A 56,124-nucleotide genomic window follows, 5' to 3' on the forward strand; every position below is an offset into this window, starting at 1 on the left:
GCGGCGTTGGAGGTCGCGAACTGCTGGCCGAGCGTCTTGCAGAGCAAGGTGCTAGTGTCGAATATCTGGAACTGTATCGTCGCTGCCTGCCGGAGTACCCGGCGGGCACGCTGATGCGCCGCATAGAAGCGGAACGCCTCAATGGCCTGGTGGTCAGCAGTGGGCAGGGTCTTGAACATTTGCAGCAGATGGCCGCCGCCGACTGGCCGCGGGTGGCCAGCCTGCCGTTGTTCGTGCCAAGCCCGCGGGTCGCTGAACAGGCCCGGGCCGCCGGGGCCCAACAGGTTGTGGATTGCCGTGGCGCGAGTGCCGCGGCCTTGCTGGCAGCCGTGCAGCGCAGTGCTGCACCTGCCTCTCAAGGCGCTTCGCAGTAGAGCGAGGAGCCCCCATGCAAAGGATGGATACGTGAGCGAAACTGTCTTGTCCAACAATGATCAGCCGTCGGCGCAGGAGCCGGCGCAACCCGTCACCGACAAGCCCGTGAAGCGCTCTGGCAGTGGTCTGGCCGTGCTGGCGCTGCTGCTGGGCGCCGCCGGGGTCGCAGTAGGTGGGTGGGGTGTCTGGCAGGTGCGGCAGCTGCAAGGCAGTGAAGTGAACCAGGGCCAGCACCTGGAAGCCCTCAACCAGCGCGCCGCTGCACTGCAGCAGCGCGAGCAGCAGATCAGTGCGCAACTGGCCAGCCTGCCGGCCGCCAGCGAGCTGGAAGACCGCCGCCGCCTGGTGGCGCAACTGCAAGGCGATCAGCAGCGTCTGAGCCAACGGCTGGAAACCGTACTCGGCGAGAGCCGCAAGGAGTGGCGCCTGGCCGAGGCGGAGCACCTGTTGCGTCTGGCTACCTTGCGCTTGTCGGCATTGCAGGACATCACCAGCGCCAAGGCCCTGGTCGAAGGTGCCGACGAGATCCTCCGCGAGCAGAGCGACCCGGGCGCCTTTGCCGCCCGCGAGCAGCTTGCGCGTAGCCTGGCCACGCTGAACAGCACCCAGCAGCCGGACCGCACCGGTCTGTTCCTCAAGCTCGCCGCCCAGCGTGATCTGGTGCAGCAGCTCAGCGCCCAGTCGCCCGAGTTCGCCAGCAACGCCGATGCGCTAGGCGCGTTGACCGCCGATGGTGATGGGGCCAGTCGCCTGTCGCAGTGGTGGGCAGAAATCTCCAAGTACTTCCAGATCGACTTCAATGCCGACGACAATGTGCGGCCGTTGCTGGCAGGCCAGCAGCTGAACCAGCTGCGTCTGGCCCTGAGCCTGACCATCGAGCAGGCACAGTGGGCAGCGCTCAATGGTGAGGCCAAGGTCTACACCCAGGCCCTGGATGATGCGCGCAGCGTGCTGCTGGCCAACTTCAATGCCGACAACCCGCAAAGCAAGGCGATGCTCGACAGCTTCAACGCGCTGGCTGAGCAGCCTGTCTCGGTAGTAACCCCGGATCTGAGCGAAAGCTTGGCTGCGGTACAGGCGTACATCCAGCGCCGCCATCTGCCAACCGAGGCTGAAGGGGGCAAACCATGAAGCGTGTCTACCTGCTGGCCGTACTGGCGATCGTGATTGCCGCAGCGTTGGGCATTGCGGTGGCCAAGCACAGTGGTTATGTACTGATTGCCTACGGTGGTTTCCGCTACCAGTCCGGGTTGTGGGCGGCGCTTGCGGCGCTGGCTGGCGTGGTCGTGCTGCTGTTGCTGCTGCGTTACCTGGTCGGGCTGGTGCTGACCTCAAGTGGCGTGGTCAACCCATGGTCGCGGCGTAACCGCAGCCGGCGTGTGCGGATCGCCATCGAACAGGGTCAGCTGGACCTGGCCGAGGGCCGCTGGGCCAGTGCCCAGCGCCACCTGCATCGTGCTGCCGAGGCCGAGCGCCAACCCCTGCTGTATTACCTCGGTGCCGCCCGCGCTGCCAATGAACAGGGGCGCAAGGAAGATAGCGACAACCTGCTGGAACGTGCCTTGGAGCGTCAGCCCCAGGCCGAGCTGGCTATTGCCCTGACCCATGCGCAATTGCAGATGGACCGCGGCGAGCGTGATGCAGCGCTGGAGACACTGCTGGCCATGCAGGAGCGCCACCCCCATAACACCCAGGTGCTGCGCCTGCTGCAGCGCCTGCACCTGGAGCGTGGCGACTGGTCGGCGCTGATTCGTCTGCTGCCGGACCTGCGCAAGGGCAAGGTGTTGCCGGCCGACGAGCTGGCCGCGCTGGAAAAGCGAGCCTGGGGCCAGAACCTTGGCCTGGCGACCACCCGTGGCGAGGATGCGCAAAGTGCCCGTCAGGCGCTTGAACGCGCCTGGCAGCAGCTGACCGCGGCCCAGCGCCAGGAGCCGCAACTGGTGCTGGCCTATGCCGAACAGTTGCGCCAGGTGGGTGCTCAGGGCGAAGCCGAGCAGGTGCTGCGCACTGCGCTCAAGCGTGAGTACGAAAGCCACCTGGCTCGCCTGTATGGTCTGGTACGCGGTGATGATCCGGCGCGTCAGCTGCAAACCGCCGAAGGCTGGCTGAAAGCCCATCCAGATGACCCGAGTCTGTTGCTCACACTCGGCCGCCTGAGCCTGCAGAACCGCCTGTGGGGCAAAGCGCGCGACTATCTGGAAAGCAGCCTGCGCATGCAGCGTAATCCGGAAGCCTGTGCCGAGCTTGCGCGCTTGCTCGCCAGCCTTGGCGAAACCGAACGCAGCAATCAGCTGTTCGAAGAAGGCCTGGGTCTGCTCGATGAGCGTCTTCTGGCACTACCGTTGCCAGAAGTTGTTCGCGCTTGAACGTTCCATGAGCCCGCGCAGGTGCGCGGGCTCATGGGGGCGGTAACTTATTCAGCGTCATAAGTTAGTTCTACAGCCTCTCCTTAAGAACTTTCCTACAGCCCGGATGGAAACTTTCCTTGCAATACAGCGACTTGTCATTCCAGTAGCGCCTTGAAACAACCCCGGGCTTTCCTCTACCGTTCCAGCCACTTCAACTTTCCCGGGACCTTTCTGCCCATGTCGATGGCCAGTCTGCGCACGTTCTTCATTCCGGCATGCCTTGCCTCGCTGGCGGTGCTGGGCGTGTCTTTCTATCTCGAAAGTGTCCCTGGGCTTGTGCCTTGCCCGCTGTGTTTCAGTCAGCGGGTACTGCTGGGTTTGTATGCATTGGTGTGCCTGTGTGCGGCACTGCATGCACCCGGTATTACCGGGGCTCGGCGATACGCGCGAACAGCGCTGATGTGCGGGGCCAGTGGTGCCTTGCTGGCGGCACGGCATGTCTGGCTGCAGGGCGCGATCGATGCGAGCCATATGTGCCCGTTGCCAATCGGGCGCATGTTCGAGCTACCCTGGCGCGAAGCCGCGCGGCAACTGTTATTCGGCGGCCCCGATTGCAGCTCGCTGACCTGGAGCTTTCTCGACCTGACCTTGCCAGAGTGGAGCTTGCTGGCGTTTCTGTTGCTGGCGGCGCTGCCCTTGAGCTGCCTGCTGGCGTATCGTTTCCGCTCGCTTGGCAATCCTTGACCTGGCGCATGCCGGTGGCCGGTAGCGCGACCAATGGTGGTGTATCGGGGTATTAAACACTTGTATGAACTTTGTCTGCTGCGTACCTTGATGCTAAGCACGCGCGGGAATAATCTCCCAGCACGCATACCGAAAACACAACTGCTCGATGCCGTCCTGCTGATGTCACCTTTGTGCTGCACGGTCGTGGTGCGAGGTGCAGCGGCATCTACCCAGAAGGGAAGAGATCGCCATGCTCGATAGTTGTCAGAACGCCCAGGAACGCTGGGGTGGGGTTCACAAGCTGATCGACCGTTGGCTCGAGGAGCGAGAGGAGCTGGTCCAGGCTTTCCGCACCTTGCGCGACGTGAGGCCAGCCTTTGCCGACAAGGACACCAATGGAGATTTTTGCGCTCTCTTGGTCGACTACGTTTCGGCGTGGCACTTTGAGGTCAGTGAGCAGTTGGTCAGCGAAGCCAAGGCATTTGGCGATACACGCGGATTGGAGCTGGCTACGCAGATCAATCCCCGCATTGATGAAAGCACTCAAATTGCTCTGGCCTTCAATGACCACTGCGCCAAGGGCGAGTGCAAGGACACCGAACGCTTCGCCGAAAAGCTGACCAAGCTGGGTGCCCTGCTGCACGAACGCTTCGAGCTCGAAGACTGCCTGATCGAGGTGCTGCACAACGCGCACAAGGAAGAGGGCGCGGTCGAAGCCTGAAGATCGGCGTCAGTCGCCGACCGCCAGTAGCTCGATTTCGAACACCAGCGGCGTGTAGGGCGCGATCAGGTCACCTGCGCCCTCGGCACCGTAGGCCTGTGCAGAGGGAATTACCAGGCGCCAGGTCGAACCCGCTTTCATGTGTGGCAACGCCAACTGCCAACCTTCGATCACCGAGTCCAGGCTGAACCACTGCGGTTGCTGGTTCTGGTCGAACACTGTGCCATCCGGCAGCCTGCCGACATAGCGCACCTGCACCTTGCCGCCGGCTTTGGGTTGCGCGCCATTACCCGATTTCAGCTCACTGTACAGCACGCCTTGCGGCAGCTCGTGCATGCCGGCACGGGCTCGCTCGTTGGCCATGAAGCGGGTTTCCACGGCCTGCAGCTTGGCGACTTCGGCTTGTTCGGCGGCGCTGCTGGCCTGCTCTTCGTGCTGCTGGAGAATGGCCTCCATCTGTGCCTTGTCGAGCTTCAATGGCTGGCCCTGATAGGACTGGCGCAAGCCTTCGACCAGCGCATCCAGTTGCAGGCCAGGCACTTCCTGGCGCAGACGCTCACCCAGGCTGGCGCCGAGGCTGTAGGCCAGGTCGTGATCATTGGCAGGAGCGGTATCGGCCAAGGCAAATGGCGCCATCAGGTACAAGCCGAGAACAAGTTTACGAGACATGGTGAGGTACTGTTCCAGATGTGTGTGGAGGCTCGGTGTTTGCCGTGATTGATTCGTTGTTGTCGAGATCCAGCGCCGCCCGCGCGGCGCATCGCGGATAAATCCGCTCCTACATTCGTTGCAACGTGCCGAACCTGTAACGCCATGGCCGCCTGCCTTGGTGTATGACTTGATCCCTACAAACAAGGCTGACAACCATGGCCTCACTGGCATGGTCACGTTGCAACAAATGTAGGAGCGGATTTATCCGCGATGCGCCGCGCGGGCGGCGCTCGATCTACGCCTCGACAAACGACTCAAGCCATGCACTGCATAAAACACGGTCTACCAGGTAAAAACCTGCAACGTTTTGTTAAGCAACTACACTTGCTCGGAGCTGCAAGATAACAACTTTGCCCAGGCATGCAACGCGGCGCCATCAATACTGTCAACATGCCCTAGCGGCGGTAGCAGCAGAAGCATAGTATGAGCCGCAATCTCGTCAGCCAGGAGGTAAACCATGTCGGCTAAAAAGAAGCCAGTAAATACGCCGTTACACCTGCTCCAGCAACTTTCGGGCAGCCTGCTCGAACACTTGGAAGAAGCCTGCTCGCAAGCGCTGGCTGATGCGGAGAAATTGCTGGCCAAGTTGGAAAAGCAGCGCGGCAAAGCCCAGGAAAAACTGCACAATGGTCGCCTGAAGTTGCAGGACGCGGCCAAGGCAGGTAAAGCCAAGGCACAGAACAAGGCGCAAAAGGTTATTGGTGAACTTGAAGAGCTGCTCGACTCGCTCAAGGAACGCCAGACCCAGACGCGTACTTACATTCAGCAACTCAAACGTGATGCCCAGGAAAGCCTGAAACTGGCTCAAGGGGTCGGCAAGGTGCGTGAGGCCGCCGGCAAGGCACTCGACCAGCGTGCAGTGGCTGCCAAGACCGTGAAACCGGCTGCTGCCAAGGCACCAGCCCGCAGCGCCGCCAAGCCTGCCGCCGCCAAGGCCCCGGCCAAGCCGGCCGCGACCAAAGCGCCGGCCCGAGCTGCCGCCTCCAAGCCAGCTGCGAAACCCGCTGCTGCCAAGCCCGCAGCGGCAAAAGCCCCAGCCCGCGCCGCCGCCGCCAAACCTGCCGCCAAGCCAGCCGCGAAACCCGCTGCTGCCAAGGCTCCCGCCAAACCAGCAGCCGCCAAGCCTGCAGCAGCCAAAGCCCCGGCCAGAACCGCTGCCGCCAAGCCAGCGGCCAAAACTGTCGCCGCTAAGCCCGCAGCTGCCAAGCCTGCCGCCAAACCGGCTGCAGCCAAGCCAGCGGCAGCCAAACCAGCCGCCAAGCCTGCTGCTGCCAAAGCACCGGCCAAACCTGCCGCAGCCAAGCCAGCAGCAAGACCTGCAGCGAAGGCCCCAGCAAAACCGGTCGCTGCCAAACCTGCCGAAGCGAAACCGGCTACTTCAGCCGCCAGTGCGCCAGCGACCAATTCGGCCGCTCCCGCCACTTCCTCGGCACCCGCCAGCACCCCAGCTCAGACGCCGTCTTCGGCCTCCTGAAGCGCTGCGGCCGCGACGCGCAAGATAACCAGCGCGTCGTGGCCGCAGGCCTGCTCTGGCGTCAACCGGTCCAGCCAATCGTCCGTGGGCTCACTCGAGCCTGTGGGCCATTGTTGCGCACAGGTTTGCAGCCGTTGCAGCAACTCCTTCTCCGCTTGCAACTCCAGCCCCTTCACTTGCTCTCGCAACGCCGCCAGGTGTGGATCTTGCTGCGCGGGTGTGCGCCATTGCCGGCGTAGGCTGCGTAATGGCGCAACCACATCGTGTTGCCACGGCTCGGCAATCGCACGCAGTGCCTGGGCGCGCTCTTCACGGCAGGTGACCGCATGCGCCTGCAGCCAGGTCGCGCACAGCAGCAGGCAGACGTCGCCCCCCAGCGCCTGAACATCCAGGCAGGCCGTTTCGACTCCCGGGCGGGCATACAGCGCCAGGGCGTGATTCCACAGGTCGGTGTACATGATTCCACTCACGCTGCGGGCCGAGGAAGCTGGTAGACTCCGCGACCACTATGATCAGACTATCCAACCTCACTTTACAGCGTGGTCCGCAGCGCTTGCTAGAAGGCGCCGAGATGACCCTGCACGCCGGTCACAAGGCCGGCCTGATCGGTGCCAACGGCGCCGGAAAATCCAGCCTGTTCGCCTTGCTGCGCGGTGAGCTGTCGCCCGATGCCGGCGATTGCCAGCTGCCCGGCGACTGGCGCATTGCCCACATGCGTCAGGAAGTCGATACCCTCGACCGCCTGGCCGTGGACTATGTACTCGACGGCGACGCCCGCCTGCGCAAGGTCCAGGCCGAACTGGCCGTGGCCGAGCAGGCCCACGACGGCACTGCCCTGGCACGCCTGCACAGTGAGCTGGAAGTCGCCGACGGCTATACCGCCGATGCCCGCGCGCGCAAGCTGCTGGCTGGCCTGGGTTTCACCAATGAGCAGATGGACCGCCGCGTAGGTGACTTCTCCGGTGGCTGGCGGATGCGCCTGAACCTGGCCCAGGCCCTGATGTGCCCGTCCGACCTGCTGTTGCTCGACGAGCCGACCAACCACCTCGACCTCGATGCGATCCTGTGGCTGGAAGATTGGCTCAAGGGTTACCCGGGCACACTGTTGCTGATTTCCCACGACCGCGACTTCCTCGACGCCGTGGTCGACCACGTGCTGCACGTCGAGCAGCGCAAGCTCAACCTGTACAAGGGTGGCTACACCGCCTTCGAGCGCACCCGTGCCGAGCGCCTGGCGCAACAGCAGCAAGCCTACGAGAAGCAGCAGGCGCAGCGCGCGCACATGGAAAAGTACATCGCCCGCTTCAAGGCCCAGGCCACCAAGGCCCGCCAGGCGCAGAGCCGGATCAAGGCCCTGGAGCGCATGGAGGAGCTGTCGGCGGCGCATGTCGATTCGCCATTCGACTTCGTCTTCCGTGAGTCGCAGAAAATCTCCAGCCCGCTGCTGAGCCTGTCCGAAGGCCGCCTGGGGTATGGCGACAAGGCGATCCTCGACAAGGTCAAGTTGCAGCTGGTCCCAGGTGCGCGCATCGGCCTGCTCGGCCCCAACGGCGCCGGTAAGTCGACCCTGATCAAGAACCTCGCCGGTGAGCTCGAGCCGCTGTCGGGTCGCCTGGTGCGTGGCGAGAACCTCGCCGTCGGCTACTTCGCCCAGCACCAGCTCGACTCGCTGGACGACAAGGCCAGCCCGCTCTTGCACCTGCAGCGCATCGCGCCGGCCGAACGCGAGCAGACCTTGCGCGACTTCCTTGGCGGTTTCGACTTCCACGGCGACCGCGTCGATGAGCCGGTAGTGAACTTCTCCGGTGGCGAAAAGGCCCGCCTGGCTCTGGCGCTGATCGCCTGGGAACGGCCGAACCTGCTGCTGCTTGACGAACCGACCAACCACCTCGACCTGGAAATGCGCCTGGCGCTGACCATGGCCTTGCAGGAGTTTGCCGGTGCTGTGGTGGTGGTTTCCCACGACCGTCACCTGCTCAAGAGCACCACCGATGACTTCCTGCTGGTGGCCGATGGCAAGGTCGAGACCTTCGATGGCGACCTTGACGACTACAGCCGCTGGCTGGTCGAGTACCGCCAGCGCAGTGCCCCGGCCAGCAACGCCCCGGCCAATCCGGACAAGACCGACAAGAAGGCCCAGCGTCAGGCTGCCGCCGCCCTGCGACAGCAGTTGGCACCGCACAAGAAAGCGGCCGACAAGCTGGAGAGCGAGCTCAACCAGGTGCATGCGCAGCTGGCCGAGGTCGAGACTGCGTTGGGCGATGGTGGTGTGTACGAAGCGGCGCGCAAGGATGAATTGCGCGATCTGTTGGCTCGGCAGACCAAGCTCAAGCAGCGCGAAGGCGAGCTTGAGGAAGCCTGGATGGAAGCTCTGGAAACCCTGGAGAGCATGCAGGCCGAACTTGAGGCTTTGTCCTGATCGTTTGATGTTGCCTGTACCGGCCTCTTCGCGGGCTTGCCCGCTCCCACAGGGATGCCACACGGCTGAGGGCGGTGATGTTCCTGTGGGCGCGGCGGTGCGGCGGTCCGACTTGCCCGCGAAGAGGCCGCTACAGGCAGTAGAAATCCCACAAAATTTGCTGGTTATTTTTTCGCCAACCCCTTAGCTTAACGTTTTGCAACAATTGTTGAGCGAGGTGTGTGATGTCGATGGAAGTGTGGTTGGGCTTCTTTGCCGCGTGCTGGGTAATCAGCCTGTCGCCGGGTGCCGGGGCGATTGCCTCGATGTCCAGCGGGCTACAGTACGGTTTCTGGCGGGGTTACTGGAATGCCCTGGGCCTGCAACTGGGCCTGATCGTACAGATCGCCATCATTGCCGCAGGTGTCGGCGCCATCCTGGCCGCTTCAGCCACCGCCTTCCAGGTCATCAAGTGGTTCGGTGTCGCCTATCTGGTCTACCTGGCCTACAAACAATGGCGTGCCTTGCCGATGGACATGGCCGACGAATCCGGCGTGCGCCCGATCGGCAAGCCGTTGAGCCTGGTATTCCGCGGTTTCCTGGTCAACGTCAGCAACCCCAAGGCGCTGGTGTTCATGCTCGCCGTGCTGCCGCAGTTCCTCAACCCGCACGCGCCTCTGCTGCCGCAGTACATCGCGATCACCGTGACCATGATCAGCGTCGACATGTTGGTGATGGCGGGTTACACCGGGTTGGCTTCGCGGGTGTTGCGCCTGCTGCGCACGCCCAAGCAGCAGAAGCGCCTGAACCGTACCTTTGCCGGGTTGTTCATCGGCGCGGCGACCTTCCTCGCCACCTTGCGCCGGGCACCCATCTGATCGAACCCCGGGGCTGCCATGCAGCCCCGGTCATTTCTGCTTGTCCACCAGCCCCTTGAGCAAGTCGATCGGCAACGGGAAGACGATGGTCGAGCTCCTGTCCCCGGCAATCGCCCCCAGCGTCTGCATGTAACGCAACTGCATGGCCCCAGGCTCCTTGCTGAGCATCTGCGCGGCCTGCATCAACTTTTCCGACGCCTGCAATTCACCCTCGGCATGGATCACCTTGGCCCGCCGCTCGCGCTCGGCTTCTGCCTGGCGGGCGATGGCACGGACCATCGATTCGTTGAGGTCGACGTGCTTGATCTCGACGTTGGCGACCTTGATGCCCCAGGCGTCGGTCTGTGCGTCCAGTACCTGGCGGATGTCCGAATTCAGCTGCTCGCGCTCGGCAAGCAGCTCGTCCAGTTCGTGCTTGCCCAGCACTGCGCGCAAGGTGGTCTGGGCCAGCTGGCTGGTGGCGACGAGAAAGTCCTCGACCTGGATGATCGCCTTCTGCGGGTCGAGTACGCGGAAATACAACACCGCATTGACCTTCACCGACACGTTGTCGCGCGTAATCACATCCTGTGGCGGCACATCCAGCACCACGGTGCGCAGGTCGACCCGGACCATCTGCTGGATCACCGGGATCAGCAGGATCAGCCCCGGGCCTTTGACCTGCCAGAAGCGCCCCAGCTGAAACACCACGCCACGCTCGTACTCGCGCAGGATGCGCAATGCCGACAGCAACAGCATCGCCAGCACGATCAGCACCGCGCCGAAACCCACTTGCATGAACATCATCTGTCTCCTTGCGCCGCGGGGGCTGCGGCGCTCACTTCCAGCATCACACCTTGGCGTGCCGTGACCCGGACTTTCTGCCCGGCCTGCAGCGGCGTCGTGCACTGGACTTGCCATTGTTCGCCCTGAGCCTGTACCGAACCACAGAACGGGTTGTCCGCCAGCACCTGGGTGACCGTCACAAGGCTGCCGACCAGGCCGGCGTCACCGCTGACCAGCGCCCGTCGCCGCGCCTTGATGGCCATGCCCAGCACGCCGCCGATCAGTAGTGCCGAGAGCACGGCGAGCGTGCCGATCAGCACCAGCGGGATACCGAAGCCCGGTGCGTCGGTGTCGATCAGGATCACCGCGCCGACCACGAAGGCCACGATGCCGCCGAAACCGACCACGCCGAAGCTGGGCAGGAACGCCTCGGCGATCATGAAGGCGATGCCAAGCAGGATCAGCGCCACGCCGGCAAAGCTCACCGGTAGCAGCTGCAGGGCGTAAAGCCCGAGCAGCAGGCAGATACCACCGACCACGCCGCCCAGCGCCGAGCCAGGGTTCATGAACTCGAACAGCAGGCCGTACACCCCGATCATGATCAGGATCAGCGCCACGCTGGGGTTGGTGATGACGGCCAGCAAGCGCGTGCGCCAGTCCGGCAGGTGCTCGATCAGGGCAGCATCGCGCGTTTGCAGCAGCAGCGGTTGGCCGGCGGCGATCAAGGTCTTGCCATCGAGCTGGCGCATCAGGTCGGGCAGGTCGTTGGCGACCTGGTCGATCACTTTCAGGCGCAGCGCTTCACTGGCCGGCAGGCTGACCGCCTCACGCACCGCTCGTTCTGCCCAGTCAGCATTGCGCCCGCGCAGTTGGGCCAGGCCTCGGATATAAGCGGTGGCGTCGTTGACCTGCTTGCGGGCCAGGGTCTGTTCCTCGTCGCTCGGCTTGGCCTTGTCGTCCTTTGATGTACCGGGCAGGCCACCGATCTGTACGGGCGTGGCGGCGCCGAGGTTGGTCCCCGGGGCCATGGCGGCAACGTGGCTGGCATACAGGATATAGGTGCCGGCGCTGGCGGCACGGGCGCCGCTGGGGGCGACGAAACTGACGACTGGTACCGGGCTGGCGAGGATCGCCTTGATCATCTGGCGCATGGCACTGTCCAGCCCGCCGGGGGTGTCCAGGCGCAGTACCACCAATTGGGCACCCTGGGCCTTGGCCTGTTCGAGGTTGCGCAGCAGGTAGTCGGCGCTGGCCGGCCCGATGGCGTCATCGATTCCCAGCACCCAGATGCTGCCGGGCGCTGCCTGGCTGGCCTGGGCAAGGCCAAGCAGCAGCAACAGCAGCAAGCCGCGGCAACATCGACTGATCACCTGTCGTCACCTCGTTGGCCTCTCTACTTGAAGTTTAGCCATGCCTGCCAGCCCAAGGCCTAAAATTGGAAGTTGGGGGGCGAAACCGGAGGTGCATCATGCGTATGGCCAAGACTTTGCAGCAGCGCCTGGACCAGGCCAACTGCGATTACGACATCATTCCCCACCCACACTCGGCCACCAGCCTTGAGTCGGCGCGCACGGCCGGGGTACCCGCAGAGCGGGTCGCCAAGTCGGTAATGCTGGACGACCGCCATGGCAACTACATCATGGCCGTCTTGCCGGCCAACCGGCACATGGACATGAGCAAGGTGCGCATGTCCGGCGCCTGGCAGCTGACCCGCGAAAGCGCCTTGCCGATGCTGTTCGGCGATTGCGAGCGGGGCGCCATCCCGGCAATGGGTGACGCCTATCAGATCAAGATGTTGCTCGATTCGAGCCTAACCCGCCAGGGCGATGTCTACCTGGAGGCGGGTGACCACGATCACCTGATCCACATGAGCATGGAGCAGTACCTCAAACTGGTACCGCAAGCCGAAGTTCGCGAGCTGTGCTGATGTTCTCAAGCCAATGCCGGGCCGGCGTCGTGGACGGCCAGCCCGGCACACAGGAGGAACCATGGACGCACCGATCCATCCATTCGCCGAGCTGTTCAAGCAACTGGGCCTGCCCGACGATGCGCAGAGCATCGACCAGTTCATTACCAGCCATTCGCCGTTGAAGAACGAGATAAAGCTGGTGGATGCACCGTTCTGGACCGATTCCCAGCGCGCCTTCCTGCAGGAAAGCATCATTGAAGATGCCGATTGGGCGGAGCCTTTCGATCAACTCAACGAAGCGTTGCGACGCCCCAGAAAATAAAGTGCCGAGCGGCACCTGACGAGTGATTGGCCGTTGCTATGCTCAGGAAAAACAAGAGGGGTTAGCGTGATGAAAGATCCCTACGCACCAGGCTTCTGGTGCTCCGTGACGATCCTGGGCACCCTGACGGCCAGCTACTTCTACGGCATCCGCCAAACCCAGCAGATGAACCAGGCGATCCAGTTCCTCTACGCTGCAGCCGCAGTTACAGCCGCAGTCGCGTTGGTGGCACTGACCTGGATTGCCTGGCAGCAATTGCACCTGAACAAGCGTGAAGTGGTGCAGGGGCGAACGTTGCTGACCATCTGGAACACCAAGGTGGCGTTACGCCGCGTCGAAACAGTGTTCGACCGCTACTTCTGGGGTAGCTACTGGCATTCCGGGCGCACCTTCGAAGAGGTGATGGGCGAGCTCAAGGGCACCCCGCTGGAACAGAGCCTGGATGCGTTGAAACGCCAGTGCCGGGCACTCGACCGCGAAATCCACGACCATCATCATCACTGGCTGGCCAATGCCCGTGACCTCTCAAGCGTGGCCACGGCCATGGCCCGCGAGCGTTATCAGCTGGACTTGTGCGAGCCGTCGAGCAACGGCCATGGCAACACCGCCGTGCTCAACCGTGACCTGGAGGTATTGGTGTACACCTGGTCGGCGCGCCTGCGCAGCTTCGACCATCAGCTGGACGAGCTGGAGCGCGCCTACCACTGAGGCGCCATCATTCGCCGCGGATGTACTGCTCCAGCTGCTTGATGAGGTTAGCCTGCTCGGCGATGGTTTCCTTGACCAGGTCGCCGATCGACAACAGGCCGAGCAGCTTGCCGTCCTCGACCACAGGAAGGTGGCGCAGATGACGGTCGGTCATCTGCTGCATGCAGTAATCCAGGTTTTTCTTGGGCCCTACCGTGATCACCGGCGCACTCATGATTTCGCGTACCGGCGTGGCAGCCGAGGAGCGGCCTTTGAGCACCAGCTTGCGTGCATAGTCCCGTTCACTGACGATCCCCACTACCTGGTTGTTTTCGACCACAGGCAGCGCACCGACGTTTTTCTCCGCCAGCAGTTTCAGGGCGTCGAGCACCGAGTCATCCGGGCCGATGGTGTACACGGTCTGGTGCTGGGACTTGGTCTTGAGGATTTGTTCGACGGTCTTCATACGGGCCTCTGCGGGTGGAAAAGACGAACGCTTGGAGTAAATAAAGCATCCGGCACGCCGGCCTGCACGGCAATGCAGGAAACGGCATCGAGTCGATTGAAAAACGTCATCAGAGCGTCAGTGGTGGTCAAAGAAACGGGTCCAGTCTTTGATCAAGGTAAGACGGATTTCTGATCTATCAGAAATTGCCTACGAATTTTGCCCTCATCCAGCATCGGACTTCGAATTTACCCATCGCAATCAAAGGCTTAATTTCCAGAACTTGCTGAGATCCTCACGCCCGTAGTGCCGCGCACACGGGCGTTGGTCTTTCCGGGGTGGAAAATGCTCGCCATGGAAAACAAGAAGTCATGGAGAACTCACCATCACCCAAGCGAAGCGCATTGCAAGATGCCTTCATTGCCTTGGTTGTAATTGCGCTGGCCCGTCGTCGCTCCTCTGACCCTAGGGTAAATGACGAAGGTATGCCTTCGTTCTCATACTTGCTCACGCCTAAGCAATTTGATCGTGTCAGGAAGATCTGCAGGGAGAGGGGTTGGGATGTACCCAATCAGAGAGGCATTCTCATTGATCTGGAAGCGGTCGCTCATCCTTTGGATGCGCGGATGACCAAGGATGGGTGCACGGCTGCGCAGGTCATGGAAATTCTGCTCGCGGCCTATTCGCCGCAAAGCCAGGTTGGCTTGAACAAACCGAAGCATGCACAAGCGATTGTCTTCAACACGCGACAGAAAGTCCGCATTGGCAAGGCCAGCTTTTATGCGGTCGCCGTGGTCAAGGTACGAGTTGAGGGAGGTAGAAAGTACTTGGCCCCGGTTACTGCATATCATGCAACCGAGGCCAAGATCAGGAATATAAGCTGACTACGCGGAAGGACGGCTTTGGAGGCGAATCTCCCACACTCAAGTGGAACGATCCATTTTTGCCTGCAATCTCCCTTCATATGACCCCAGTGTTCTGAGGCCTTCGCAGCACCGCCGACAAATTTTCTGCTGTCGTCGTAGTCAGGGCCAATGGTAGTTGGATGCTTGCACCGCTGCAAGCATTGCTCAGAGCTTCGGCATCTGTCCGATCCGCGCCACCATCTCGCTCACGATCTGCAGGTCGAGCATGAACTGTTCCACGGTCTTGAACTCGTTGTCGTTGTGCCCGGTGTACTTCACATCCGGCATGGCCAGGCCGAACTGTACGCCGTTGGGCAGGTCATGCACCGAGGTGGCGCCGGCCGAGGTGCCGAAGTCGTGCTTCATGCCCAGGTTCTCGCTGGCCACATCGAGCAGGGCCTTGACCCATTCGCCTTCAGGGTTGCGGAACATCGGCTCGTCGAGGCTGTAGTCGAAGGCCACCGAGGTGTGGCTCTGGCGTGTCCATTTGCCCAACTTGTCGGCCAGTTGGTCCTTGAGGGTGGCCAGCGGCTTGCCTTTTGGAATGCGCAGGTTCACGGCCAGCTTCAGGCCCTTATTATCCACGCCGACAAAGGTCAGCGAGGTGGTCAGCGGGCCCATGAACCTGTCTTCGAAGCCGATGCCGAGTTTCTTGCCCAGGTAGTCCAGGCCCCAGTTGTCGGCGGCGTAGCGGGCGGCATCGGTGAAGTGGTTGTGCTTGAGCGGCACCTTCTGGCCCAGGCCATTGAGGAAGTCGAGCATGCGCGCAACCGGGTTCACGCCGGACTCTGGCTCCGAGGAGTGGGCAGAGACGCCGGTCACGGTGAGTAGCACGTTCTTGCCATCGGCCTTGGCGTCGATGCTGAAGTCGCCGCCATTGCGCTTCACATAATCGGCACCCGCACTGTTCAGGCGTTTTGCCAGCTCTTCCGGGTTGTCGCCAACCAAGGTCGCCACCGACGTGGTAGGAATCTGGTTGGTCGCCAGGCCGCCAGTCAGGTTGACGATTTCCGCACCCTGGCCCGTGGCCGGGCGCTTGCTGAAACTGGCCATGACCGTGCCGTAGCCTTTCTCGGCAATCACCACGGGGTAGCCGCCATCCAGCGCCAGGTTGTAGTCGGGGGTGGGGTTGCGCTCGAAGTAGTAAGGGATGGCGTCGCCGCTGGTTTCTTCGGTGGTGTCGATCAGCAGCTTGAACTGCCGGGCCAGTGGCAGGTTCTCGTCCTTGGCGACTTTCAGTGCATACAGCGCGACGATGATGCCGTTCTTGTCATCCTCCGTGCCGCGGCCGTACATGCGGTCGCCGACCAGGGTTACCTTGAACGGGTCAAGGCGGGTGCCGTCGGCCAGCTTCCAGTTGTCCGGGTTGACCGGCACCACGTCGGCATGGGCGTGAATACCGACCACTTCCTTGCCTTCGCCGAGCGAGATCTCGTAGACGCGGTTGTCGACGTTGCGGAAGGCCAGGCCGAAGCTCTCTGCCAGGCCCTTGATCTTGTCGGCGATCTTCAGGAACTCGGGGTTTTCGTGCTGGGGTACGCCGTCGACGCTGAAGGTGGGAATGGCCACCAGTTCGCGCAGGTTTTCCGTGGCAGCCTTGGCGTATTTGATGCGGGTGTAGAGGCCGAGCAGGCGGTTGATTTCGTTCTGTTGCTCGGCTGCCAGCGGCTTGCCGGCCAGGTAGGCGTCGAGGGTGGCAGCGAGGTTGTCGGCCTTGGCCAGGTCGCTACCTTTCAGTTTGCCGAGGAATTGCTTGAAATCTGCCGGGTTGCTGCCGTCGAAGGCTTTGACGATGGCGGCGGACTGTTGCTGGGAGAGGTTGGCTTGGGCCGGTTGGGCGAACAGGCCGATGCTGGCCAGCAGCAGGGCGGTGGAGGTGAGCTTTTTCAGGTGCATGGGCACGCATTCCTTCGCGAATCATTGTTATGGGGTACCCGTCGGGAACGGGAAGGGGCCCACGCTAACACCAATGACCCACGGCACGGGAGTGCCAGAAACGCGACATGTCGCACAAATGAAAAAGCCCCGGGAATGATCCCAGGGCTTTCGAAGATGGCGCACTCGGCGGGATTCGAACCCACGACCCCTGCCTTCGGAGGGCAGTACTCTATCCAGCTGAGCTACGAGTGCAACGCGAACGCATGATACCCATCTGATTCGGCGGCGTCCATCGCCTTGATCTATGGCAGTTTTTCCTGATTGGCCCCTCGCGGCTAAAGCCGCTCCCACAGGTTCTGCGCTGTCTGCAGGAGCGGCTTTAGCCGCGAGGGGCTGGTACAGGCAAGCCAAATCCATCTATCCATATGCGATATCAGTATTTCCTTGTAGGTTCTTATGCCCTCTATGCTCTAGTCACAACTTGTTATAACAAGTCATCGATCAGCGAAGAGACCCATGGCCGAACTGCTCCCCCTGTCCCCGGTACCGCTTTACACCCAGCTCAAGGAACTGCTGCGCGAGCGCATCCTCGACGGTACTTATCCACCCCATAGCCGCATGCCCTCGGAAAGCGAGCTGGGCAAGGCTTTCGATGTCAGCCGCATTACCGTGCGCCAGGCGCTGGGCGACCTGCAAAAGGAAGGGCTGATTTTCAAGATCCACGGCAAAGGCACCTTCGTCGCCAAACCCAAGGCGTTCCAGAACGTCAGCACCCTGCAGGGCCTTGGCGAGTCGATGACGCAGATGGGTTACGAAGTGATCAACCGCCTGCGCAGCTTCCGCCACGTGCCGGCCAATGCCCTGGTGGCGGCGCGGCTGCAGGTCGCGGAGGGCAGCCTGGTCACCGAGATCCGCCGGGTGCGGCTGATCAACCGCGAGCCGGTGTCGCTGGAGCTGACCTGGCTGCCCAAGGCCGTCGGCGAGAAGCTGGAAAAGGCCGACCTGGTCACCCGCGACATCTTCCTGCTGCTGGAAAACGACTGTGGCATCGCCCTGGGTCACGCCGACCTGGCCATCGACGCGGTGCTGGCTGACAGCGACCTGACCCAGGCGCTGGAGGTGGAGGAGGGCTCGCCGATCATGCGCATCGAGCGCCTGACCCACACCGCCGACGGTGCACCGCTGGACTTCGAACACCTCTATTACCGCGGCGATGCCTTCCAGTACCGCCTGCGCATCGACCGCCAGAAGGGGAGCAAGGCATGAGCATCGAGACCCAGGATTACGACATCATCGTCATCGGCGGCGGCACCGCCGGGCCGATGGCGGCGATCAAGGCCAAGGAGCACGACAAGGGACTGCGTGTACTGCTGCTGGACAAGGCCAACGTCAAGCGCAGCGGTGCCATCAGCATGGGCATGGACGGCCTGAACAACGCCATCATCCCCGGCCATGCCACGCCCGAGCAGTACACCAAGGAAATCACCGTGGCCAACGACGGCATCGCCAACCAGGCCGCCGTGCATGCCTATGCCACCCACAGTTTCGAAACCATCGAGCAGCTCGACCGCTGGGGAGTCAAGTTCGAGAAAGACGAGACCGGCGACTACGCGGTGAAGAAGGTCCACCACATGGGCGCCTACGTGCTGCCCATGCCCGAGGGCCACGACATCAAGAAGGTGCTCTATCGCCAGCTCAAGCGCGCCCGGGTCGAGATCAGCAACCGCATGGTCTGCACCCGTGTGCTGCTCGATGCCGAAGGCGCCGCTGCCGGTGTACTGGGCTTCGATTGCCGCACTGGCGAGTTTCGCGTGGTCCGGGCCAAGGCGGTGATCCTCGCCTGCGGTGCCGCCGGGCGCCTGGGCCTGCCGTCGTCGGGCTACCTGATGGGCACCTACGAAAACCCGACCAATGCCGGCGATGGCTATGCCATGGCCTACCACGCCGGCGCCGAGCTGGCCAACCTCGAGTGCTTCCAGATCAACCCGCTAATCAAGGACTACAACGGCCCGGCCTGCGCCTACGTTACAGGCCCGCTGGGCGGCTACACCGCCAACAGCAAGGGCGAGCGCTTCATCGAGTGCGACTACTGGAGCGGGCAGATGATGTGGGAGTTCCACCAGGAGCTCGAAGGCGGCAACGGCCCGGTGTTCCTCAAGCTCGACCACCTGGCCGAGGAAACCATCCAGAACATCGAAGAGATCCTGCACAGCAACGAGCGCCCCAGCCGTGGCCAGTTCCATGCCGGCCGTGGCACCGACTACCGCCAGCACATGGTCGAGATGCATATCTCCGAGATCGGCTTCTGCTCGGGGCATTCGGCCTCGGGGGTGTGGGTCAACGAGAAGGCCGAGACCAGCGTCAAGGGCCTGTATGCCGCCGGTGACATGGCTGCAGTGCCGCACAACTACATGCTCGGCGCCTTCACTTACGGCTGGTTTGCCGGTGTGAATGCCGCGCAGTACGTGGCCGGGCGGGAGCTGGCCGAAGTTGATGCCGGGCAGGTCGAGCGCGAACGCGCGCGGGTGTTCGCCCCACTGCAGCGCGAGCATGGCCTGCCGCCGGCGCAGGTCGAATACAAGTTGCGCCGCATGGTGAACGATTACCTGCAGCCGCCGAAGGTGACCAAGAAGATGGAAATCGGCCTGGCGCGCTTTGCCGAGATCGAGCGTGATCTGGAACAGATGAAAGCCAGCAACCCGCATGAGCTGATGCGTGCCATGGAGGTCTCGGTGATCCGCGACTGTGCCGAAATGGCGGCGCGGGCCTCGTTGTTCCGTGAAGAGAGCCGCTGGGGCCTGTACCACCACCGGGTCGACTTCCCCGAGCGCAACGATGGCGAATGGTTTTGCCACTGCCACCTGAAAAAAGGCGAAAACGGTGAAATGACCAGTTTCAAGAAAGCCGTCGAGCCGTACCTGATCGCATTGGATGCCGAAGAGCAGACTGCCTATGACCGGTTGAGAGTCAAAGCCAATGCCGCCTGAGCGACACCTCACCTTGTGGGAGCGGGATCACCCGCGAACACCGGCGAAGCCGGTGCCATCCACCGTGTTGGATTCTTCGCGGGTAAACCCGCTCCCACGGGGAAATGTGCAAGCCTCTAGATGAAAGGGTGCCCATGAAGGCCCCAAGGACCCCGTGAAATGGCCTACCAGCCCCAGGAAATCTTCTTTCGCAGCAGCGCTCCGGTAACCGTCGATGAAGACAAGTGCATCGCCGAAAAAGGCTGCACCGTCTGTGTCGAGGTCTGCCCCATGGACCTGCTGGCGATCAACCCGGCCACACAAAAGGCTTACATGGCCTTCGACGAGTGCTGGTACTGCATGCCCTGCGAAAAAGACTGCCCCACCGGTGCGGTCAAGGTCGACATCCCGTACCTGCTGCGCTGACTCATCCCCGCCATCCGGCGAACCACCGGACGCGCCTTCCTGCAATGCCCCTCGTTTCCCACCCCCCAAGCCGGGCGGCGGAGACGATTCCAGAACTCAAAACGATTCGAGGGGAAACACCCATGCGCCTTGTAGCAACCGTGGCCGGCCTCGCGCTGGCGCTTACCGGCCTGAATGCCAGCGCCGAAACCATCCGCATCGCCATCGGCACCCAGGACACCACCATCAATTGCGCCACCGGCGGCCTGCTGATCCGTGAACTGGGCCTGCTCGACAAGTACCTGCCGCACGATGGCAAGTACAAGGATGCCCATTACCAGGTGGAGTGGAAAAACTTTACCAGCGGCGCGCCGCTGACCAACGAGATGGTCGCTGGCAAGCTCGACTTCGGCGCCATGGCCGATTTCCCCGGCTCGTTCAATGGCGTTGCGCACCTGGATGCCGGCAAGCGCAGCCTGTTCATCAGTGTGCTCTCGGGCAGTGTGCATGGCAGCGGCAACGGCATCGTCGTACCGGCGGCATCCAAGGTGCAGTCGCTGGCTGAGCTCAAGGGCAAGACCATTTCCGTGCCGTTCGCCTCCACCGCCCACGGTATGCTGTTGCGCGCCGTCGCGGCCCAGGGCTGGGACCCGCAAAAGGACCTGCGGATCATCGCCCAGGCCCCGGAAATCGCCGGTTCCGCCTTGCGCAGCAACCGCATCGAGGCCCATGCCGACTTCGTGCCGTTCGCCGAGTTGTTCCCCAACCGCGGTTTTGCTCGCAAGATCTACGACGGTGCCCAGGCCAATGCGCCGACCTTCCACGGCGCCTTGGTCGATGCCGCTTATGCGAAGAAGTACCCGGAGGTGGTCACCGCCTACCTGCGCGCCAGCCTCGAAGCTGACCGCCTGATCGCGGCCGAGCCGGAGAAGTACAGCGAGCTGATCGAGAAGGTCACTGGCATCGAGGCCGAGGTCAATTACCTGTTCCACGGCCCGCTCGGCCTGCAGACTCGCGACCTGACCTGGAAGCCCGAATACCGCCAGGCGGTGGCCACGTCCATTGATACGCTGAAGTTGCTGAAGAAGACCGATCGTGGCCTCGACACCGACCAGTTCATCGACGACCAGTACATCCGCGCCGCCTTCAAGCAGGCCGGCCTGGACTACGACAAGGCGCTGAAAAACTACGACCCATTGCCGCTCAAGGCCAACGACGCGCTCACTGGCAAGCCGATCACTGACTTCAGCCGCCTGGCGCAGATCTGGGTGCGCGGTGAAGACAAGGTACGCCACTACGCCTCGCCGGAAGCCGCCCTTGGCGCCCTGGCCCAGCTGGAGCAGGAAGGCAAGGACATCCGCGCCATCTATGCCCAGGCTGCCGACAGTGGCATCAAGCTGCTGGCCAACCAAGCCTGGTTTGTGCGCAACGCCAAGGGTGAGCTGGCCGCTTTCCTGCTCAAGGACCAGGCCGAGCAGTACGCCAAGGCCCATGGTGGTGAAGCGCTGGACTTCGTCAGTGCCAACCAGAAGCTGGTTGCCCAGCGCTGACCGGGAGGTACCGACATGTCCCGCGACCTCAAGCGCTGGCCTGTGCGCCTGGTTTCGCTGCTGGCCTGCCTGCTGTTCTGGCAGGTTGCGGCCAGCGTCAAGCTGGACCTTGGCCTGCTGACCTTCACCTACGTTCCCACGCCGCAGGCGGTGCTGGAGGCGGCCTGGCAGTTGCTGACCAGCAATGCCCTGCTGGCGCACCTGGGCAGCAGCCTGTCGCGGGTGTTTGCCGGATATGCCGCTGCGGCACTGCTGGGTGTGGCCCTGGGCTTGCTGATCGGGCGCTCGAAATGGGCCGAGGACACCTTGCTGCCACCACTCGAAGTACTGCGGCCAATACCTGCGGTGGCGTGGATCCCGCTGGCGATCCTGATGTTCCCGTCGTCGGAGCTGTCGATGGTGTTCATCACCTTCACTGGTGCGCTGTTCCCGATCCTGCTCAATACCGTGCATGGCGCGGAGGCCGTCGACCCACGCCTGGTGGCTTCGGCGCGCAGCCTCGGTGCCGGGCGCTGGGCGATCCTGCGCGAAGTGATTTTGCCCGGCGCGCTGCCGAGCATCGTCACCGGCCTTGCCATCGGCATGGGCACTTCGTGGTTCTGCCTGGTTACCGCCGAAATGATCGCCGGGCAGTTCGGCATCGGTTACTACACCTGGGAGTCGTACACCTTGCAGAACTACCCGGACATCATCGTCGGCATGCTGCTGATCGGCGTGCTGGGCATGGGCAGCAGCGCACTGGTCAAGCGCCTCGGCGCATTCGCCACACCCTGGTACCGCACGCGGAGGGCCAGCTGATGAGCAGTTATCAACAGGTACCCGGGCGCATCGATGGGCACGGCCTGTCGATTCGACTGGGGCAGGGCCGCGAAGCCTTCGAGGCGGTGCAGGGCCTGGATTTTGCCGTGGAGCCGGGGGAGTTCGTCTGCATCCTCGGGCCGTCCGGCTGTGGCAAGTCGACCTTGCTCGGCGCCCTGGCCGGGCACCTGGTGCCAAGCAGCGGCCAGTTGAGCGTGGATGGCCAGGCCATCGCCGGGCCGTCGCCGCAGCGCGGCATGGTGTTCCAGCACCACACCTTGCTGCCATGGCGCAGCGTGCTCGACAACGTCGCCTTCGGCCTGAAGATGCAAGGCCTGGGCAAGGCCGAACGCCGCCAGCAGGCACGCGAAATGCTGCAGCTGGTGGGCCTGGCCGACTTCGCCGAGCGCTGGCCCAGTCAATTGTCCGGTGGCATGCAGCAGCGCGCCGAAATTGCCCGGGTGCTGATCAACCGCCCGCGCCTGCTGTTGATGGACGAGCCTTTCGGTGCCCTGGATGCGCAAACCCGTTCGCGTATGCAAGAGCTGCTGCTGGATATCTGGGCGCGCATCCACACCACCGTGGTGTTCGTCACCCATGACATCGACGAAGCCTTGTTCCTGGCCGACCGCATTCTGGTAATGAGCCCGCGTCCCGGTCGCTTTATCGAGGACCTGCGCCTGGACTTTGCGCGCCCACGTCGCGCCAGCCTGCTGACCAGCCCTGAATTCACCCACCTGAAACGCCATTGCCTGGCCTTGCTGCGCCATGAAGAGGGCCGCGAACTGCCGCGCCTGACGCCGCTCGGCCTGCCAGCCACCGACCATCCGCCGCTAAGGATCGCGCTATGACTGCACGAAACACCGACAACCGCGAAATTCTCCAATTGCTGCCACGCCTGGAAGCCGACGACGCGGGCGTGCGACGCATTGCCTTGATCGAACTGGCCGACCTTGAAGACCCCGATGCCTTGCCCTGGCTGACCGATGCTGTGCTGGTCGACAGCGCCGATGAGGTGCGCGCCGAAGCCGCACGGTTGCTGGAGGCCTGGGAGGAACCTGAAGTGGTTCAGGCATTGTGCGCCGCGCTGGCCGATGCTGCCGAAGCGGTCCGCCTGGCGGCGGCGCAGAGCCTCAGCGAGCTCAAGAGCCCGGAGGCCGGGCAGCTGATTCTGCCGTGGGTCGGCCATGCCGAGGCTTTCGTGCGCGCCAGTGCCTTGCGTGCCCTGCGGGAGCTGCGCCTGGAGGACGCCGCGCAACCGGCACTGCAGGCGCTTCGGGATGAGGACGCCGCAGTGCGCCGGGAGGCCGTGGGCATTCTTGGCTGGCTCAAGCACGAGCCAGCGCTGCCGGCCTTGGCCTTGCTGGCCGAGCGCGAGCCGGACACTGATGTCCGCCGCGCCGCCATCGGCGCCCTGGGGCTGGCCCGGGATAGCCAAGTGTTGCCGGCGCTGGTCAGCGCCTTGAGCGACCCGGCCTGGCAGGTGCGCGAGGAAGCCGCCACGACCTTGGGCAAGGTAGGCCACGCACAGGCCGGCCCGGCCCTGGTGGCTGCGCTGGGCGATGGCTTCTGGCAGGTGCGCCTGCGTGCAGCGCGTTCATTGGGCCGGTTGCGCCATGCCGAAGCGTTGGAAGCATTGGCTGAGTTGCTCGGTCACGGTATCGCCAACCTGCGCAAGGAAGCCGCGTTGGCGCTGGGCGAACTCGGCCAGGCTCGGGCTTTGCCTGCGTTGCAGGCGGCGCAAGCGGATAGTGACCCAGAAGTGCGCAAGGCAGTACGCATCGCCCTGACGCAGTTGCGTGGGGCTGCCTGATGGAGGCGCCGAGCGCGATTCGCAACCAGCGTGGGCCTGGCTTGCTGGCCCTGCAATGGGCCGATGCCGAGGCGATCATCAGCCATGCCCGCCTGCGCGGCGCCTGCCCCTGCTCGCAATGCCGGGCGGCGGGCTTGCAGGGGCGGCTGTCAGTGGTCAGGGACGATGTGCGCGTCGAGCGGGTGGTGGCGCAGGGGTACGGCGTGCAGTTGGTGTTCAGCGATGGGCATGAGCGGGGCATCTATCCCTGGGCCTACCTGCGCACGCTTGGCGAGCCAGCACCGGCCTTGTAGGAGCGGCTTCAGCCGCGAAGCAGGCGGCGCGGTAGATGGCACCGGCTTTGCCGGTGTTCGCGGCTCAAGCCGCTCCTACAGGGCGATCAACTCGGGCCTCAGGCCCTCTACCCGGCGCGCCGGTGGTGGCAGGTAACCGCCATCACCGGTGATCTGATGCAGGACCTTTTCGCGCAGCCCATGCAACGCCACACCCGTGCGCAGGCGTGGATGCGGCAGGTCGACTTCCACTACCGACTTGATTCGTCCGGGGCGCGGCTCCAGCACCACTACGCGGTCGGCGAGGTAGGTGGCTTCTTCGGCATCATGGGTCACCAGCAAGGTGGTGATACCGGCGCGCTCGCGGATGGCCAGCAGTTCGTCCTGGAGTTGCTGGCGGGTCAGCGCATCGAGTGCGCCGAAGGGCTCGTCGAGCAACAGGATGCGCGGGCTTGCCACCAGGCCACGGGCAATCGCCACGCGCTGGGCCATGCCGCCAGAGAGCTGGTGCGGGTAAGCCGACTCGAAACCGACCAGGCCCACCAGTTGCACGAACTCGTGCACACGCCGGGCGCGTTCGCCCTGGGTCAACTGTTCATTGACCAGGCCCAGGCCGATGTTCTGCTCTACCGTCAGCCAGGGGAACAAGCGGTGCTCCTGAAAGACGATGCCGCGCTCGCCGCCGATGCCACTGACCGCCTGGCCATCGACGCGGATACTGCCGCTGTAGTCGGTGTCCAGCCCGACCAGCAGGCGCAGCAGGGTCGACTTGCCGCAGCCCGAGGCGCCGACAATGGCGATGAACTCGCCTTCGTTGATGGCCAGGTTGAAATTGCGGATGGCCTCGAAGGGCTGGCCATCGACGCTGAAGACTTTGCCGACGCCTTCGAAGCTGACCAGCGGCGGCGTGGTGTCGGCCTGATTGGCCGCGAGCAGGTGTGAAGCATTGAAGGCGTTCATGCGGTTCTCCAGCGCGTGGCGCGTGATTCGAGGCGTTGACCGAGGGTGCCGAGCAAGGCACCGACCAGGCCGATCAGGAGCATGGCGGCCATGACCTGGTCCATGCGGAACAGTTGCTGGGCGCCGATCATCAGGCTGGCAATGCCGCCGTCCGAGGGCATGAAGTACTCGGCGCCGATGGTGCCGAGCCAGGCGTATATCAGCGACAGGCGCAGGCCGGCAAAGATGGCCGGTGCGGCCCCCGGCAACACCAGCAGACGCAGGCGTTGCCACAGGTTCAGGCGTAGTGTGCGGGCCGCTTCGCCCAGTTGTGGCGACAGGCTGGCGATACCCCGCTGGGTGGCGATCAGCAGCGGGAAGAAGGCAGCCAGGCCGACGAACACGTTCTTGGCCCCTTCGCCCAGGCCGAACCAGGCGGTGAGCAAGGGGACCCAGGCGAATAGCGCCACTTGGCGCAGGGCCGACAGGCTTGGCCCGAAAAGGCGTTCGGCATTGTGGGAAAGCCCCAACAGCAGCCCGCTCAGCAAGCCGGCGCTGCCACCCAGGAGCAGGCCGGTCAGGGTGCGCTGCAGACTCAGCAGCATGGCCTCTGGCAGCGAGCCATCGGCCAGGCCGCTGAACAGGGTGCGCAGTACGTCCAGTGGTGAAGTGAGGATGTTCGGGTCGATCCAGCCGAAGCTGTTGCTCGCCTGCCACAGAGCAAGCAGAGCTGCCGGTAACAGCAGGCTTTGCCAGCCCCGTGGAATGGGCCCGCGCTGTTGTTCGCCAGTGGCCGGTTGCGGCCAGTGCAGCAGGCGCTTTTCCATGGCCGAGAAGCCACGTTCCAGCAGCGCGCCGACCAGGCCGATCACCAGGATGCACAGCAGCACCAGGTCGAGCATGAACAACTGCCGGCCCCAGACCATCAGGTAGCCGATGCCTTCGCTGGAGGCAAGCAACTCAACGGCCAGCAACGAGGTCCAGCCAGTCGCCAGGGCCAGTCGCACACCGGTCAGAAAGGCGGGCAGGGCGGCGGGCAGCAGCAGGCGCAGGAACAGCAGGTGGCGTGGCAGGCGCAAGGCAGCGGCGGCTTCGCGCAGCTTGGGCTGGGCATCGCGCACGCCGACCAGGGTATGCAAGGTGACCGGTACCACCACAGCCTTCACCAGCACCACCAGCTTGAGCAGCTCGCCGATGCCGAAGAACAGCATGAACAGCGGGATCCAGGCCAGGGTGGGGATTTGCGCCAGGGCCACGAAGGTTGGCAGCACCAAGGTCTGCGCATGGCGTGAGGTGCCCAGCCAGGTGCCGAGCAGCAAACCGCTGCCGATGCCCGCCAGCAGCCCCCAGAACAGCCGTTGCAGGCTTATCCATAAGTGCCCCCAGAGCTCGCCGGAGCCGAACTCCAGCGCGCTCTGCCACACCAGCGAAGGTGCTGGCAGGATCTGCTCGCTCATCCAGTGCTGCCGGCTCGCCACCACCCATAGAACGGCAAGCGTCACCGGCACCAGGTAGGAGCGGCCTTGTGTCGCGAAAGGGCCGCGCAGCGGCCCCAACTGCCACCACGATCTCCTGCTAAGAACTCCATTCATCGGCCATCTCTCGAAGCGTTCCAATGTTATTCACTTAAGGAATTAAAAATTAACGAAAGTGACTTTCAAGAGATAAGAGCATGCAAACCATGCATGCGTAACCCCTGCACCATTGCGTTTTGCTCATATTTTCCATGCGTTTCTCGCAAGCCGCCCCGCGCCCCGCATGAATCCTCATTTATGACTTTCAGTTACTAAAAAATGAAGTTTTGATCTTTGTAGGTTCTAACCAGACCTGCCTAGCTTCTGGCCAAAGCGCCGGCCATCGCCGGTGGCAGCCTGCCAAGGAGCCTTGCCATGAAAACCCCACTGCGCCACTTGATTACCGCTCTCGGTCTGGCCTTCACCCTGAGCGCTCACGCTACCGAGCCGGCCAAACCCGAGAGCATCCGCATCGCCGTGCCCGACCTCAGCGCTGGCAGCAAGCACAGTGCTGGCGGCGTGGTCGATGTGCTGCGTGACCAGCAACTGCTGGAGAAGGAGTTCGCCAAAGACGGCATCCGTATCGACTGGCACTTCTTCAAGGGCGCAGGTCCTGTGGTCAACGAAGCCTTGGCCAACGGCCAGGCCGACTTCGCCTACCTGGGCGACCTGGCGGCGATCGTCGGCAAGGCCAACGGCCTCGACACCCGCGTGTTGTCTGCCGGCGTGCGTGGGGTGAAGAGTTATCTGGGCGTGGTGCCGGGCTCCGGCATCAAGACCCTGCACGACCTCAAGGGCAAGCGTGTGGCGGTATTCCGCGGTACCGCCAACCAGTTGTCGTTCGCCAGCGCGTTGGCCAGCCAAGGGTTGTCCGAGCGCGACCTGAAAGTGATCAACCTGGACTTCAACGCTGCCAACGCTGCCCTGGCCGCCAAGCAGATCGACGCCACCTGGGGCTTGTCCAACCTGCTGTCGCTGCGTGAGCGCGGGCTGGTTGAGCTGCCGGTCAACTCCCGCGACCTGGAAGGTGCCGGCAGCACCCAGGCGGTATTGCTTGGCACGGGCGATTTCATCCGCAAATACCCCGAGCTGGTGCAGCGCCTGGTCAATGCCCAGGAGCAGGCCGCCAGCTGGCTGCGCGACGAGCACAACCGCGATGCTTTCGTCGACCTGGTGGCAAGCAACGCCAACTGGCCACGCAGCATCCTCAGCGATGACCTGGCCAAGGAAGACCTTGCCCATTACTTCGACCCACGGCTGGACGCCGGCTTCGTCGCCCAACTGCAGCAGGGCGTCGACCTGGCCGCCCGCGAGCGCTTGATCCGCCGTGGCTTCCAGGTTTCCGAGTGGATCGAACCACGCTTCCTCGATGCCGCGCTGCAACACCAACAGGCCGTGCAGGCCGCCCGCTGAACCCTCAAACCGACCATGACCGCAAGGACCACGACCATGAGCAATGCCGCACTGGCCTCCGCGCCACACGCCCTCGAACTCGACATCCACCCGGTTGCCGGCCGCATCGGCGCCGAGATCCGTGGGGTGAAGCTTTCAGCCGACCTGGATGCCGCCACCCTCGACGCCATCCAGGCCGCCCTGGTGAAACACAAGGTGATCTTCTTCCGTGGCCAGACCCACCTGGACGACCAGAGCCAGGAAGGCTTTGCCAAGCTGCTAGGCGAGCCGGTCGCTCACCCCACCGTGCCGGTGGTGGACGGTACCAGCTACCTGCTGCAGCTGGACGGCGCCGAAGGCCAGCGGGCCAACTCCTGGCATACCGACGTGACCTTCGTCGATGCCTACCCCAAGGCCTCGATCCTGCGCAGCGTGGTGGCGCCGGCTTCCGGCGGCGATACCGTGTGGGCCAATACCGCTGCGGCCTATCAGGAACTGCCCGAGCCGCTGCGTGAGCTGGCCGACAAGCTGTGGGCAGTGCACAGCAATGAATATGACTATGCGAGCCTCAAGCCCGATGTCGACCCGGCCAAGCTTGAGCGTTATCGCAAGGTGTTTACCTCGACCGTCTACGAGACCGAGCACCCGGTGGTGCGGGTGCACCCGATCAGTGGTGAACGGGCGCTGCAGCTGGGGCATTTCGTGAAGCGCATCAAGGGCTATTCGCTGGCCGACTCGCAGCACTTGTTCGCGGTGTTGCAGGGGCATGTGACACGGCTGGAGAACACCGTGCGCTGGCGCTGGGAGGCCGGGGATGTGGCGATCTGGGATAACCGTGCGACGCAGCATTATGCAGTGGATGATTACGGGACCCAGCCACGGTTGGTGCGCCGGGTGACCTTGGCCGGTGAAGTGCCGGTTGGAGTGGATGGGCAATTGAGCCGGACTACGCGTAAAGGCTGAAATTGCTGGGGCCGCTTTGCGGCCCTTTCAGACCGGTCCGGCGCCCCGGCAAGGCCGCTCCTACAAGAGATTCGCATATTCCTGTAGGAGCGGCCTTGTGTCGCGAAACGGGGGCGAAGCCCCCGCCAGCTACACCTCGGTATCGCAGGCAATCAGCTGCCGGACCAACCCCTGAGCCAACGGCGACAAGCCATATCCCACCCGGCTCACCACGCCATAGCGGGTATAGAACGCCTCCTCCTGTTCTGGTGCCAGGTCCACCAGTTCCAGCGCCACCAACCCCCGATCCATCTGGTAAGGCCGCAAGTTGGCATTGCAGGCGATGCCAATGGTGTCCGAATGCATCACCACATTCAGCAGCGCATATCCATGCTCGCACTCCACCGTCGGCAGAAAGTCCTGGCGCCCGCTGAGGTCGCTAAGGATCTTGCGGATGTTCGGCGGCCGGAATGTGGTTGCCAGCGGGTAATCGAATACGTCCCGCGCCCGCACTTCAGCCTGCTCGGTCAGCGGGTGCCCGGCACGGCAGCAGAAGTGCCAGCGCTGCGGTGCCAGCTTGTGCACCCGGTAGTCCGGGTCGGACTCGAACTGGCGAGTGTCGGCAACGAAGAACTCGATCTCCTCGGCGATCAGCTTGCGGTTCAGCGCCTGCCAGTTATCCACCTGGAAGCAGGTGCGCGCCGCCGGGTATTCGGCAACGAAGCGCGCCACCGCCCGCGGCACCAGCCCGCCAGCGGGCGCCGGGCCTGAGCCGAAGCGCACCACGCCGGTGGTGGCGCCATTGAACTGTTGGATCTCATTCACCAGGTTATGCGCGCCATGCACCAAGCGCCGCGAGTGCTCCAGCACCAGCAGGCCCTGGCGGGTGGGTGAAAGTTCCTTGCTGGCACGGTCGACCAGGCGGCAGCCGATGTTGTGCTCCAGGGTCTGGATGCTGCGGCTGAAGGCAGATTGCGACAGGTTCACCGCCGCGGCTGCGGCGACAAAACTGCGGTGCTCGACAAGGGCAATGTAGTGGCGCAACTGACGCAGATCGATATGCATTTTCTACATTAAAACCTTCGGTCAAATGCAATTGCTGACAAGGGCGAGTCCCCTTATAAAGGGTGTTACTTATTCCACAAAATATGAATTACAAATATTTATATCTCTTAAAAGAATATAAGCCCAACTGACCGCGATTCGGTTCCGCCAACGGAAATGCTCGCCCAGGGCCCATGCCTCAAGGAGCATTTGCATGTCTGGACTTTCCCGTTGGCCTGCGCGCGCGTCGCGTTTTACCTTGCAACCCTTGGCCGCCGGCGTGTTGCTGGCGGCTTCCAACGGCAGCTTCGCCGAAGAACCCGTCAGCGTTACTCCGGCTGTGGAACAGGAAGCCAAGCTCGGCACGGTCACGGTCAATGCCCGACGCCGCGAAGAAACTGCGCAGAGCGTGCCCACGCCTATCAGCGTGCTCAACAGCGAAACCCTGGAAACCCAGCGCATCTACCGTGTGCAGGATCTGCAACAGTTGGTGCCCAGCACCAACGTCGCCTACGTGCATGCGCGCCAGTCGAGCATTTCGATTCGTGGCCTGGGCAACAACCCGGCCAGTGATGGCCTGGAAGGCAGCGTCGGCATCTACCTGGACAACGTCTACCTCGGCCGCCCGGGCATGGCAGTGTTCGACCTGCTCGATGTCGAGCAACTGGAAGTGCTGCGCGGCCCGCAGGGCACGCTGTTCGGCAAGAACACCACGGCGGGCGTGCTGAACATCACCACGCGCAAACCGACTTTTCATACCGAAGGCAGCGTCCAGCAATCGATTGGCGAGGACGGCTACCTGCAGACCCAGGGCAGTTACTCCGGGCCGATCACCGAGACGCTGGCTGGGCGTATCAGCGCCTATCACACCGAAGACGATGGCTATGTTAAGAACATCCACAACGGCGACGAGCTCAACGGCGGCAAGCGCCAGGGCTTTCGTACCCAGTTGCTGTTCAAGCCGAGCGAAACCTTCAACCTGCGCTGGATCGGCGAATACAACGAAGAGGACTCCAACAACGGCATCCTCAGCCTGTACAGCACCGGGCCGACCATCAACGGCGTCAACCGCTACGAAAGCCTGGCCGCCCAGGCTGGCGCCACGCTTGTGTCGGGCAAGGACCGCAAGGTCAACTTCGATGCCGACCAACAGGTAACGGTGTTCCAGGGCGGCACCTCGGTGGAGGCCAACTGGACCTTGCCCAACGACTTCACCCTGACCTCGATCAGCGCCTATCGCTGGTGGGACTTCACCCCGCGCAACGACGACGGCCTCAATGTGCCGGTGTTCTACAGCGCCGGGGTGTCGGTGCGCGACAAGCAGTACTCGCAGGAAATCCGCCTGGCTTCGCCTACCGGTGGCGCCTTCGACTACGTGCTGGGCGCGTACTACTTCAAGCAGGACCTGGACAACAAATCCTTCACTTATTACGGCCCGCAGGCCGATATCTGGAACATCACCCCGGCCGGCGCACTGAACAACGTCAACACCATTGGCGACGGCCATATCGATACCGACAGCTACGCGCTATTCGCGCAGGGTACCTGGCACGCCACCGACCGCCTGGACTTCACCGCCGGCATCCGCGGCACCTATGAAGAGAAGAGCGCCTGGGTGACCCGCGATGCGCCAACCGGTGGTGCGGCAGTCACCGGTGCTGCCGCTGCTGCGCGCCAGGGCAGGGTGGGGGCCTACGACTCGGGTGACCTCAACCAGTACAGCTTCAGCCCCTCCGGCCTGCTTGGCCTGAGCTATCGCTTCAATGAACAACTGCTGGGTTACGCGACCCTGACCCACGGCGAAAAGTCCGGTGGCGTCAACCTCACCGTAGGTGCTGCGCCACGCCTGGGCACGGACTCGTTGCTGGTCGGCACCGAGCGGGTCAACAACGCCGAGGTGGGCCTCAAGAGCACGTTGTTTGACAACCGCCTGCAACTCAACACCAACCTGTTCTGGGCCGAGGTGCATGGCTACCAGGCCAACGTCTACGACCAGATCAACCGCGTGCAGTACCTGGCCAACGCCGGCAGCGTGCGTTCGCGTGGCCTGGAGTTCGAGGCCACGGCGCTGCCGATCAGCGGCCTGACGCTGAACTTCAACGGCTCGTGGAACGATGTGCGCTACCTGAAGTACGACGACGCACCGTGCCCACCGGAAGTCAGCCTGGCCAATGCCACCGCCACCTGCGACCTGTCCGGCCACCAGGTGGTCGGCGCCTCCAAGTACATCGCCAACCTCAACGGCGAATACAAGTGGCAAGCCAGCCAGCACGTCGAGCCCTACGTCACTGCCAGCTACGCGTTCCGCTCCAGAGCGGTGGGCACCATCGACGATTCCGACTTCGGCCAGATCCCCAGCTACGCGCTGGTCAACCTCTCCGCCGGTGTGCGCCTGGACCAGGGCGACGGCGTGGTCGACCTGTCGCTGTGGGTGAAGAACGCCGGTGACAAGACCTATTTCACCAGCCTGTGGAACTCCGCCAACGGTGGTTATGCCGGTGTGCTCGGTACCCCGCGCACCTTCGGCGCCACCGCCCGTTACGACTTCTGAGCACAAGGAGCTTTGCCATGAATGCCAAGACCGAAACCCCCGCACTGCCTGAAGGCGCCTGCCTCACCGCCAAAGTCCCCGATCGCGCCGAGGCGCTGCTTGGCGATGTGGTGGTCAACCCCTACCGCCTGGCGCCGCTGACCGCGATCATCCGCGACGGCGGGCGCAGCCTGAGCGCCGCCCATGTGCGGGTGCGCGGCAAGGGCGAGCGCGGCGTGGACATCGCCTACGAGGTGTCCGAACGCTCGCTGTGGACCTACGGCGGCATCCCGGTATTCGGCCTGTACCCGGACCACGTCAACCAGGTGGAAGTGACCTACAAGCTCGACGGCGAGCGCATCCGCGAGCAGTACCAGATCTACGCCCCGGCCGTGCGCCTGCCGGTGGTGGCGAAACAGACTGCCGCACTGCCGGAGGTGGAGCCGGTCAAGGTGGCACCAGGCTTCGAGCAGCGCCTGTACCTGTTCAACCATTTGCAAGGTGACATCCCCGGCGGCCGTGCCTTCAAATGGAACGGCCTGGGCGGCGCCGCCGAATGGGACCAGGTGGGCAACAACTGGATTGCCGACAGTAACGGCGACGTGCGCTGGTACCTGGACATCGAGCAGATCCACGACTCCAACCGTCGCGACGGCCTGGGTGGGACCATGGGCTTCCAGCAGACCCGCGACGGCAAGCTGATCTGGGGGCAGGGCCAGACCTACTCCAAGTTCGACCTGTTGGGCCGGCGCATCTGGCAGCGCAACCTGCCGGACAAGTTCGCCGACTTCTCCCATGAGATCCGCGAAACGACCAACGGTACCTACCTGCTGCGGGTCGGTACCAGCGATTACCGTCGCCCCGATGGCAAGCGGGTGCGCTCGATCCGTGACCACATCATCGAAGTCGACGAAACCGGCGACGTGCTGGACTTCTGGGACCTGAACCAGATTCTCGACCCCTACCGCGGCGACTTGCTGGAAACCTTGGGCAAGGCGGCGATCCAGCTGCCCGAAGGTGTGCAGAAGCAGGATGATCGGCTGGCCAACGAACTGGCCGAAGGCGACTTGCCGTTCGGCGATACCCCGGGCGTGGGCACCGGGCGTAACTGGGCGCACGTCAATGCCATTGACTACGATGCCGATGACGACAGCATTATCGTTTCAGCGCGTCATCAGGGCGTGGCGAAGATCGGTCGCGACAAGCAGGTGAAGTGGATCCTCGCTTCTCCACAAGGTTGGCCACAGCATCTGCGCGAGAAGGTGCTGACCCCCGTCCAGAGCGAAGGCTTCGACTGGTCGTGGACCCAGCACACGGCCTGGCTCACCGGCAAAGGTACGCTGACGGTGTTCGACAACGGCTGGGGCCGCGACTTTGCCCCGACCAGGCTCAGCGGCAACTACAGCCGGGCGGTCGAGTACAAGATCGATGAAGCCAAGGGCACGGTCGAGCAGGTCTGGGAGTATGGCAAGGAGCGCGGCGACGAGTGGTATAGCCCGGTGACCTCGGTGGTGGCCTACCGGCCAGAGACCGATACCCAGTTCATCTATTCGGCGTCGGTGAATTTCCTCACGCCCGAGAAGCTCACCACCACGGTGCTCAATGAAGTGCGCCGCGGCACTCAAGAGGTGCTGGTGGAACTGAAGGTGCACAGCCGCCAACCGGGCTCCGTTGGCTACCGGGCCTTGGTGATCGACCTGGCCAAGGCATTCTGAGCTTGATGGGCCTGACGTAGATTGTGTGTTGATGCGTAGACCGAGCGCCGCCCGCGCGGCGCATCGCGGATAAATCCGCTCCTACATTTGTTGCAACGTGCCGAACCTGTAACGCCATGGTTGCCAGCCCTGGCGCATGGCTTGAGTCCTACAGACAAGGCTGACAACCATGGCCTCACAGGCATGGCCACGTTGCAACAAATGTAGGAGCGGATTTATCCGCGATGCGCCGCGCGGGCGGCGCTCGGTCTCACAGGCGCTGAAAGATGCTACGCCAGGCCGCCGCCTTTCACATTTCCCTCCCCCGGATCGTCTAACCTCTATCGGCATTTCCAGACGGGGTGTTCAACCATTCGTTCTTTTTTTCGAACAGCCTATTGTCCAACACCCCAGCCGCCGCTTAGCATTCGTTTGAGATTTCAAACGCTCGATGCCCTGCCTTGGGCGCTTTTCAAACAATCAACAATTCGGGAAGCCGACATGCAGCTCAAAGACGCTCAGTTGTTCCGCCAGCAAGCCTTCATCAACGGTGAGTGGCTGGATGCGGACAGCGGCCAGACCATCAATGTGACCAACCCGGCCACTGGTGAAGTCATCGGTACCGTGCCGAAGATGGGCACCGCGGAAACCCGCCGCGCCATCGAAGCTGCCGACAAGGCCCTGCCGGCCTGGCGTGCACTGACCGCCAAGGAGCGTTCGAACAAGCTGCGTCGCTGGTTCGAACTGATGATCGAGAACCAGGACGACCTGGCTCGCCTGATGACCACCGAACAAGGCAAGCCGCTGGCCGAAGCCAAGGGCGAAATCGCCTACGCTGCCTCGTTCATCGAGTGGTTCGCCGAAGAAGCCAAGCGCGTCTACGGTGACACCATCCCGGGCCACCAGCCAGACAAGCGCCTGATCGTCATCAAGCAGCCAATCGGCGTTACCGCGGCCATCACCCCGTGGAACTTCCCTGCCGCGATGATCACCCGTAAAGCCGGCCCGGCCCTGGCCGCTGGCTGCACCATGGTGCTCAAGCCTGCTTCGCAGACCCCGTACTCCGCCCTGGCCCTGGTCGAGCTGGCCACCCGCGCCGGCATCCCGGCTGGCGTGCTGAGCGTCGTTACCGGCAGCGCTGGCGAAGTTGGCGGCGAACTGACCGGCAACTCCCTGGTACGCAAGCTGTCCTTCACCGGCTCGACCGAAATCGGTCGCCAGCTGATGGAAGAATGCGCCAAGGACATCAAGAAGGTTTCCCTGGAGCTGGGTGGCAACGCCCCGTTCATCGTGTTCGACGACGCCGACCTGGACAAGGCGGTCGAGGGCGCGATCATCTCCAAGTACCGTAACAACGGCCAGACCTGCGTCTGCGCCAACCGCATCTACGTGCAGGACGGCGTCTATGACGTGTTCGCCCAGAAGCTGGCCGCTGCTGTTGCCAAGCTGAAGATCGGTAACGGCCTGGAAGAAGGCACCACCACTGGCCCGCTGATCGACGGCAAGGCTGTCGCCAAGGTCCAGGAGCACATCGAAGACGCCGTTGGCAAAGGCGCCAAGGTGCTGTCCGGTGGCAAGCTGATCGAAGGCAACTTCTTCGAGCCGACCATCCTGGTCGACGTACCGAAAACCGCTGCTGTCGCCAAAGAAGAGACCTTCGGCCCGCTGGCGCCGCTGTTCCGCTTCAAAGACGAAGCCGAAGTCATCGCCATGTCCAACGACACCGAGTTCGGCCTGGCCTCGTACTTCTATGCCCGTGACATGAGCCGTGTGTTCCGTGTCGCCGAGGCCCTGGAATACGGCATGGTGGGTATCAACACCGGCCTGATCTCCAACGAAGTCGCGCCATTCGGCGGCATCAAGGCTTCGGGCCTGGGCCGTGAAGGTTCCAAATACGGTATCGAGGACTACCTCGAAATCAAATACCTGTGCATCAGCGTCTGATCGCCGGGTAAACGGTTTTACCTCTGCCAGCGGGGCGCGAGAGCGACGTCTCGCTGGCCTTTTTGACATCGCAGTACCTGGTGGCCAGGGCGTTCATGGCAGTCGATCAACGAATACTGTTCGCGAGCACTCCCAGCCACCCCCGAATAAAAGCGCCGCTGATCGGCGCAAATGAGGGCATTATGAGCAAGACCAACGAATCCTTGATGCAACGTCGTGTAGCCGCCGTCCCACGTGGCGTCGGCCAAATCCACCCGATCTTCGTCGAGTCCGCGAAGAACGCTACGGTGATCGACGTTGAAGGCCGCGAACTGATCGACTTCGCCGGCGGCATCGCAGTACTGAACACTGGCCACCTGCACCCGAAAGTGGTTGCAGCTGTGCAAGAGCAGCTGACCAAAGTCAGCCACACCTGCTTCCAGGTGCTGGCCTACGAACCCTACGTAGAGCTGTGCGAAAAGATCAACAAGCTGGTCCCAGGCGACTTCGACAAGAAGACCCTGCTGGTCACTTCCGGCTCCGAAGCCGTTGAAAACGCCGTCAAGATCGCCCGTGCTGCCACTGGCCGTGCTGGCGTGATCGCCTTCACCGGCGGTTACCACGGCCGTACCATGATGACCCTGGGCCTGACCGGCAAGGTTGTGCCGTACTCCGCTGGCATGGGCCTGATGCCAGGCGGCATCTTCCGCGCCCTGTTCCCGAGCGAACTGCACGGTGTCAGCGTTGACGACGCCATCGCTTCGGTCGAGCGCATCTTCAAGAACGACGCCGAGCCGCGCGACATCGCCGCGATCATCCTCGAGCCAGTACAAGGCGAAGGCGGCTTCCTGCCTGCGCCGAAAGAGCTGATGAAGCGCCTGCGCGAGCTGTGCGACAAGCACGGCATCCTGCTGATCGCCGACGAAGTGCAAACTGGCGCTGGCCGTACCGGCACCTTCTTCGCCATGGAACAGATGGGCGTCGCGCCTGACCTGACCACCTTCGCCAAGTCCATCGCTGGCGGCTTCCCGCTGGCCGGTGTGTGCGGCAAGGCCGAGATCATGGACGCCATCGCTCCGGGCGGCCTGGGCGGTACCTACGCTGGCTCGCCAATCGCCTGCGCCGCAGCTCTGGCCGTTATCCAGGTGTTCGAGGAAGAGAAGCTGCTGGACCGTAGCAAGGCTGTCGGTGAGCACCTGACCACTGGCCTGCGCAAGATCCAGGAAAAGCACCCGATCATCGGCGACGTCCGTGGTCTGGGCTCGATGATCGCTGTGGAAGTCTTCGAAAAAGGCACCCACACCCCGAACGCTGCTGCCGTTGCCCAGGTTGTGGCCAAGGCGCGCGACAAGGGTCTGATCCTGCTGTCCTGCGGCACCTACGGCAACGTCCTGCGTATCCTGGTTCCGCTGACCGCCGAAGACGCGCTGCTGGACAAAGGCCTGGCCATCATCGAAGAGTGCTTCGCTGAACTCGCCTGATGTGATGCGCTTCATAAAAAAACCCGCTTAGGCGGGTTTTTTTTGTGCCCAGAAAAGCCGCATGGCGCTATGGTTGTGGAAGGATTTGCCTTGGAAGCTGCGAAGGACTGTGTGTCAGGGATATTCAGGAGTTGGCCATGAGTGCTGCAGACCCCACCCCACCGTGCGTGCTGATCGCCGAAGGCGACCCTTGGGTACGTGAAATGTTGAGCGAAATGCTGCTCAGCGTGCGTTGCGATGCCCGCTTGCAGGTCTGCGCCGACGGCTCGCAGGCGCTCACGGCGCTGGCCAACAAACCCGACCTGATCATCGCTGCCCGCGAACTGGCAGGTCTGGATGGCCTCGACCTGCTGCGCAAGGTTCGCGCCAAGGGCCCGGGGCTGCCGTTCATTCTCATGAGCGAGCGCAGCGATAGCGCCAGCGTGCGCGAAGCGTTGCCGCTGCACCCTACGGCTTACCTGAGCAAACCACTGAACCTGGACAAGCTGCGCAAAAGCCTTGAAGAGCTGTTGCTGGCCGTGGGCGAGCAGATCGCCTGCCCGGTGCCGCCGCTGCAGCCTGGCGCCAGCCTGCCGGCCTACCTCGAACAACGCCGCGCCACCGCCGATGGTGGGCCGCTGTTCGCCGATGTGCAGGTGGCGATCAAGCGTGCGCTCAACCCTCAGGGCCTGGACCTCAAGGTGCTCGAAGAGGAAGTGCGTGACGACCCGCAGATCACCGCTGTGCTCATCGCCGCTGCCAACAGTGCCAGCCTGCACCGTGACGCTCCTGTGCAGACGCTGATGCAGGCGCTGAACAAGCTCGGCAGCACCCAGAGCATGAACCTGATTCTGGGCCTCACCCTCAAGCGCAGTGCGCGCCTGAGCGACCCGCTGCTGACGCAACATGCCACCCATTACTGGAACCTTTCGCTGCACACCGCCGAGTACGCCCGCTCGCTGGCGCGGATGCTCGAGCTGGACCAGGAGCGCTGTTACTGCGCAGGTCTGCTGCATTGCCTGGGCGATCTGGCGGTGTTGCGTAGCCTGCAGGAGTGGCGCCTGGCCGGTGGTGAGCTGGACGAGGACCGGGTGCAGCTGTCGCTCAACGAATTCGGCGCGGCATTCGGCTCGGCGTTGCGCACCCGCTGGCGCCTGCCGCTGAGCCTGCGCGAGCTGATCGCGGCGATCTATCAGCTGGGTGGCGGGGTGTATTCACGGGAGATCCTGGCCTTGAACCTGGCCGGGCAATTGGCGCGCCTGCCGGCCGATCAGGGGTTGGAGAAGCTGGCCAGCAACAAGACGGCACGCTTGCTGAAGGTTGGGCTGCCGGAACTGAGCCGGTTGCGCAAGGTGGAGAATCCTGAAGTGAAGCCGCAGGAAACTCAGACGCCAGCTGATCCATTGAACGCCAAGCCTGAGGCCTTGGTTGACGGAGGGGAGCCTGAAAACGCCGAGCCCTGAAATGACAAAACCCAGCCAATGCTGGGTTTTGCAAGTCCCTCAAGGGGGATAAAACGCTAAGTGCCTCTATGGGCTACGGGACAACAGTAAGGAGGATGGGCCTGGCTGTCAACCTCTCAGGAGCGAGCCCGCGTTCATGACCTTGATTATTGCGAGTTGCACCCTTTCGACCACTTCACGAGCGAGAATTTGATCAAGGCAGCCCCTGCCGACTTGCCTCGGTTTGAACAAGCGCTCCCTGCTAACTTGTGCGACAAGATCGGCCTTGGCCCATCGCGTCTGCTGTTTGAAATAGGGCAGTTCAGTGATCAGGTCTGATGAAAGCTCAACATGCCATCCTCGGCTCAGTTTCCCTGAATCCTTGGTGGTTGATAACGGGACTACTATGCAGGCGTTGGAGTCGATTTTTCCATTGATCACAATAACAAGCCGGTTCTTGACCATCTCTGGCTTGAGCCGAAAATCGTAGTGAAAAGCTGCAGCTATTTCCTCGTTGCAGCTTCGGTAATCACCATAATTGCATTCGAGTATTTGGCCGACTTTGGGCTCGAACCTGATTGCCATGTCCCATCCTGAGGCCTTGGTTTCGGCCTCATGATGTCACGCGACTTGCGCCATAAGAGCGGATCGCAGCCCATTAAAGGAAATCAAGACCATTCCTACATGGGGCTTCTGCAGATCTGCAGGATTTTTCTGATCTCGATCCCTCTACCCACGGACTATCTGGTTCTTGCCCTGCCGCTTGGCCTTGTACATCGCCGCATCGGCACGGGCGAACAAGCTATCCAGCGATTCGTCTTCATCGGTCAGCCCGGTCAGCCCCTGGCTCACCGTCACACTGTACGCCTCATCGCCATGGCTGAAGCCCTGCCGCTGAATCTCCCGCTGCAGGCGCTCGGCGATCTGCTCGGCCACCTGTGCGGTGCAGCCCGGGAAAACGGCCGCGAACTCTTCACCGCCGATACGCCCAAACTGGTCACCACGGCGTAACACGGCCTTGCCGCTGTCGGCGATGCGCTGCAGCACCTGGTCGCCTTCCTGATGCCCATAGCTGTCGTTGATGCGCTTGAAGTCGTCGATGTCCAGCAGCAGGAAAGCCAATGGCGTGCCGTCTTCGCGGGCGCTGTCGAAGGCCTGCTGGGCGCACTCGAAGAAGTGCCGCCGGTTGCTGCTCTGGGTCAGCACATCGGTGGTGGCCAGGCGCTGCAGTTCGCTTTCCAGTTGCTTCTTTTCGGTGATGTCCTCGGCGATGCCGACGATGATTACCCGGTCATCTTCGCTCTGCTGGTTGATGTAGCACTTGTCGCTGAGCCAGCGCACCTGGCCGCTGGCGTTGAGGATGCGGTATTCGCGGTCTTCCACTGCGCCCTTCAGCAGCACCTGGGCCAGGCTGCGCTCGGCGAACTCCAGGTCATCGGGGTAGATACTGTCGCGCCATTCGTTGTAGTCGGCCAGCACCAGGCTGGCCGGTCGACCGAAGATACGTTCGTAGGCGGGGCTGACGTAGAGCACCTGGCGGGTTTCCCAGTCGAAGGCCCAGAGCACGGCGTTGACGCTGTCGAGCAGCGAGCTGTACAGCTGTTCGCGCTCACTCAGGCGGGCAACTTCGCCCTGGGCGTGTAGCAGGGCCAGCAAGGTTTGTGCGGCTTCGGGAGGCGGGCTACCTGACAAGGATGGAGGAAGGTTCTTGGCCATGAGCACGGAGCAGTTCTCATTGATAGGGCGCGCGGCCACGAACCGGCCCGCCACGCGGGCGATGTACGGTTTGAGTGGGTTTTCAGGGGGGAAGTTCCTGCAGGCACGCCCCGTTGCGGGGCGTGCCGATCAGCGGCTATCAGGCACCCGTGGGGCGCAGGGAGTAGGTTTTCAGCTGTGCAGCGAAATCGTGCAGGGCATGGATACCGCTGGCCTCGGCCTCGTGTACCCAGTCCTTCATGGCCGCCAGCATATCGTGGCCGTTGGCGCTGGTACGGGCCCAGATCTGTTGCAGCGCCAGGCGCTTCTCGTAGATGGTCTTCAGGGCCTGGCTGTGGGCGAGCATGCTTTCGATGCGCACGTGGTGGCGGTCTTCGAGCAGGCTGGTTTCGCGCGACAGCAGGCGCTTGGCACGGCGGAAGCGGTGGCGTACCGAGGCATCGACCTTGGCCAGCTCCTGCTTGACCAGCGGGCCGATCACCAGCTTGCGGTACTGGGCCATGATCTGGAAGCGGTTGTTGAGGATGGCCATGGCAGTATCCATGTCCAGGCTGGCCTTGCCCTCGACCCGGTGGGCGATGGGCGCCACGCGTTGCACCTTGGCCAGGCGCAGCAGGCAGAACACACGGATCCAGGCCCAGCCCATGTCGAACTCCCAGCGTTTGACCGAGAGCTTGGCCGAGTTGGGGTAGGTGTGGTGGTTGTTGTGCAGTTCTTCGCCACCGATGACGATACCCCACGGCACCAGGTTGGTGGCGGCGTCGCGGCATTCGAAATTGCGGTAGCCGACCGCGTGGCCCAGGCCGTTGACCACGCCGGCGGCCCAGAACGGAATCCACATCATCTGTACCGCCCAGATGGTGATGCCGATGGTGCCGAACAGCAGCAGGTCGATGACCGCCATCAGCACGATGCCGCCGAGCTTGTAGCGTGAGTAGAGGTTGCGCTCGACCCAGTCTTCCGGGCAGTTCTTGCCATAGATGCGCAGGGTCTCGGGGTTGCGTGCCTCTTCGCGGTAGAGTTCGGCCCCTTTGCGCAGCACCGTGCCAAGGCCCTTGTAGACCGGGCTGTGCGGGTCGTCCGGGGTTTCGCACTTGGCGTGGTGCTTGCGGTGCACGGCCGTCCATTCGCGGGTGTTCTGTGCCGTGGTCAGCCACAGCCAGAAGCGGAAGAAATGCTTGAGCGCGCCATTGAGCTCCAGCGCACGGTGGGCGGAGTAGCGGTGCAGGTAGATAGTGACGCTGACGATGGTCACATGGGTCATCAGCAGGGTGACGCCAACCAGTTGCCAGGCCGACAAGTCGAGCAGACCGTTGTACCACATAGGTGTAGATGCCCTCGGGAATGCAGGGAGAAGGGTGTGATTATCCCTTGGCGGGGAAATAAAACCAGTCACCCTTTCAGATAGGAAGTCACGGCATGTTTCAGCCTTTATAATGCCCCATCCTTTTTCATGGGCTTTCCCCCCCGACATGTCTGTTTCCGTTCGCGACGCCTTGCGCATGGCAGCGCTGTATGTGGTGCTCTCGTTCCTCTGGCTGGTGCTGGCCGAGGTGGTCCTGCACAGTATGACTGACGACCCCCTGGCGTTGACCGTGGGCCGGCAGATCAACGTGGTGGTGTGGGTGCTGGTCAGTGCCTTGCTGATCTTCGTGTCCCGTGCGCGCCTGCTCAACTTCATCGGTATCGGTGCGCGTCTGCGCAGCGAAGACCGTGAGCGCCTGCGCATGGCCGCGGCGGTGTTCGACAGCACGCTGGAGGGCGTGTTGGTGACTGACCGCCAAGGCCTGATCGTGCACGTCAACCGCGCCTTCATGCGCATTACCGGCTACCAGCAGGACGAAGTGCTGGGGCAGCGCCCGAGCAAGTTCAAGTCGGGGCGCCACGGCGTGCCGTTCTATCAGCAGATTTATGCCGCGCTGGCCGAAAAGGGCGAGTGGAGCGGCGAGATCTGGAACCGCCGTAAAAGCGGTGAAATCTATCCGCAATGGCAGACGATCTGCGCCATCCGCGATGACAGCGGCGAGCTGAGCCATTACGTGGCGGTGTTCAGCGACATCAGTGCGATCAGGCATACCGAGCAGGAGCTGGCTTACCTGGCCCACCACGACCCGCTCACGGGTCTGCCCAACCGCCTGTTGTTCAACGACCGCGCCGAGCAGGCGCTGGCTGCAGCGCAGGCCAACAAGCGTGGTTGCGCCTTGCTGTTGCTCGACCTGGACCACTTTCAGAGCATCAACGACGGCCTTGGCCATACCATCGGCGACCAGCTCCTCAAACTGGTCGGCGAACGCCTGCGTGAGACCGTGGGCAACAACGTGACCCTGGCGCGCCTGGGCGGTGACGAATTCGGTGTGCTGGCCGAAAACTGCCAGCAGGTCGGTCAGGCCGGCAAGCTGGCGCAAGGCATCATCGAGCGTATGCGTGAACCCTTCGAGTTCGATGGCCACCGCCTGTTCATCAGTGCCAGCGTGGGTATCAGCCTGTTCCCCAACGACGCCCTGAGCGCCGAGCAACTGCTGCGCAATGCCGATTCGGCGCTATTCAAGGCCAAGGGTAATGGGCGTGCCTGCTACGCGCTGTACACCGAAGAGCTGACTGCCCACGCCCAGCACCGGGTGGAAACCGCGAGTGAGCTGCGTCGGGCGCTGGCCAAGGATGAGCTGCGGGTGTTCTTCCAGCCGGTGCATGACCTGTTCACGGCTAAGATGGTCGGCGTCGAGGCGCTGGTGCGTTGGCAACACCCGGAGCGTGGGCTGGTTCCGCCTGGCGAGTTCATCCCGATCGCCGAGCGTACCGGGCTGATTGCCGAGGTCGATGCCTGGGTGTTGCGTGAGGCCTGCCGGCAGATGGTTCAATGGCAGGAACAAGGACGCGCGCTGGAGTTCGTTGCCGTCAATATCTCCAGCCGCTTGTTTGGCCAGCGCGAGTTGTACCGGCAGGTGGCGGACGTGCTGCACGAGACGGGTCTGGACCCAGCACTGCTGGAGCTGGAAGTGACCGAGAGTGCGGTGATGGAAGACCCGGAGGTGGCGCTGGAGCAACTGCATCGCCTGCGTGAGCTGGGGCTGAATCTGGCCATCGATGATTTCGGCACGGGGTATTCGTCGCTGCTGCGGCTCAAGCGCTTGCCGGTGCAGAAGCTGAAGATCGACCAGGGCTTTGTCGCCGGCTTGCCGCTGGATGATGATGATATCGCGATTGTGCGGGTGATCATTGCCCTGGCGCGGAGCATGGGCATGCAGGTGCATGCCGAGGGCATCGAACAGTCTGAGCAAGCGCGGTTCCTGCTGGAGCAGCAGTGCCAGCTGGGGCAGGGGTACTGGTTCGGGCGGCCGGTGCCGGCTGGGGATCTGCACTGGGGCTGAGAGGTACGGCTGAATTTGTTCAGCGCTTGTGAGATCGAGCGCCGCCCGCGCGGCGCATCGCGGATAAATCCGCTCCTACATTTGTTGCAACGTGCCGAACCTGTAACGCCATGGTTGCCAGCCCTGGCGCATGGCTTGAGTCCTACAGACAAGGCTGACAACGGTGACCTGTCAGGCATGGCCACGTTGCAATAAATGTAGGAGCGGATTTATCCGCGATGCGCCGCGCGGGCGGCGCTCGGTCTCACAGGCGCAGAAGATGTTGCGACGGGCCCCTCAGCGCTTGTTCAAACCTTTCGCCAACCGGTCCCCTCCCAGCTGGATCAGCGCCACCAAGGCCACCAGCATGGCAATCACGGTCAACATGATCTGGCTGTCGAAACGCTGATACCCATACCGATAGGCAATGTCCCCCAGCCCCCCCGCGCCAATCGCCCCGGCCATGGCCGACGAGTTGATCAGTGTCACCAAGGTGATGGTGAACCCACCGACGATCCCCGGCAGTGCCTCGGGCAGCAGCACATGCCAGACGATATGCCAGCGCCGGCAACCCATGGCCTGCGCCGCCTCGACCAGGCCGTGGTCGACCTCGCGCAAACTTACCTCGGCAATCCGTGCGAAGAAGGGTGTGGCGGCGATGGTCAGTGGCACCACGGCGGCCCAGACGCCGTAGGTAGTACCCACCACCAGCCGGGTGAAGGGGATCAGCGCAACCATCAGGATCAGGAACGGGATCGAGCGGAACAGGTTGACGAAGGCGCCCAGCACCCGGTTCAGCAAGGGTGCCTCGAAGATGCCGCCTTTGTCGCTGGTGACCAGCAGCACCGCCATCGGCACACCCACCAGCAGCGCGACCAGCGACGACACGCCAACCATCAGCAGGGTGTCGAGCAGGCCTTCGAGCAAGCGATCAAACCACATGGCCCAGTACCTCCACGTCTTCAGCCCAGCGGCGGGCGCGTTCGAGCAAATGGTGCGTGTCGTGCGGCGAGCCCTGTATCGACAGAATCAGCTGCCCGAGCGCATGTTCGCCGATGGTCTCCACGCCACCCTGGAGCAGGCGCACGCGCCCGCCCAGTTCCGCGAACAGGTCAGACAGCGCGGGCTCGCCGAGCAGGGTGAGCTTGAGCACCAGCGCACTGTCACGGCCCACCGGGCTGGCGCGCAGGCTTGCCTGCAAAGCCGCAGGCAGTTTGGTCTGCAACGGCGCGAGCAGGGTGCGGGTGACCTCATGACGCGGGCTGCCGAACACGCGCCAGACTTCGCCCTGTTCGACGATTGCGCCACGTTCCAGCACCACCACGCGCTGGCAGATGTCGCGGATCACCGCCATTTCGTGGGTGATCAGCACCACGGTCAGGCCCAGGCGCCGGTTGATGTCGCGCAGCAGTTCGAGGATCGACGCCGTGGTCTCGGGGTCCAGCGCCGAGGTGGCTTCGTCGCACAGCAGAATCTCGGGGTCATGCACCAAGGCACGGGCGATGCCGACTCGCTGTTTCTGGCCGCCGGACAGCTGCGCCGGGTAGACATGATGCTTTTCCTGCAGGCCAACCAGCTCCAGCAACTCGCGGACCTTGCGCTGGCGCTCGGCCTTGGCCACGCCCGCCACCTTCAGTGGCAGCTCGACGTTCTGCCACACGGTCTTGGCTGACATCAGGTTGAAGTGCTGGAAGATCATCCCGATGCGCCGGCGCAGCGCCACCAGGTGGTCCTCATCGAATGGCGCGATGTCTACCTGGTCGATCAGCACGCGCCCCTGGCTCGGCTGTTCGAGGCGGTTGATGGTGCGCAGCAGTGACGACTTGCCAGCGCCACTGCGGCCGATGATGCCGAAGATTTCACCACGGCGGATGTTCAGGTCGATGCCTTGCAGCGCGGGTTGCTGCTGGCCAGGGTAGGTCTTGCCCAGCCCGATGAAACGGACATGGGCTTCGTTGACCTCCGGGCGCAGGGCCTGCTCCCTGGCCGTTGGCGGCGATGGTTGTGCGGTGGGCGCCCTGAGCGCGTTGGCCTGGCTCATGTCAGCCTTCCCAACCGGCCTGGTACAGGCTGCCATGGGCCTTGTTCAGTGCCGAACGCACGGTAGGCGAGTGCTGGTAGATATCGACGAACCTGGCCAGGCGCGGGTCATCCTTGCTCTGCGGGCGGATGACGAACTGGATCACGTATTCCTTGTTTTCCAGGCCATCGAACAGCAACGCCGAAGTGGCATCGAACGTGTTGGCCAGGCGGATGTAGGCCGGGTAGCCCTGGACCAGGTCGGCGTCGTCATAGGCGCGCACCAGCTGCACGGCTTCGACCTGCAGGATCTTGAGCTTCTTCGGGTTGGCGACGATGTCGTCCTCGGTGGCCTTGTAGCCGACACCCGGCTTGAGGGTAATCAAGCCGGCCTTGGCCAGCAGCTGCAGGCCACGGCCGCTGTTGATCGGGTCGTTGGCGATGGCCACGCTGGCGCCCTCGGGCAGCTCGGCGAAGCTCTTGTATCGCTTCGAGTACAGGCCGACGTTGTTGATGATGCCCGGGGCATAGGGCACCAGGTTGAAGCCGGCCGCAGCCTTGGCGTTCTCCAGGAAGGGGATGTGCTGGAAGTAGTTCACGTCGATGTCGCCGCTGTTCAGGCTGACATTCGGCGCGATCCAGTCGCTGAACTCGATCAGCTTCACTTCCAGGCCTTGCTTGTGGGCTTCCTCCACCGCCGCCTCCAGGGGGATGGCGAAGGCCGCAGTGGTGCCGATCTTCAGTGGTTCGGCAGCGAAGGCACTGGCGGACAGGCCGAGGGTGATGGCGATGGCCGCGACGGGCCGGAACAGTTTCTCAAGCATGGTGCAGGGCTCCAGTCGGGGCAGGGACAGGGGTGTTGCGGTAGGTGGAACCGGGGTGGTCGGCGCGCAGGTACGGGTCAGTGCTGGCGAACAGCTTCTGGCGCAGGGTGCCGTCGGCGTAAGCGGTCTTGTAACGGCCACGCTGCTGCAGTTGCGGGACCACCAGTTCGATGAAGTCCTCGTAGCTTTCCGGGGTGACGGTGCGGGTCAGGTTGAAGCCGTCCAAGCCGGTGTCGTCGATCCAGGCGATCAGCTGTTCGGCTACCTGATCCGGCGCGCCGACCAGGGTTACATAGCGCCCGCCGAGGGCGTGCTGCTCCAGCAGGCGGCGGCGGGTCCAGGGGTTTTCCTGCAATTGGCGAGTGGCCGACTGGATGGCGTTGCCCTTGCTGGCGCCGATGGGGTCGTCCAGCCCGTAAGTGGCAAAGTCGATGCCGGTAGAGGCGGCGAAGTGCGCCACGCCGGCTTCCGCGCTGGCATGTTGCAGGTACTCGGCGTACTTGGCCTGTGCCTGTTGCTCGGTGGGTGCGACGATCACCGTGATGCCCATGAACACTTTCACTGCCTGCGGATCGCGGCCGGCGGCCTGGGCGGCCGCGCGCACCTTGTCGACCTGGGCGCGGGTAGCGGCTTGGTCCTGGCCGCTGATGAACACGCATTCGGCATGGTTACCGGCAAAGGCCAGGCCGCGAGGCGAGCTGCCCGCCTGGAACAGTACCGGCGTGCGTTGTGGCGAGGGTTCGCACAGGTGGTAGCCCTCGACCTTGTAGAACTCGCCCTGGTGTTGCACCTTGCGCACCTTGCCCGGCTCGGCGTACACCCGGCGTTGGCGATCGTTGACCACGGCGTCATCGGCCCAGCTGCCTTCCAGCAGCTTGTACAACACCTGCAGGTATTCATCGGCCTGGTCGTAGCGGCGATCATGCTCGGGCTGCTGCTCCAGGCCCATGGCGCGGGCGGCGCTGTCGAGGTAACCGGTAACGATGTTCCAGCCGACCCGGCCGTTGCTCAGGTGGTCGAGGGTGGAGAGGCGCCGGGCGAACAGGTACGGCGCTTCGTAGGTCAGGTTGGCGGTGAGGCCGAAGCCCAGGTTGCGAGTGACGCCGGCCATGGCCGAAACCAGCAGCAGCGGGTCGTTGACCGGCAGCTGGATCGACTCCTTGAGGGTCACGTCAACGGAATTGCCGTAGATGTCATAGGTGCCGACGATATCGGCGATGAACAGGCCATCGAACAGCCCGCGCTCCAGCAGGCGCGCCAGGTCGGTCCAGTATTCCAGGGTCTTGTACTGGGTCGAGGTGTCCCGTGGATGGGTCCACAGGCCGTGGTTGATGTGCCCGATGCAGTTCATGTTGAAAGCATTGAGCAGGATCTGCTTGGCCATCAGATGGTCCCCCGGCGCGGTGGGTTTGCGTTGTTCAGGTAGTAGTTGCCGATGGCGTGGTACTTCCAGCGCACCGGGTCGTGCAGGGTGTGCACGCGGGCGTTGCGCCAGTGGCGGTCAAGGTTGTGCTCGGCCAGGGTGGCCTGGCTGCCAGCCAGTTCGAACAGGGTGGTGCCGGCGGCGAGGGATACTTCCGTGCTGATCGCCCGTGCTTCGGCAACGGCAATCGAAGCGGCGGCGACGCTGTCGGTGTTGCTGTCGGCCTGGGCGTGGTCGAGGAATTCGCCGGCGCGTTCGAGCAGCGCTTCAGCAGCATGCAGGCGGATCACCAGCTGGCCGAAGCTTTTCAGGGTCAGCGGGTCGTCGCTGGCCTTGTCCAGGCCGGAGTCGACCCATGGCCGGCTGCGTGTGCGCACGAAATGCAGGGCATCATCCAGGGCGGCGCGGGCGATTCCGGTGTCGATGGCTGCGTGGAGAATCTGCGCCAGCGGGCCGACCGGGGTCGGGCGCTCGAAGGCACTCTGGAAGGGCACCACGTCGCCAGCATCGACCCAGACGTTGTCGAAAGTCACCGAGCCGCTGCCGGTGGTGCGCTGGCCGAAGCCGCTCCAATCGTCGATTACCTGCAGGCCCTGGCTGTCGGCCGGGACGAAAGCCAGCTGCTGGCGGCCTTGATCGTCAATCACCGAGGTCGGGATACGCTGGGCGTAGAGCGCGCCGGTGGCGTAGAACTTGCGGCCGTTTATGCGGTAACCGGCGCCGTCACGGGTCAGGCGGGTGGTGCGGTCGTGGGCGGTTTTCGTGCCCAGTTCGGCCAGGGCGTTACCGAAGCGGCGGCCTGCCAGCACTTCGGCGTAAAGGCGCTGCTGCTGCTCGGGGCTGCCGTTTACCCTCAGCACTTCCAGGGCATAGAAGTGGTTCTGCGGGATCTGGCCGAGCGAAGCATCGGCTTGGGCGATGCGGGCGATGACCTGGGCCAGGGTGACGTTGGACACGCCAGCGCCGCCGAAGGCCTTGGGGACGCTGATGGCCCACAGGCCGGAGCGGGTGAACAGCTCCAGTTCGGCGTGGGGCAGGCGGCGTTCGCGGTCGCGCAGGGCGCTGTCGCGTTTGAGTTGCTGAGCGATTTGCTCGGCGGCAGCCAAGGCTTGGCTGTCGTTGGTGATAACTGATGTTGTCATGGTGTTCTCCGGGGCCATGGGGCCGCTCTGCGGCCCTTTCGCGACGCAAGGCCGCTCCCACAAGGGCTGCAGAGCAGCCCCAGGGCCCTCAAATCAGATCCAGGAATGCCGGGCAGGCAGGGTGCCGTTGAGGTGGTAGGCGCCAACCGCGTGGTACTTCCAGCGCACCGGGTCGTGCAGGGTGTGCACCCGAGCATTGCGCCAGTGCCGGTCGAGGTTGAACTCGGCCAGGCTCGCGCGGCTGCCAGCCAGCTCGAACAGCTTCTCGCTGGCTTGCAGCGCGATCTCGGTGGTCAGCACCTTGGCCTCGGCCACGGCAATCGACGCCCGCGCTGCGGCGTCAGTATCGATCGGCCCGGCATTGACCTCGTCGAGCACGCGCGCAGCCTTGCGCAGCAGCGCCTCGGCGGCGTGCAGCTCAAGCTTCAGGCGGCCGATTTCGGCAATCACGTACGGGTCATCGCTGGCGCGCTCGACCTTGGCTTCGATCCAGGGCCGGGATTTCTCACGGACGAAGGCGATGGCATCGTCGATGGCTGCCTCGGCGATGCCGGCATCGATGGCCGCCTGAATCAGCTGCGAGGCCGCACCCTGGATATTGGGCAGGTCGCGTTGGCGCCAGTTGTCGATGACCAGTTCGGCATCCACCGGTACCTGATCGAGCAGCACGGTACCGCTGGCCGTTGTGCGCTGGCCGAAGCCGGACCAGTCGTCGACGATGCGCAGCCCAGGGCTGCCGCGGCGGACGAAGGCCAAGCGTTGCCGGCCTTCGTCGTCCAGGGCCTTGACCGCCACCCAATGGGCGAACAGGGCACCTGTGGAGTAGAACTTCTCACCGCTGATGCGATAGCCGTCAGCGCTACGGGTGATTCTGGCCTTGAGCGTCAGGGTGTCTTTGGTGCCACGCTCGGGGCCGGCGTTGCCAATGCGCCAGCCGTCCAGCACGCTGCGGAAGATCAGCGCCTGCTGGGCTTCGGTAGCGGTCAGGCGCAGCAGCTGCAGCATGCCGAACTGGTTTTGCGGGATTTGCCCCAGGGCCGGGTCGGCGGCGCTGATCAGGCGGAACACCTCGGCGACGGTTGCGAACGAGACGTCCGGGCCGCCATAGGCCTTGGGCACGCTGATGCTGCCAAGGCCGCTACGGGTGAACTGTTCGATTTCTGCCCAAGGCAGCTTGCGTTGCTGGTCGCGACGGGCGGCCTGTTCACGGGCAATTGCGGCCAGCTCGTGGGCGGCTTGCAGGGCTTCGGCGTCGTTGCGCAGTACCTTGGCCGGCAGCAGCAGGGGCGAGCTGTCGAGGTCGCTGTGGAATCGGGTATTTGGCTGGGTGGTCATCAGAACCGAACCTCACAAAGTGGATGCGTCGCTTCAGCTGATGGCGACAACGTTTGCTGGTCCGGTGGTCCGGTTTATATACCCTAATGGCTTATATGTTGTTTATGAACTAACAATTTGGAATAAGAATAGAAGCCTGGAAGTTCTTCGGATGTGCCGACGCCATCGCGGATAAATCCGCTCCTACACGGCTGTAAGAGCGGATTTATCCGCGATGGCGTCAGTGAAGGTCTACTCGGAGGCAGCAGTACCGAGGAACTTGCGCAGGAACTGCCGGGTACGTTCTTCCTTCGGGTTGGCAAACAGGGCCTTGGCGTCGCCCTGTTCCACAATCACGCCCTTGTCGAAGAAGATCACCCGGTTCGCCACATCCCGGGCAAAGCTCATTTCGTGGGTAACGATGATCATGGTGCGCTTTTCCTCGGCCAGGCCGCGGATGGTCGCCAGCACTTCACCGACCAGCTCCGGGTCGAGTGCCGAAGTGGGTTCGTCGAACAGGATCACTTCAGGCTCCATGGCCAGCGCGCGGGCAATCGCCACGCGCTGCTGCTGGCCGCCGGAAAGGCGCCGTGGGTAGGCGTCTTCCTTGCCCGCCAGGCCGACCTTGGCCAGCAGCCGCCGGCCGAGCTCGAGGGCTTGATCACGCGGCGTCTTCTTGACGATCACCGGACCCTCGATGACGTTTTCCAGGGCGGTGCGGTGGGGGAACAGGTTGAAGTTCTGGAACACAAAGCCAGCCTGCTGGCGCAGGCGGCGGATCGCACTCTGCTGGCCGCTGAGCGGGCGATTGGCATCGATGCTGATGGCGCCGATCTGGATCTGCCCGGCATCCGGAGTTTCCAGCAGGTTGAGGCAGCGCAGGAAGGTGGTCTTGCCCGAGCCGCTGGGGCCGATGATGGCTACCACTTCACCCGGTTGCACGGTCAGGTCGATACCGTTGAGCACGGTCTGGCCCTTGAACTGCTTGGTCAGGCCTTTGGCGACGATCATCTCATTGCTCCTGGTCGTGCTGGTTGACCCGCGCTTCCATGCGGTTCTGGAAGTGCGCGAGGATGCTGCAGAGGATCCAGTAGATCACGGCAACGGCCAGGTACATGGTGAACACTTCGAAGGTGCGCGCCGTGATCAGCTGCGCCTGGCGGAACAGCTCGGGCACCTGGATGGTCGCTGCCAGCGCGGTGTCCTTGACCAGCGAGATGAAGCTGTTGCCCAGTGGCGGCAGTGCGGTGCGCAGCGCCTGGGGCAGGATCGCCCGGCGCATGGCCTGGGTGCGGGTCATGCCGATGCTGGCCGCAGCTTCCCACTGGCCACGGTCGATCGAGGAGATCGCCGCACGCAGGATTTCGCAGATGTAGGCCGCCATGTTCAGCGACAGGCCGATCAGCGAGGCCGGGATTGGGTCGAGCTCGATGCCGATCTGCGGCATGCCGAAGTAGATCACGAACAGCTGCACCAGCAGCGGTGTGCCACGGAAGAACGATACATAGACCCGGGCCAGCCAGTTCAGCGGCAGGATCTTCGACAGCCGCATCAGCGCAAGGGCAAAGCCCAGCACCAGGCCGAAGAACATGCCGCCAACACTGAGCAGCACCGTATAACCCGCGCCCTTCAGCAGGAAGGGCGTGGAGTCGGCAACGAGTTGCAGGCTTTCAGCGATCATTTGGTGACATCGGCACCGAAGTATTTCTCGGACAGCTTGGCCAGCGTGCCGTCGGCCTTGAGCTTGTCGATGGCCTTGTTGATCGCTGCCAGCAGCTCAGGCTCGCCCTTGCGCAGAGCCACGCCGCTTTCCAGGCGCGAGAAGGCATCGCCGGCAAGTTCAGTGTCCTTGGCCTTCTGGGCGTATTCCAATGCAGCCAGGCGGTCGATCAGGATGGCGTCGATGCGGCCGTTGCGCAGGTCGGCAAACTTGCTTGGGTCGTCTTCATAGGTGCGCACTTCGGCTTTGGGCACGTCCTGCTTGACCCACTGTTCGTAGTTGGTGCCCAGGCCCACGCCGACCTTCTTGCCGGCCAGGTCTTGCGCAGTCTTGATGTGCAGCTGCTCGGCTTTCTTCTTCAGGACCAGCGCCTGAATGCCGGAGATGGTGTAGGGCTCGGAGAAGTCGTATTTTTTCTTGCGTTCTTCAGAGATGGTCACCTGATTGACCACCACGTCCAATCGCTTGGATTCCAGCGCGGCGAGGATGCCATCCCACTTGGTCGGCTGGATCTTGGCCTTGACCCCAAGCTCCTTGGCCAGCAGTTCCGAAAGCTCCACCTCGAAGCCGGCCAGTTTGCCGTTCTCGTCCTGGAAGCTGAACGGTGGGTAAGTGCCTTCCAGGCCCACGTTGATCACGCCTTTTTCCTGGATGGTCTTCAGCTGCTCGCCGGCAAAGGCCTGGCCGAGCAGGCCGGTACCCAGCAGGATGGCCAGGCTGGCGTTGAGAAGCGGTTTGGCAAATTTCGACATGTCAGGCCCCGCGCTTGTTGTGGAAGTAGTGGGTGGCGACTATAGAGTTGGCTTGTTAGGCCTGGAAATAATAAAAACTTATTTTGTTATTCCCATTTTGATCTGTGCCAGGTTTTGGCTGCTTTGAGGGTAGGCCAGGATGCTGCGGCCGTCATCGCGGCTTATGCCCGACTTAGCGCAGGATGGAATAAAGCGTTGTTTTTTCCAAGGGACGGATTTGCCGTAAAGTGGATTGCATAACGACAGATTGGCCACCATCGGCAGGAGAACAGCGTGAGCGAACAACCTTCATCTGGGCACTGGCAGTTGCACAGCATTGTCAGTGGCCTGCGCGGTGCCCGCGAGCAATGGCGCAGCCGCAATGGCCGCAGCATAGGCGAGCAGGGCGGGCGCGAGCTGCCTTCGCGTGAGGCCATGCGGCAGATTCTCGAGCAGCTGTGCGGGGCGCTGTTCCCGATGCGCCTGGGCCCGGTCGACCTGCGTGAAGAGAGCGAGGACTTCTACGTCGGCCATACCCTCGACGCGGCGCTGACGGCACTGCTGGTGCAGGCGCGCCTGGAATTGCGCTATGCCGCGCGCCAGAGCAAGGGCGACCTGACTGCTGTCGATGCCCAGGCCCTGGCTTTGATCCAGGGCTTTGCTGCGGCTTTGCCGGGCCTGCGTGTGCTGCTCGATACCGATGTGCTGGCGGCCTACCACGGCGACCCGGCGGCGCGCAGCGTTGATGAAGTGTTGCTGTGCTATCCAGGGATCCTGGCGATCATCCACCACCGCCTGGCCCACCACCTCTATCAGGCGGGTTTGCCGCTGCTGGCGCGCATCAGCTCGGAGCTGGCGCATTCGGCCACCGGTATCGACATTCACCCAGGCGCGCAGATCGGCCAGAGCTTCTTCATCGATCACGGCACTGGCGTGGTGATCGGCGAAACGGCGATTATCGGTGAGCGGGTGCGCATCTATCAGGCCGTGACCCTGGGCGCCAAGCGCTTCCCGAGCGATGAGTCGGGCACATTGCACAAAGGGTTGGCGCGCCACCCGATCGTCGAGGATGACGTGGTGATCTATGCCGGGGCGACGATCTTGGGCCGGATTACCATCGGCAAGGGCTCGACCATTGGGGGCAATGTCTGGCTGACCCGCAGTGTGCCGGCTGAGAGCAACATCACCCAGGCCAACCTGCAGCTGGATTGCCAGGACAAGAACTGACTATTGCCTGCTCCGGCCTCTTCGCGGGCAAGCCCGCTCCCACAGTGTTCAAAACTTGTGATGCCCCTGTGGCAGCGGGCTTGCCCGCGAAAGGGCCAGAACAGGAGGGCGCCAATCGGCGCCCCGGTTCGCTTTGAAAGCCGATCCATGTTTAACTTGAACGCTTGTTCAATGAAAAACGCTGGTCCGCTGCCGGTGTTCAACAGGAGGATTCCTTTGCTGAACCCGTTCATTCCGAACCTCACGTCGATCGACGAGGTGCCTGTTTCATGAGTGCACCGTCCCCATCCCTTGCCAATGGCAAGATCCGCATGAACCCGCCGGTGTTCTACTTCGCGGCAAGTTTCATTCTCTTGTTCGGCCTGGTGGTCATCGCCTTCCCGCAGGCTGCCGGCGAGTGGCTGCTGGCAGCGCAGAACTGGGCGGCCAACACGGTCGGCTGGTACTACATGCTGGCCATGACCCTGTACCTGGTGTTCGTGGTGGTCACTGCCTTGTCGGGCTACGGCAAGATCAAACTCGGTGCCGATCACGACGAACCCGAGTTCAGTTACCTGTCATGGGCCGGCATGCTGTTTGCCGCCGGTATCAGCATCACGCTGTTCTTCTTCTGCGTGTCCGAGCCGCTGACTCACATGCTCACCCCGCCCCAGGGCGAAGGGGGCACTGCCGAGGCCGGGCGCCAGGCGATGCAGATCCTGTTCCTGCACTGGGGCCTGCACGGCTGGGGCGTGTTCGCCTTCGTCGGCATGGCGCTGGCCTATTTCGCCTACCGGCATAACCTGCCGCTGGCACTGCGTTCGGCGCTCTATCCGCTGATCGGCAAGCGTATCAACGGCCCGATCGGCTATGCAGTGGATGGCTTCGGCATCATCGCCACGGTGTTCGGCCTGGGCGCCGACATGGGCTTTGGTGTGCTGCACCTGAATGCCGGCCTCGACTACCTGTTCGGCATCAGCCATAGCCAGTGGGTGCAGGTGATCCTCATCGCGCTGATGATGGGCGCGGCGGTAGCGGTAGCCGTGGCGGGTGTGGAAAAGGGCGTGCGGGTGATGAGCGACATCAACCTGTTCCTGGCCTGTGCGCTGCTGCTGTTCGTGCTCTTCGCCGGCCCCACCCAGCACCTGTTCAATACCCTGATCCAGAACCTCGGCGATTACCTGGGCGCCTTGCCGCGCAAGAGCTTCGACGTATATGCCTACGGCGAGCAACGCGACTGGCTGGGCGGCTGGACAGTGTTCTACTGGGCCTGGTGGATTGCCTGGGCGCCGTTCGTGGGGTTGTTCATCGCGCGCATTTCGCGCGGCCGCACCATTCGCGAGTTCGTCTTCGGCGTGTTGCTGATTCCGCTGGGCTTCACCCTGGCGTGGATGTCGATCTTCGGCAACAGCGCGCTGGACCAGGTGATCAACCACGGCATGACCGCGCTCGGCCA

The 56,124-nt window shown here is 63.3% G+C and carries 51 protein-coding genes and 1 tRNA gene (2 of these 52 running past the window's edge); 30 read left to right on the plus strand and 22 right to left on the minus strand.

The window, feature by feature from the left end; genetic code table 11:
• The 5 genes from BUQ73_RS27095 to BUQ73_RS27115 form a co-directional block, all read left to right on the plus strand.
• Positions 1-374, plus strand: the end of a protein-coding gene (locus BUQ73_RS27095) for a uroporphyrinogen-III synthase (RefSeq protein ID WP_079230378.1). 409 nt of this gene lie to the left of the window's left edge; 374 of the gene's 783 nt are visible here — the last part of the coding sequence; its start codon lies beyond the left edge, outside the window; its stop codon occupies positions 372-374.
• 31 nt (positions 375-405) lie between these two features.
• Positions 406-1,506, plus strand: a complete 1,101-nt coding sequence (locus tag BUQ73_RS27100) for a uroporphyrinogen-III C-methyltransferase (protein ID WP_079230379.1) — start codon at positions 406-408, stop codon at positions 1,504-1,506.
• Entirely contained in the window at positions 1,503-2,741 is a 1,239-nt protein-coding gene (locus tag BUQ73_RS27105; RefSeq protein ID WP_079230380.1) for a heme biosynthesis HemY N-terminal domain-containing protein, read from the plus strand. Before BUQ73_RS27100 ends, BUQ73_RS27105 begins: the two co-directional genes overlap by 4 nt.
• A 219-nt stretch (positions 2,742-2,960) precedes the next feature.
• Positions 2,961-3,467 (plus strand): disulfide bond formation protein B, encoded by a 507-nt coding sequence (locus tag BUQ73_RS27110; protein ID WP_079230381.1) that lies wholly within the window; start codon positions 2,961-2,963, stop codon positions 3,465-3,467.
• Between the two features lie 232 nt (positions 3,468-3,699).
• Positions 3,700-4,170: an Rsd/AlgQ family anti-sigma factor gene (locus tag BUQ73_RS27115; protein WP_079230382.1), complete on the plus strand. Its 471-nt coding sequence runs from the start codon at positions 3,700-3,702 to the stop codon at positions 4,168-4,170.
• Between the two features lie 9 nt (positions 4,171-4,179).
• On the opposite strand, the gene BUQ73_RS27120 is transcribed toward BUQ73_RS27115, so the two are convergent.
• A complete protein-coding gene (locus BUQ73_RS27120) occupies positions 4,180-4,839 on the minus strand; it encodes an FKBP-type peptidyl-prolyl cis-trans isomerase (RefSeq protein ID WP_079230383.1) in 660 nt (219 codons plus the stop codon).
• Positions 4,840-5,338: 499 nt separating this feature from the next.
• Here BUQ73_RS27120 and BUQ73_RS27125 point away from each other — a divergent pair, with 499 nt between their 5' ends.
• Complete coding sequence (locus BUQ73_RS27125; protein WP_079230384.1) at positions 5,339-6,355, plus strand: AlgP family protein; 1,017 nt, start codon at positions 5,339-5,341, stop codon at positions 6,353-6,355.
• On the opposite strand, the gene BUQ73_RS27130 is transcribed toward BUQ73_RS27125, so the two are convergent.
• The gene (locus BUQ73_RS27130; RefSeq protein WP_079230385.1) at positions 6,331-6,813 is read right to left on the minus strand and encodes a TIGR02444 family protein; all 483 of its coding nucleotides are present in this window, start codon (positions 6,811-6,813) and stop codon (positions 6,331-6,333) included. The genes BUQ73_RS27125 and BUQ73_RS27130 overlap by 25 nt on opposite strands.
• Before the next feature lie 50 nt (positions 6,814-6,863).
• Here BUQ73_RS27130 and BUQ73_RS27135 point away from each other — a divergent pair, with 50 nt between their 5' ends.
• Both BUQ73_RS27135 and BUQ73_RS27140 read left to right on the plus strand, forming a co-directional pair.
• Positions 6,864-8,774, plus strand: coding sequence for an ATP-binding cassette domain-containing protein (locus BUQ73_RS27135; RefSeq protein ID WP_079230386.1), 1,911 nt, complete (start codon positions 6,864-6,866; stop codon positions 8,772-8,774).
• Positions 8,775-8,998: 224 nt separating this feature from the next.
• Positions 8,999-9,631: a LysE family transporter gene (locus BUQ73_RS27140; RefSeq protein ID WP_079230387.1), complete on the plus strand. Its 633-nt coding sequence runs from the start codon at positions 8,999-9,001 to the stop codon at positions 9,629-9,631.
• Between the two features lie 30 nt (positions 9,632-9,661).
• Here BUQ73_RS27140 and BUQ73_RS27145 read toward each other — a convergent pair whose 3' ends face one another.
• Positions 9,662-10,414, minus strand: a complete 753-nt coding sequence (locus BUQ73_RS27145; protein ID WP_027916944.1) for a slipin family protein — start codon at positions 10,412-10,414, stop codon at positions 9,662-9,664.
• The gene (locus BUQ73_RS27150; RefSeq protein WP_079230388.1) at positions 10,414-11,766 is read right to left on the minus strand and encodes an NfeD family protein; all 1,353 of its coding nucleotides are present in this window, start codon (positions 11,764-11,766) and stop codon (positions 10,414-10,416) included. Before BUQ73_RS27150 ends, BUQ73_RS27145 begins: the two co-directional genes overlap by 1 nt.
• 98 nt (positions 11,767-11,864) lie before the next feature.
• On the opposite strand from BUQ73_RS27150, the gene BUQ73_RS27155 reads away from it, so the two are divergent.
• The 3 genes from BUQ73_RS27155 to BUQ73_RS27165 all read left to right on the plus strand — a co-directional run bounded on the left by BUQ73_RS27155 (position 11,865) and on the right by BUQ73_RS27165 (position 13,335).
• Positions 11,865-12,323, plus strand: a complete 459-nt coding sequence (locus BUQ73_RS27155; protein WP_027916942.1) for an aminoacyl-tRNA deacylase — start codon at positions 11,865-11,867, stop codon at positions 12,321-12,323.
• A 61-nt stretch (positions 12,324-12,384) separates the two neighbouring features.
• Complete coding sequence (locus BUQ73_RS27160; RefSeq protein ID WP_027916941.1) at positions 12,385-12,627, plus strand: DUF2789 domain-containing protein; 243 nt, start codon at positions 12,385-12,387, stop codon at positions 12,625-12,627.
• 69 nt (positions 12,628-12,696) lie between these two features.
• Positions 12,697-13,335, plus strand: coding sequence for a hypothetical protein (locus tag BUQ73_RS27165; protein WP_027916940.1), 639 nt, complete (start codon positions 12,697-12,699; stop codon positions 13,333-13,335).
• A gap of 7 nt (positions 13,336-13,342) precedes the next feature.
• Here the strand turns inward: BUQ73_RS27165 and BUQ73_RS27170 are convergent, their stop codons facing one another.
• Positions 13,343-13,780 carry a CBS domain-containing protein gene (locus BUQ73_RS27170; RefSeq protein WP_079230389.1) on the minus strand — a complete coding sequence of 146 codons (438 nt, stop codon included), beginning with the start codon at positions 13,778-13,780 and terminating at the stop codon, positions 13,343-13,345.
• A 350-nt stretch (positions 13,781-14,130) separates the two neighbouring features.
• On the opposite strand from BUQ73_RS27170, the gene BUQ73_RS27175 reads away from it, so the two are divergent.
• Entirely contained in the window at positions 14,131-14,643 is a 513-nt protein-coding gene (locus tag BUQ73_RS27175) for a hypothetical protein (RefSeq protein WP_152031617.1), read from the plus strand.
• A gap of 186 nt (positions 14,644-14,829) precedes the next feature.
• Here BUQ73_RS27175 and BUQ73_RS27180 read toward each other — a convergent pair whose 3' ends face one another.
• Positions 14,830-16,560: a dipeptidase gene (locus BUQ73_RS27180; RefSeq protein ID WP_079230391.1), complete on the minus strand. Its 1,731-nt coding sequence runs from the start codon at positions 16,558-16,560 to the stop codon at positions 14,830-14,832.
• A 157-nt stretch (positions 16,561-16,717) separates the two neighbouring features.
• Positions 16,718-16,794, minus strand: a tRNA-Arg gene (locus BUQ73_RS27185).
• A gap of 264 nt (positions 16,795-17,058) precedes the next feature.
• On the opposite strand from BUQ73_RS27185, the gene BUQ73_RS27190 reads away from it, so the two are divergent.
• The 8 genes from BUQ73_RS27190 (at position 17,059) to BUQ73_RS27225 (ending at position 24,367) form a co-directional block, all read left to right on the plus strand.
• Positions 17,059-17,808: a GntR family transcriptional regulator gene (locus BUQ73_RS27190; RefSeq protein ID WP_079230392.1), complete on the plus strand. Its 750-nt coding sequence runs from the start codon at positions 17,059-17,061 to the stop codon at positions 17,806-17,808.
• Positions 17,805-19,529: a fumarate reductase/succinate dehydrogenase flavoprotein subunit gene (locus BUQ73_RS27195; protein WP_079230393.1), complete on the plus strand. Its 1,725-nt coding sequence runs from the start codon at positions 17,805-17,807 to the stop codon at positions 19,527-19,529. Before BUQ73_RS27190 ends, BUQ73_RS27195 begins: the two co-directional genes overlap by 4 nt.
• 159 nt (positions 19,530-19,688) lie before the next feature.
• The gene (locus tag BUQ73_RS27200) at positions 19,689-19,934 is read left to right on the plus strand and encodes a 4Fe-4S dicluster domain-containing protein (RefSeq protein ID WP_079230394.1); all 246 of its coding nucleotides are present in this window, start codon (positions 19,689-19,691) and stop codon (positions 19,932-19,934) included.
• A 122-nt stretch (positions 19,935-20,056) separates the two neighbouring features.
• Positions 20,057-21,463 (plus strand): ABC transporter substrate-binding protein, encoded by a 1,407-nt coding sequence (locus BUQ73_RS27205; RefSeq protein ID WP_079230395.1) that lies wholly within the window; start codon positions 20,057-20,059, stop codon positions 21,461-21,463.
• A gap of 15 nt (positions 21,464-21,478) precedes the next feature.
• On the plus strand, positions 21,479-22,261 hold the full coding sequence (locus BUQ73_RS27210; RefSeq protein ID WP_027916934.1) for an ABC transporter permease: 783 nt from the start codon (positions 21,479-21,481) through the stop codon (positions 22,259-22,261).
• On the plus strand, positions 22,261-23,112 hold the full coding sequence (locus BUQ73_RS27215) for an ABC transporter ATP-binding protein (RefSeq protein ID WP_079230396.1): 852 nt from the start codon (positions 22,261-22,263) through the stop codon (positions 23,110-23,112). The genes BUQ73_RS27210 and BUQ73_RS27215 overlap by 1 nt, the downstream gene beginning before the upstream one ends.
• The gene (locus BUQ73_RS27220) at positions 23,109-24,074 is read left to right on the plus strand and encodes a HEAT repeat domain-containing protein (protein WP_079230397.1); all 966 of its coding nucleotides are present in this window, start codon (positions 23,109-23,111) and stop codon (positions 24,072-24,074) included. Before BUQ73_RS27215 ends, BUQ73_RS27220 begins: the two co-directional genes overlap by 4 nt.
• The gene (locus BUQ73_RS27225) at positions 24,074-24,367 is read left to right on the plus strand and encodes a DUF971 domain-containing protein (RefSeq protein ID WP_079230398.1); all 294 of its coding nucleotides are present in this window, start codon (positions 24,074-24,076) and stop codon (positions 24,365-24,367) included. The genes BUQ73_RS27220 and BUQ73_RS27225 overlap by 1 nt, the downstream gene beginning before the upstream one ends.
• 75 nt (positions 24,368-24,442) lie before the next feature.
• Here BUQ73_RS27225 and BUQ73_RS27230 read toward each other — a convergent pair whose 3' ends face one another.
• Together BUQ73_RS27230 and BUQ73_RS27235 are read right to left on the minus strand one after the other, a co-directional pair.
• Entirely contained in the window at positions 24,443-25,306 is an 864-nt protein-coding gene (locus BUQ73_RS27230; RefSeq protein ID WP_079230399.1) for an ABC transporter ATP-binding protein, read from the minus strand.
• Entirely contained in the window at positions 25,303-26,877 is a 1,575-nt protein-coding gene (locus BUQ73_RS27235) for an ABC transporter permease (protein WP_237772733.1), read from the minus strand. The genes BUQ73_RS27230 and BUQ73_RS27235 overlap by 4 nt, the downstream gene beginning before the upstream one ends.
• Before the next feature lie 297 nt (positions 26,878-27,174).
• On the opposite strand from BUQ73_RS27235, the gene BUQ73_RS27240 reads away from it, so the two are divergent.
• Positions 27,175-28,212, plus strand: a complete 1,038-nt coding sequence (locus tag BUQ73_RS27240; protein WP_079230400.1) for an ABC transporter substrate-binding protein — start codon at positions 27,175-27,177, stop codon at positions 28,210-28,212.
• A 36-nt stretch (positions 28,213-28,248) separates the two neighbouring features.
• Positions 28,249-29,154, plus strand: a complete 906-nt coding sequence (locus tag BUQ73_RS27245) for a TauD/TfdA dioxygenase family protein (RefSeq protein ID WP_079230401.1) — start codon at positions 28,249-28,251, stop codon at positions 29,152-29,154.
• A 129-nt stretch (positions 29,155-29,283) separates the two neighbouring features.
• Here the strand turns inward: BUQ73_RS27245 and BUQ73_RS27250 are convergent, their stop codons facing one another.
• Positions 29,284-30,198 (minus strand): LysR family transcriptional regulator, encoded by a 915-nt coding sequence (locus BUQ73_RS27250; RefSeq protein ID WP_079230402.1) that lies wholly within the window; start codon positions 30,196-30,198, stop codon positions 29,284-29,286.
• A 193-nt stretch (positions 30,199-30,391) separates the two neighbouring features.
• On the opposite strand from BUQ73_RS27250, the gene BUQ73_RS27255 reads away from it, so the two are divergent.
• From BUQ73_RS27255 to BUQ73_RS27275, 5 genes are all read left to right on the plus strand, one after another.
• A complete protein-coding gene (locus tag BUQ73_RS27255; RefSeq protein WP_079230403.1) occupies positions 30,392-32,728 on the plus strand; it encodes a TonB-dependent receptor in 2,337 nt (778 codons plus the stop codon).
• A 17-nt stretch (positions 32,729-32,745) separates the two neighbouring features.
• Positions 32,746-34,422: an aryl-sulfate sulfotransferase gene (locus BUQ73_RS27260; protein WP_079230404.1), complete on the plus strand. Its 1,677-nt coding sequence runs from the start codon at positions 32,746-32,748 to the stop codon at positions 34,420-34,422.
• A gap of 480 nt (positions 34,423-34,902) precedes the next feature.
• Positions 34,903-36,345, plus strand: coding sequence for an NADP-dependent succinate-semialdehyde dehydrogenase (gene gabD / locus BUQ73_RS27265; protein ID WP_060486139.1), 1,443 nt, complete (start codon positions 34,903-34,905; stop codon positions 36,343-36,345).
• Between the two features lie 182 nt (positions 36,346-36,527).
• Positions 36,528-37,805, plus strand: coding sequence for a 4-aminobutyrate--2-oxoglutarate transaminase (gene gabT / locus BUQ73_RS27270; RefSeq protein ID WP_027917645.1), 1,278 nt, complete (start codon positions 36,528-36,530; stop codon positions 37,803-37,805).
• A 137-nt stretch (positions 37,806-37,942) separates the two neighbouring features.
• The gene (locus BUQ73_RS27275; RefSeq protein ID WP_079230405.1) at positions 37,943-39,247 is read left to right on the plus strand and encodes a response regulator; all 1,305 of its coding nucleotides are present in this window, start codon (positions 37,943-37,945) and stop codon (positions 39,245-39,247) included.
• A 108-nt stretch (positions 39,248-39,355) separates the two neighbouring features.
• Here BUQ73_RS27275 and BUQ73_RS27280 read toward each other — a convergent pair whose 3' ends face one another.
• The 3 genes from BUQ73_RS27280 to desA all read right to left on the minus strand — a co-directional run bounded on the left by BUQ73_RS27280 (position 39,356) and on the right by desA (position 42,266).
• Entirely contained in the window at positions 39,356-39,811 is a 456-nt protein-coding gene (locus BUQ73_RS27280) for a type II toxin-antitoxin system PemK/MazF family toxin (RefSeq protein ID WP_079230406.1), read from the minus strand.
• Positions 39,812-39,955: 144 nt separating this feature from the next.
• Entirely contained in the window at positions 39,956-40,942 is a 987-nt protein-coding gene (locus BUQ73_RS27285) for a GGDEF domain-containing protein (protein ID WP_079230407.1), read from the minus strand.
• Positions 40,943-41,081: 139 nt separating this feature from the next.
• On the minus strand, positions 41,082-42,266 hold the full coding sequence (gene desA / locus BUQ73_RS27290) for a delta-9 fatty acid desaturase DesA (protein WP_079230408.1): 1,185 nt from the start codon (positions 42,264-42,266) through the stop codon (positions 41,082-41,084).
• A gap of 148 nt (positions 42,267-42,414) precedes the next feature.
• On the opposite strand from desA, the gene dibA reads away from it, so the two are divergent.
• The gene (gene dibA, locus BUQ73_RS27295) at positions 42,415-44,310 is read left to right on the plus strand and encodes a phosphodiesterase DibA (RefSeq protein ID WP_079230409.1); all 1,896 of its coding nucleotides are present in this window, start codon (positions 42,415-42,417) and stop codon (positions 44,308-44,310) included.
• A 276-nt stretch (positions 44,311-44,586) separates the two neighbouring features.
• Here dibA and BUQ73_RS27300 read toward each other — a convergent pair whose 3' ends face one another.
• The 9 genes from BUQ73_RS27300 to tcyJ all read right to left on the minus strand — a co-directional run bounded on the left by BUQ73_RS27300 (position 44,587) and on the right by tcyJ (position 53,483).
• Positions 44,587-45,231 (minus strand): methionine ABC transporter permease, encoded by a 645-nt coding sequence (locus BUQ73_RS27300; RefSeq protein WP_079230410.1) that lies wholly within the window; start codon positions 45,229-45,231, stop codon positions 44,587-44,589.
• Positions 45,221-46,330: a methionine ABC transporter ATP-binding protein gene (locus BUQ73_RS27305; protein WP_079230411.1), complete on the minus strand. Its 1,110-nt coding sequence runs from the start codon at positions 46,328-46,330 to the stop codon at positions 45,221-45,223. Before BUQ73_RS27305 ends, BUQ73_RS27300 begins: the two co-directional genes overlap by 11 nt.
• A 1-nt stretch (position 46,331) precedes the next feature.
• Positions 46,332-47,132, minus strand: coding sequence for a MetQ/NlpA family ABC transporter substrate-binding protein (locus BUQ73_RS27310; RefSeq protein WP_079230412.1), 801 nt, complete (start codon positions 47,130-47,132; stop codon positions 46,332-46,334).
• Entirely contained in the window at positions 47,125-48,516 is a 1,392-nt protein-coding gene (locus tag BUQ73_RS27315; RefSeq protein WP_079230413.1) for an LLM class flavin-dependent oxidoreductase, read from the minus strand. Before BUQ73_RS27315 ends, BUQ73_RS27310 begins: the two co-directional genes overlap by 8 nt.
• The gene (locus BUQ73_RS27320) at positions 48,516-49,697 is read right to left on the minus strand and encodes an SfnB family sulfur acquisition oxidoreductase (protein WP_079230414.1); all 1,182 of its coding nucleotides are present in this window, start codon (positions 49,695-49,697) and stop codon (positions 48,516-48,518) included. Before BUQ73_RS27320 ends, BUQ73_RS27315 begins: the two co-directional genes overlap by 1 nt.
• A 93-nt stretch (positions 49,698-49,790) precedes the next feature.
• Positions 49,791-51,032 (minus strand): SfnB family sulfur acquisition oxidoreductase, encoded by a 1,242-nt coding sequence (locus tag BUQ73_RS27325; RefSeq protein WP_079230415.1) that lies wholly within the window; start codon positions 51,030-51,032, stop codon positions 49,791-49,793.
• A gap of 231 nt (positions 51,033-51,263) precedes the next feature.
• Positions 51,264-52,022, minus strand: a complete 759-nt coding sequence (gene tcyN, locus BUQ73_RS27330; RefSeq protein WP_079230416.1) for an L-cystine ABC transporter ATP-binding protein TcyN — start codon at positions 52,020-52,022, stop codon at positions 51,264-51,266.
• A gap of 1 nt (position 52,023) precedes the next feature.
• Positions 52,024-52,692, minus strand: a complete 669-nt coding sequence (gene tcyL / locus BUQ73_RS27335) for a cystine ABC transporter permease (protein WP_027917633.1) — start codon at positions 52,690-52,692, stop codon at positions 52,024-52,026.
• Positions 52,689-53,483, minus strand: coding sequence for a cystine ABC transporter substrate-binding protein (gene tcyJ / locus BUQ73_RS27340; RefSeq protein WP_079230417.1), 795 nt, complete (start codon positions 53,481-53,483; stop codon positions 52,689-52,691). The genes tcyL and tcyJ overlap by 4 nt, the downstream gene beginning before the upstream one ends.
• 273 nt (positions 53,484-53,756) lie before the next feature.
• Between tcyJ and epsC the strand changes: the two genes are divergently transcribed.
• Positions 53,757-54,689 carry a serine O-acetyltransferase EpsC gene (gene epsC / locus BUQ73_RS27345; protein WP_079230418.1) on the plus strand — a complete coding sequence of 311 codons (933 nt, stop codon included), beginning with the start codon at positions 53,757-53,759 and terminating at the stop codon, positions 54,687-54,689.
• A gap of 311 nt (positions 54,690-55,000) precedes the next feature.
• Positions 55,001-56,124: the 5' portion of a choline transporter BetT gene (gene betT / locus BUQ73_RS27350; protein WP_192858735.1), read on the plus strand. 838 nt of this gene lie beyond the right edge of the window; only the first 1,124 of its 1,962 coding nucleotides appear in the window; the start codon lies at positions 55,001-55,003; its stop codon lies beyond the right edge, outside the window.

It is taken from the genome of Pseudomonas putida, assembly GCF_002025705.1.
GTDB lineage: Bacteria > Pseudomonadota > Gammaproteobacteria > Pseudomonadales > Pseudomonadaceae > Aquipseudomonas > Aquipseudomonas putida_J.

Bases quoted from the DNA above. Each gene is read 5' to 3' on its own strand.
- BUQ73_RS27105 (WP_079230380.1), top strand. From the start codon at position 1,503: ATGAAGCGTGTCTACCTGCTGGCCGTACTGGCGATCGTGATTGCCGCA.
- BUQ73_RS27110 (WP_079230381.1), top strand. From the start codon at position 2,961: ATGTCGATGGCCAGTCTGCGCACGTTCTTCATTCCGGCATGCCTTGCC.
- BUQ73_RS27115 (WP_079230382.1), top strand. From the start codon at position 3,700: ATGCTCGATAGTTGTCAGAACGCCCAGGAACGCTGGGGTGGGGTTCAC.
- BUQ73_RS27120 (WP_079230383.1), bottom strand. From the start codon at position 4,839: ATGTCTCGTAAACTTGTTCTCGGCTTGTACCTGATGGCGCCATTTGCC.
- BUQ73_RS27125 (WP_079230384.1), top strand. From the start codon at position 5,339: ATGTCGGCTAAAAAGAAGCCAGTAAATACGCCGTTACACCTGCTCCAG.
- BUQ73_RS27130 (WP_079230385.1), bottom strand. From the start codon at position 6,813: ATGTACACCGACCTGTGGAATCACGCCCTGGCGCTGTATGCCCGCCCG.
- BUQ73_RS27135 (WP_079230386.1), top strand. From the start codon at position 6,864: ATGATCAGACTATCCAACCTCACTTTACAGCGTGGTCCGCAGCGCTTG.
- BUQ73_RS27140 (WP_079230387.1), top strand. From the start codon at position 8,999: ATGTCGATGGAAGTGTGGTTGGGCTTCTTTGCCGCGTGCTGGGTAATC.
- BUQ73_RS27145 (WP_027916944.1), bottom strand. From the start codon at position 10,414: ATGTTCATGCAAGTGGGTTTCGGCGCGGTGCTGATCGTGCTGGCGATG.
- BUQ73_RS27155 (WP_027916942.1), top strand. From the start codon at position 11,865: ATGCGTATGGCCAAGACTTTGCAGCAGCGCCTGGACCAGGCCAACTGC.
- BUQ73_RS27160 (WP_027916941.1), top strand. From the start codon at position 12,385: ATGGACGCACCGATCCATCCATTCGCCGAGCTGTTCAAGCAACTGGGC.
- BUQ73_RS27165 (WP_027916940.1), top strand. From the start codon at position 12,697: ATGAAAGATCCCTACGCACCAGGCTTCTGGTGCTCCGTGACGATCCTG.
- BUQ73_RS27170 (WP_079230389.1), bottom strand. From the start codon at position 13,780: ATGAAGACCGTCGAACAAATCCTCAAGACCAAGTCCCAGCACCAGACC.
- BUQ73_RS27175 (WP_152031617.1), top strand. From the start codon at position 14,131: ATGGAGAACTCACCATCACCCAAGCGAAGCGCATTGCAAGATGCCTTC.
- BUQ73_RS27180 (WP_079230391.1), bottom strand. From the start codon at position 16,560: ATGCACCTGAAAAAGCTCACCTCCACCGCCCTGCTGCTGGCCAGCATC.
- BUQ73_RS27190 (WP_079230392.1), top strand. From the start codon at position 17,059: ATGGCCGAACTGCTCCCCCTGTCCCCGGTACCGCTTTACACCCAGCTC.
- BUQ73_RS27195 (WP_079230393.1), top strand. From the start codon at position 17,805: ATGAGCATCGAGACCCAGGATTACGACATCATCGTCATCGGCGGCGGC.
- BUQ73_RS27200 (WP_079230394.1), top strand. From the start codon at position 19,689: ATGGCCTACCAGCCCCAGGAAATCTTCTTTCGCAGCAGCGCTCCGGTA.
- BUQ73_RS27205 (WP_079230395.1), top strand. From the start codon at position 20,057: ATGCGCCTTGTAGCAACCGTGGCCGGCCTCGCGCTGGCGCTTACCGGC.
- BUQ73_RS27210 (WP_027916934.1), top strand. From the start codon at position 21,479: ATGTCCCGCGACCTCAAGCGCTGGCCTGTGCGCCTGGTTTCGCTGCTG.
- BUQ73_RS27215 (WP_079230396.1), top strand. From the start codon at position 22,261: ATGAGCAGTTATCAACAGGTACCCGGGCGCATCGATGGGCACGGCCTG.
- BUQ73_RS27220 (WP_079230397.1), top strand. From the start codon at position 23,109: ATGACTGCACGAAACACCGACAACCGCGAAATTCTCCAATTGCTGCCA.
- BUQ73_RS27225 (WP_079230398.1), top strand. From the start codon at position 24,074: ATGGAGGCGCCGAGCGCGATTCGCAACCAGCGTGGGCCTGGCTTGCTG.
- BUQ73_RS27230 (WP_079230399.1), bottom strand. From the start codon at position 25,306: ATGAACGCCTTCAATGCTTCACACCTGCTCGCGGCCAATCAGGCCGAC.
- BUQ73_RS27235 (WP_237772733.1), bottom strand. From the start codon at position 26,877: ATGAATGGAGTTCTTAGCAGGAGATCGTGGTGGCAGTTGGGGCCGCTG.
- BUQ73_RS27240 (WP_079230400.1), top strand. From the start codon at position 27,175: ATGAAAACCCCACTGCGCCACTTGATTACCGCTCTCGGTCTGGCCTTC.
- BUQ73_RS27245 (WP_079230401.1), top strand. From the start codon at position 28,249: ATGAGCAATGCCGCACTGGCCTCCGCGCCACACGCCCTCGAACTCGAC.
- BUQ73_RS27250 (WP_079230402.1), bottom strand. From the start codon at position 30,198: ATGCATATCGATCTGCGTCAGTTGCGCCACTACATTGCCCTTGTCGAG.
- BUQ73_RS27255 (WP_079230403.1), top strand. From the start codon at position 30,392: ATGTCTGGACTTTCCCGTTGGCCTGCGCGCGCGTCGCGTTTTACCTTG.
- BUQ73_RS27260 (WP_079230404.1), top strand. From the start codon at position 32,746: ATGAATGCCAAGACCGAAACCCCCGCACTGCCTGAAGGCGCCTGCCTC.
- gabD (WP_060486139.1), top strand. From the start codon at position 34,903: ATGCAGCTCAAAGACGCTCAGTTGTTCCGCCAGCAAGCCTTCATCAAC.
- gabT (WP_027917645.1), top strand. From the start codon at position 36,528: ATGAGCAAGACCAACGAATCCTTGATGCAACGTCGTGTAGCCGCCGTC.
- BUQ73_RS27275 (WP_079230405.1), top strand. From the start codon at position 37,943: ATGAGTGCTGCAGACCCCACCCCACCGTGCGTGCTGATCGCCGAAGGC.
- BUQ73_RS27280 (WP_079230406.1), bottom strand. From the start codon at position 39,811: ATGGCAATCAGGTTCGAGCCCAAAGTCGGCCAAATACTCGAATGCAAT.
- BUQ73_RS27285 (WP_079230407.1), bottom strand. From the start codon at position 40,942: ATGGCCAAGAACCTTCCTCCATCCTTGTCAGGTAGCCCGCCTCCCGAA.
- desA (WP_079230408.1), bottom strand. From the start codon at position 42,266: ATGTGGTACAACGGTCTGCTCGACTTGTCGGCCTGGCAACTGGTTGGC.
- dibA (WP_079230409.1), top strand. From the start codon at position 42,415: ATGTCTGTTTCCGTTCGCGACGCCTTGCGCATGGCAGCGCTGTATGTG.
- BUQ73_RS27300 (WP_079230410.1), bottom strand. From the start codon at position 45,231: ATGTGGTTTGATCGCTTGCTCGAAGGCCTGCTCGACACCCTGCTGATG.
- BUQ73_RS27305 (WP_079230411.1), bottom strand. From the start codon at position 46,330: ATGAGCCAGGCCAACGCGCTCAGGGCGCCCACCGCACAACCATCGCCG.
- BUQ73_RS27310 (WP_079230412.1), bottom strand. From the start codon at position 47,132: ATGCTTGAGAAACTGTTCCGGCCCGTCGCGGCCATCGCCATCACCCTC.
- BUQ73_RS27315 (WP_079230413.1), bottom strand. From the start codon at position 48,516: ATGGCCAAGCAGATCCTGCTCAATGCTTTCAACATGAACTGCATCGGG.
- BUQ73_RS27320 (WP_079230414.1), bottom strand. From the start codon at position 49,697: ATGACAACATCAGTTATCACCAACGACAGCCAAGCCTTGGCTGCCGCC.
- BUQ73_RS27325 (WP_079230415.1), bottom strand. From the start codon at position 51,032: ATGACCACCCAGCCAAATACCCGATTCCACAGCGACCTCGACAGCTCG.
- tcyN (WP_079230416.1), bottom strand. From the start codon at position 52,022: ATGATCGTCGCCAAAGGCCTGACCAAGCAGTTCAAGGGCCAGACCGTG.
- tcyL (WP_027917633.1), bottom strand. From the start codon at position 52,692: ATGATCGCTGAAAGCCTGCAACTCGTTGCCGACTCCACGCCCTTCCTG.
- tcyJ (WP_079230417.1), bottom strand. From the start codon at position 53,483: ATGTCGAAATTTGCCAAACCGCTTCTCAACGCCAGCCTGGCCATCCTG.